Below are 54,319 nucleotides of genomic sequence, written 5' to 3' on the forward strand. Positions count from 1 at the left end.
AGTCGAAGAGGTCGCACCCCATCGCCACCGCCAAGGCGAACATCATCGGGTGGCCCGCGCCGAAGAGGTGGACCGGCGCGTCCGCGCCGAGACCGCGCTTGGCCGCCGCCACCACGTCCACCATCTCGGCGTAGCGGTAGTCGTTCATCAGGGGGACGACCGCGCCGACCGGAAACACGTCGAGGTCGGTGGCCTCGGCGTGGCGGCCCGCCTCCTCGCGGAGGTCGGTGTAGGTCGAACCCTGCACGGGCGCGTTCACCAGCATGTCGCCCACGTCCACGCTCTCGGCGACTCCGAGGCGCTCCTGCGTCGTCGCGAGTTCCTGCTCGGCTTGCTCGCGGGGCACGTCGGGCGGTGTCGGGATGTCCACCGGCGTGCCGATGTCGCTCCCGACGTCGTGCTGGAACTGGAGGATTTCGGGCGTGGTCACGTCGATTTCGCCGTACTCCGCTAGCTGGAAGGAACCGGAGTCGGTCATGATGGCGCCGTCGAAATCCAGCACGTCGTGGAGGCCCCGTTCCAGCGCCTCGTCGCGGTAGTCGTCGCTCCCGTAGAAGATGTAGGAGTTCGTGATGAGAATCTCCGCGCCGAACTCGGATTCGAGTCGCGAGGGTTCGACGGTCCGAACGTGGGGGTTGATGACGGGGAGGAGCGCAGGCGTCTCGACGGTGACGCCCGCGCGGGGGACTTCCAGTTCCCCGATGCGACCCAGCGCGTCTTGGTCGCGAATCTCGAAGTTGTCTCTGGTCATTGGGGTGGGATAGCCGGAGTGCGGGGGTAAGGATTGCGTTCTCGGGCGTCGGTCGGGGTTCCGTGTCCCCCCCACTGTCTGGTCCGGCGCGTGGTGGCGCGAGTTCATCTCGCGTCTTCACGCGCGAGGTCTCGCTGAGCGTAGCGAAGCGAGGCTCGGCAGACGCGGTTCGTCTGCCGGTGGACGAGGACCGCAGGCCAACGGCCGAGGACCGCAGTTGGTTGGGAGGTGTGAGGCCTGCGGTCGCGGTGCTGTGCGGGAACTCCTTCGTTCAAGCCTGACACTAGTCCCGCCGCGTCTTCTCCGCTGCTATTCGGGACCACCGACTCTCCGAACGCCGGACCCACCGAGACTCGACGGCCTTGGCGACCGCACTCTCGTTACTCTTCGGCGGTCCCGAACGCCTCGTAGTACAGCAGTCCGAGCGTCGTCCGGCCGTCCCGAATCTCGCGCTCGGCGACGTGCTCGCGCAACTCGTCCGGCGTCGTCGTATCGACGCGAATCGACTCGTTGTGGTCCAGTTCCTGCTCGGCGGTGGGCGTACATCCGCGGGCCACGAAGAAGTGCAGGACCGAGTTGGCGATGCCGTTCGCGGGTTCGACGCTGGTCAGGAACTCGACGCCGTCGGCCTCGTAACCGGTCTCCTCCCGGAGTTCGCGCCGGGCCGCCGCCTCGCGGTCCTCGTCCTCGGGTTCCGTCCCGCCGACCGGGAGGCTTCGATTCACTCGACGGACGGCCTGCCGCCACTCCTCGATGACGACCACGTCGCCGTCGGGGGTGAAGGGGAGGACCACGACGCTCTCGGGTTCCGCGACGTAGTCGAAGTCGGTCTCGGTGCCGTCGGGTAGTCTCACGTCCTCGTGTCGCACGTCGAACCCCGGGCAGGAGTACGCGACCGCCGAGTCGAGCGTCTCCCACGCGAGGGGGTCGTCGGTCGGAACGTCCTCGGCGGTGGAGTCGTCAGTCGGAGCGTCCTCGGCGCTCGACGCATCGTCGGTGGCAGGGTCGTCGGACATGAGTGAGCGTTCACCGACGAGCGACCAAAAACCCGGCCGATTGGGCGCGGCCCTCCGCGGTCGGTTCCGACGCGAATCAGAGCGACCAGTCGGTCCTACGTCCGAGAGCAGCCCGCACACCGTCGCGAGCTATGTTCGTTTCTGACCGAAACTCTCACCTGCCGTCTGAACGCGAGAGAGTGCAAAATAGCAGGCATATCCAGTCGGATTCTGCTGCGTATATGATTGAAACTGATTGGAAGTGTTCGATTTTGCCCAACCTTTAAGTCCCACCTTCGTAATGTATTGAACGTCCATGGCTGACAACCCTTCACGGACGAGGCGACGATTCATCGCAGGTGCCGGTGCGACCGGCGTCGCCGCGCTCGCAGGCTGTAGCGGCAACGACAGTTCGAACGCCACGACGACCGACAGTTCCGGCGGTACGACCGTCGGGACGACGATGTCGGGCGGCGAGATGGCCGACAAAATCGTGTTCTACAACTCCGGCGGACTCGGGTCCGACCCCGGGACGGAGAAGAACATCCAGCGGTTTCAGGACGAGACCGGCATTCAGGTCGAGGTCAACGAGGTCCCGTGGAGCAACCTCAAGACCAGCCTCACGACGAACTGGCGCAACCAGAGCAGCGAGATAGACGCGTTCAACGGGCCGACGTGGTGGCTCGCCGACTTCGTGAACGCGGGCTGGCTCGAACCGCTCGGTCTCGGCGACGGTCACATGGGGAAGTTCCCCGACAGCCTGCGCAGTCTCGTCACCTTCGACGGGAAGACGTACATGGCTCCCCAACTCGGCAAGTGGGGCACCTACCTCTACGACAAGAAGGTGCTGTCGGAGGCGGGCTACGACGCGCCGCCGGACACGTGGGACGACGTCCTGAACATGGGTTCGGACCTCGGTTCGGGCAACCGCTCGGCGTTCGGCTTCACGTGGGCGAACAAAGACGTGTTCATGTTCAAGCAGTTCCTCTATCAGGCGGGGAGCGAACTGTTCGACGACAGTAACAACCCGTCGTTCGTCGAGACCGGGACGAAGGTGTTCAACGACTTCCTGCTTCCGCTCCGCGAACAGGGTCTCATCCCGGACGGGACCTCCAGCATGGGCGAGGGCGGCGTCGGCGACACCTTCATCGCCGGTAACCTCGCCACGGTCGAATCGTGGACGCCGCTCGGTTCCCGCGTGCTCGGCTCCGACGGCTGGGACGAAAGCCGCCTCGGCAGCGCCAAACCGCCGAAGGGACCGTCCTCGCGCGCCACGTTCCAAGACGCCAACGGCGTCGCTGTCTCGGCCTTCTCCAAGCGCAAGAAGGCCGCAAAGAAGTTCGCCCGGTTCATGTCCACGACCGAGTCCTCCAAGACGGACATGCTCGTCGAGGGCAACCCGTCGGTGGTCCCGGAAGTGTACGACTCCCCCGAAGTGAAGGAGAAGTACCCCGCCGACCTCGTCGAGGACATGAAGTTCAACCTCGAGAACGCCAAGAGCGAGACGTACCTCGCGCAGCCGCAGGTGGACAACTTCCTCTCGAACCAGATTACGCCCGCCCTGCTCGGCGACAAGGACCCGCAGACGGCGCTCAAGACGGCACGCGACAACATCGTCGGACTCTACAAGGACATCGGCGTCCTGTGACCGCGTCCCCCCGTTTGCTCATACGACACGATGACTGAATCACGACACTCCCTACGACGACGGCTAGACAAGCTGTTCGTCCCGCTCACTATCGGGCCGACGCTGCTCTGGATAGCCGGTATCATCATCTATCCGACGGCGAAGCTCCTGTGGTCGAGTCTGTTCTTCACGAACCCCATCACGGGACAGAAAGAGTTCGTCGGCCTCCGAAACTTCCAACGACTCCTGCTGGGCGACGGCGGGGCGCTGCTGAATCCGAACTTCGTCTCGTTCACGAAGAACACCCTCGTGTACGTCGGGTTCAGCGTCTCCATCTCGTTCCTGTTGGGACTCGGTATCGCCATCCTGCTGAACAAGGACCTGAAGGGTCGCGGCTGGCTGCGCACGGCGGTCATCGTGCCGTGGATTCTCCCGTACGTGATGAGCGGGCTGATGTGGCGCTGGATGTTTCAGGCGCAGTACGGAGCCATCAACGGCGTGCTCGTTCAGTCCGGACTGATTCCGAACAAGATAGCGTTCCTGTCGGACGGGACGCTGGCGATGATGGCGCTGATAATCGCGGACGTGTGGGTGTTCACGCCGTTCATCATCATCATCCTGCTCGCGGGCCTCCAGAACGTCCCGGAGCAGTTGTACGACGCCGCGGAAGTAGACGGCGCGAGTAGCTGGTCGAGGTTCTGGAACGTCACCTACCCGTTCCTCAAGCCCTCGATTCTGGTCGCGCTCACCATCCGCATCATCTTCGACATCCGCGCGCTCGACCTCGTCTGGGTCATGACGCAGGGCGGTCCCGGCACGGAGACCGAGGTGTGGGCGTCGTGGCTCTACCGCACGGCACAGGTGTTCAACAAGCCCGGTGAAGGCGCGGCGCTCGGCGTCGTGATGCTCGCGGTCACGTTCGCCATCGTGGCCGTGCTGTACAAGATATTCGGCGAAACCCCCTACGAAACATGAGTACCGAAACGTCACGACTCGCCCGACTCACGGAGAGTCTGGGTCTGGACGCGGACAACGAGTGGCCGAGCGTGGTGCGCGAGCGACTGATATCGTACGGCCTGCTCGGGGTGTACGTGTTCGTGGTGTGGTTCCCCATCTACTACATCCTCATCACGAGCTTCAAACCCACCTCGGAGGTGCTCTCGCTCCCGATAACGTTCTTCCCGCACGACGCGACGATTCAGAACTACGTGGACATCTTCAACAACCGACCGTTCGAACTGTACACGTTCAACAGTCTGGTCGTCGCCAGCACCACCACGGTCATCGTGGTGACGCTGGGAACGCTGTCGGGCTACACGTTCTCGCGCTATGACTTCCTCGGTAACAAGGCGCTGTTGCTCAGCATCATCGCGGCGCGGATGATTCCGCCAATCGCGCTCATCGTGCCGTTCTTCCAGATAATGTCTCAGCCGCCGCTCATCGGCGGTATCACGGGCAGTCTCTACGACACGAGAATCGCGCTCATCCTGACGTACACGTTCTTCAACCTCCCGTTCGCGGTGTGGATAATGAAGAACTACTTCGACGGCGTGCCCGAGAGTCTGGACGAGCAGGCGAAGGTGGACGGCTGTTCGACGTGGGAGGGGTTCGTGAAGATTATCCTTCCCGTCGCCAAGCCCGGCATCGCGGCCACCGCGATTCTGGCGTTCATCTTCTCGTGGAACGAGTTCGTCTTCGCGCTCGTCCTCACCTCGTCCGAGCAGGCCCAGACGCTCCCCATCGCGGTCAGCCTGTTCGTCGCCGACGACTTCGTCGATTGGGCACACCTCGCGGCCGGCGGGATGATAGCCGCGCTCCCCGGCATCCTGTTCGGTCTCTTCTTCCAGCGGTACATCGTCAGCGGACTCACGCAGGGAGCGGTCAAAGAATGATTTCGGAACACGCTGCAGACGGCGGTGGTATCGATGGCTGAAGTAACCCTCACCGACCTCGTCAAGCGCTTCGGCGACGTGGTCGCCGTGGACGGGGTCTCCCTCGACGTGCCGGACGAGAGCTTCACGGTCCTCGTCGGCCCGTCGGGGTGCGGCAAGACGACGACGCTGCGTCTCGTCGCCGGTCTCGAACGCGCCACCGACGGCACCATCGAAATCGGCGACGACGTGGTCAACGACAAGCGCGCCTACGAGCGGGACATCGCGATGGTGTTCCAGAACTACGCGCTCTACCCGCACAAGTCGGTCGAGGAGAACATGCGCTTCGGTCTCGAACAGCACGGTGTCGAGGAGGACGTCATCGAGGAGCGCGTGGCCGAGGCGGCCGAACTCCTCCAGATAGAGGAGTTGCTCGACCGCAGGCCCTCGGAACTATCGGGCGGCCAGCAGCAGCGCGTGGCGCTCGGCCGGGCCATCGTCCGGGAACCCGACGTGTTCCTGATGGACGAACCCCTCTCGAATCTGGACGCCAAACTCCGCGTCCAGATGCGCGCCGAACTCAACAAACTCCACGACAAGCTCTCGACGACGACGGTGTACGTCACCCACGACCAAGTCGAGGCGATGACGCTCGGCGACCAGATAGCGGTCATGGACGCCGGAGAGATACAGCAGGTCGGTCCGCCGACCTTCGTCTACGCGAATCCCCGGAACATGTTCGTTGCCGACTTCCTCGGGAGTCCGTCGATGAACTTCCTCGAAGGCGACCTCGAACGCCGCGACGGCCGGTTCTACCTCGACGTCGGTTCCATCGAACACGAGGTGCCCGCCGCGTACGACGACGCGCTCGCGGGCTACGAGGGCGAACGTGTCGTGCTGGGCGTCCGACCCGAGGACGTGACGCTCCGGCCCGACGGCATCCCGGTGACCGTGAACGTCGTCGAACCGCAGGGCGAGAAGACCGTCCTCGAACTCGACCTCGGCGACCAACCCATCAAGGCCTCGGTGGACCCCGGCGTGCCGGTCTCCTCGGACGACCGCGTGAGCGTCGAGTTCGACCGCGAGTCGGTCCACTACTTCGACGCGGCGACCGGCGAGTGCCTGACCTTCGACCCCGAGGACGAACCGTCGGTGGACACCGACTCGGCGGCCATCGCGGGTGGCGGCGAAACGTGAACGTCGAGCGCGTGAGTACGTCCTCGGCGGTCCTGCTGGCCCTCGGCGGCGGTCTCACCGCGCTCGCCGCCGTGAACTACGCGGACGGCGTCTACGGCGGCGCGACGGTCGCCGGAATCGGCGGCATCGTCGCGTTCGTCTTCGTCCTCCTGCTGGACTGACCGGACGCGCCCGAGCGAAAACAAAAAGGTTCCCGAACACTTCCACGCGGATAGCGAACAGGCCCACGCATGCTCCCAGCCGAACGTAAACGAGAAATCCGCGAGACCGTGACCGAGCGCGACGGGTGTTCCGTCGCCGAACTCGCCGAGATGCTCGACGTCTCGAAGGCGACCATCCGGCGAGACCTCCGCGACCTCGAAGACGAGGGACTCGTCGAGCGGTCTCACGGCGGTGCTCTCCCGGTTCGGACCGTCGCCAGCGAGCAGTCGTACAGTCAGCGCGGCGTCCAGAATCTGGAGGCCAAGCGGGCCATCGCGGCACGCGCGCGTCAGGAGTTTCAGGACGAGCAGGTGGTCTTCTTCGACTCCGGGACGACGACCATGGAGGTCGCGAAGCGAGCGCCCGGCGACGTGGACTTCATCGCGGCGACCAACTCCCCCATGCTCGCGCTCGAGTTCGCGGACAACGGCCGCGACGTGAAACTGACCGGCGGCACCCTCCGCCAGCAGACGCGGGCGCTCGTGGGACCGACCGGCGAGTCGTTCATGGAGCGGACGAACTTCGACCAAGTGTTCCTCGGAACCAACGCGGTGGACCCCGACGCGGGTCTCACTACGCCGAACGAGGCCGAGGCACGGATGAAGCAGTTGATGTGCGAGAAGTCCCAGCGAGTCGTGCTGGTGGCCGACGCGACGAAGTTCGGCCGCAAGAGCTTCGTCCAGTTCGCCGACATCGAGACGGTGGACCTCGTCATCACCGACGCGGAACTCGACGGCGCGATGCGCGAGGCGTTCGAGGCGGCGTCGGTCGACGTCGTCGATGGAGTCCGCGAATGATTCTGACGGTCACGCTGAACCCCGCGGTGGACCACACCATCAAACTCGACGGGTCGCTCGAAACCGGCGCGGTCAACCGGACGACGCTCGACCAGTACGACGCGGGGGGCAAGGGCATCAACGTCTCGAAGTACCTCGACGCCCTCGGCGTCGATACCGTCTCCAGCGGACTGGTCGGCGGACTGTTCGGCGACTTCGTGGAGCAGCAACTCTCGCGGACCAAGGTCCCCCACGACTTCGTGGAGATGTCGGGGTGCACCCGTCTGAACACGACGATTCTCTCGGCTGACGGCGAGTACAAGATAAACCAGTCGGGCCACCCGGTGAAGCGACGGACCGTGCGGGCCATCCTCGACCGGATTCAGGAGTACGACCCCGACACGGTGGTCGTCGCCGGGAGTCTGCCGCCGGGACTCGGCGCCCCGACCATCGACACGATAGCGGAGGCGGGCGACTGGGACACCGTGGTGGACGTCGAAGGCGGTCTGCTCGACCGTCTGGAGGTCGAGTACGCCTGCTGCAAGCCCAATCGCGCGGAACTGGCGACCGCCACCGGGATGCCGACAGAGACGGTCGAGGAGTGCCGCGCGGCCGCCCAGGAACTCCGAGCGAACGGGTTCCGCCGCGTGGTCGCGTCGCTCGATTCGGACGGGGCGATTCTGGCCACCGAGGACGACGTGCTGTACGTCCCGGCACCGGACGCCGACGTGGTGGACGCGGTCGGCGCTGGCGACGCGCTGCTCGCGGGCGTGCTGAAGGCCGCCGCGGACGAGCGGTCGCCCGAGTACACGCTCCGATACGGGGTGGCGGTGGCCGCCCGCGTGGTGGAGACGCCCGGGACCACGGTCCCGTCGCTGTCGAGCGTCGCCGAGGAAGCCCGCTCGAACACGCTGCGGTCGCTCTGAGCGAGTACGCTCGAACAGAAACGAACGAATTCAAAAACACTTTGCCCGTCCGCTCACACGTGACACCAAGTACCATGGAAGACGGTTCAGTCGGGGGTCGCGCGACGCCTCGGTACGTCAGGGCCAACCTGATGACGGGCGTCACGTACATGATTCCGTTCGTCACCATCGCCGGGGTGTTTCAGGCCGTCGGCTACACCCTCGGGAACTCGACGACCATCGGCGGTGACATCGGCACGCTCCCGTGGTATCTGGTGACCGTCGGGTCCGTCGCGCTCAACGCCATGGTCCCCGTCCTCGGCGGGTTCGTCGCGTACGCCGTCGCCGACCGGCCGGGGTTCGCGCCGGGGTTCGTCCTCGCGGCGCTGGTCCACGACCCCCGTCTCGTTCAGGCCACCGCGACGCTGCTCGGTGTGGACACCGGGGACGCGCAGGCCGGGTACCTCGGCGCGCTCATCGTCGGCCTGCTCGCCGGGGTGACGACGGAGTGGGCGAAAGACCGGAACGCGCCGTCGGTCCTCCGTCCGATGGTCCCGGTCCTCGCCATCCCGGTCGGCGTCACCGCGGTCCTCGGTCCGGTCGCCCTGATTCTCGGCGTTCCGCTCGCGCTGACGATGAACTCCGTCGAGGCGCTGCTGCGCGGCGCGTCGCTTCCTGTCCTCGTCGCCGTGGGTGGGACCCTCGGCGCGATGATGGCGCTGGACCTCGGCGGTCCCGTCAACAAGGTCGCGTACGTCTTCGCGGTCGGTCTCCTCCCCGAACTCATGTTCCGGCCGATGGCCGCGGTGATGGTTGCCGGGATGGTCCCGCCGCTGGGTCTGGCCGCCTCCCACCTGCTCGTCCCGAGTCGCTACCCCGACGTGGATTCCAGTCAACCGAAGGCCGCGATAGTCGCCGGACTCTCGTTCGTCACCGAGGGGGCGCTGGCCTACACCACCCAGAACGCGGGCCGGTCCTCGCTCTCGTGCGTCGCGGGCGGGGCGGTCGGCGGTGCCGCGTCGATGGCCCTCGGCGTCACCATGCCCGCCCCGCACGGCGGTCTCCTCGTCGTCCCGCTGGCGAACCGACCGTTAGCGTTCCTCGGGTGCATCGCCCTCGGGGCGGCGACCACCGCCGTCGTCGCCACGGTCCGACGACCCAAGATTGATACACCGCGAACTCCGCAGGGGGAGTAACCGCCATGGACGCCGAGGATTTCGTCGTTCCCGCGCTCGTCACGCTCGACGACCCGCCCGCCGAGCGACGGGCGTGCATCGACTTCTTACTCGACCTCGCAGTGGACGCCGGCCGCGTGACAGACCGAGCGGCGGCGCGAGACGCGCTACTGGAACGGGAGTCTGTCTCGCCGACGGGACTGGGTCACGGTGTCGCGCTCCCGCACGCGCGGACCGAAGCCGTCACCGCCCCGACCGTGGCGTTCGCCCGGTCTGACCGCGGCGTCGATTTCGACGCCCCCGACGGCGAACCCGCGACGCTGCTCGTCTGTCTGCTCGCCCCGGCGGATGCCGACGAGGACCACCTCGCGGTGCTGAGTCGCCTCTCGCGGTCGCTCGCCGACTCGGCGTTCCGGACGCGACTCGCCGAGGCCTCTTCGGAGCGAGCCGTCGTGAACGCGCTCCGGGAGGCGGTAGCGTGACCGAACGCCGGGTCGCCGTCGAGCGCGAGACCGGTCTCCACGCCAGACCTGCGCGAGCGGTCGCCGAGACCGCCGCCGACTTCGAGGCGACCGTCACCGTCGCGTCCGGCGACCGGACCGCGCGGGCCGAGAGTCCGCTCGAACTCACCGCGCTCGGCGTCGAACGCGGCGAGGAGGTCGTGGTTCGCGCTCGCGGCGACGATGCAGAGTCGGCACTCGACGCAGTCGCCGACGTTCTCGCGGGGGAGGACGACTCGTGACCGACCTCCGCGGCGTCGGGGTCGGGACGGGCGCGGCGACGGGGAAGGCGTTCTGGCTGACGCGCGACGCCTCTGACTCGCCCGACACTCCGGACGCATCTGATACCCAAACCGCGCACGGCACACCGGAGGACTCCAGTCGGTCGCCGGACGCGGAGCGCGAGCGGTTCGAGCGCGCCCGCTCCCGGACCGTCGAGGAACTCCGCGACGAGCAGGAGCGCGCGGCCGCCGCGGTGGGGAAAGCCGCCGAAGACGTTCTCGCCACCCACGAGACGTTCCTCTACGACCCGGCGTTCGAGGAGCGCGTCGAGGAGGCCATCGAGGCCGACGAGACGGCTGAGCGCGCGGTCGCGAGCGCCCTCGAAGACTGGATAGAGGCGTTCGAGGACACCGGCGGCAAGACGGCCGCGCGCGCCGACGACCTCCGGGACCTGCGCGGGCGACTCCTCCGCGCGTTTCCGGGCGAGTCGGAACGCTCGGTCAGGGGCGTCCCGCCGAACGCGGTGGTACTGGCCGAGCGACTCGAACCCAGTCAGGCCGTCCGCCTCGCCGAGGAGGGCGTCACCGCCGTGGCCACGGTCTCGGGGAGTCGAACCTCTCACGCCGCGATACTCCTCCGGTCGCGCGGCGTCCCCGCCGTGGTCGGCGTCGGCGAGGCGCTCCGGACCGTGGAGGGCGGCAGTCGCGTCGGGGTGGATGCGGCCGCGGGCCGCGTTACGCTCGCTCCCGGAGACGACGACGCAGGCTCACTCGTGCAAGAAACTCCGAGCGACGTCCGCACCGCGTCCGGAACGCCGCTCGCCGTGACCGCGAACGTCGGGTCGAGTCGGGAGGCGGCGGTCGCCCTGGAGCGCGGGGCCGACGGCGTCGGACTGTTCCGCAGCGAGTTCCTCGCGTTCCGGTCCGACGGCGTCCCCGACGCGGACGCCCAGACCGAGGCGTACGCCGCGGCGCTCGACCGGTTTCCAGAGAGCAGGGTTGCGGTCCGGACGTTCGACTTCGGCGGGGACAAGCCGCTTCCCGGAACCGACGAGACCGGCCCCCGCGGCGTCGCCGGGTCGCTGGCAAACCCCGACCGCCACCGGGACCAACTCCGCGCGCTCTGTCGGGCCGCGGCCCGCGGCGCGGGCGACCTCACCGTCGTCCTCCCGCACGTGACCCGCGTCGAGGAGGTGACGGCAGTACGCGACCACCTCGACGCGGTGACCGACGAACTCGCCGACGAGGGCGTCGCCTACGAGCGACCCGACCTCGGCGTCATGGTGGAGACGCCCGCCGCCGTCGAACTCGCGCCCGAACTCGCCGACCGCGTCGCGTCGGTCTCGCTGGGAACGAACGACCTCGCGCGGTACGTCCTCGGGACGACGCGCGACGCCGACCCGGAGGCGACCGAACCCGCGGTGATTCGCGCCATCGAACGGGCCGTCGCCGCGGCGACCGACGCGGGAGTCCGCGTGCGGTGCTGCGGCGAAGCGACCGCCGACCCCGACTTCGCGGCGCTGCTCGTGGGGTTCGGCGTGACCGAGACGAGCGTGGCTCCCGACGCGGTGCCCGCCGTGCGTCGCCGACTCGACGGTCTCGACGCGGACGCCGCGGCGGCCGTCGCCGAGCGTGCGGCCGCGGCGAGTACGAAGAGTGAAGTGGATTCCCTCCTCAACGGAGAGTCATGAATCTCGTCGCAGTCACCGCGTGTCCCACCGGAATCGCCCACAGTCAGATGGGCGCGGAGTCGCTGGCGCAGGCGGCGACCGACGCCGGTCACGCCGTCGAGGTCGAGGTCCACGGCGCGATGGGCACGGAGAACGAACTCGGGGAGGGCGACCTGAAGCGGGCCGAGGCCGCCATCGTCGCGGCCGACGTTCGGGTGGACACCGAGCGCTTCGCCGACCTCCCCACGGTCGTCGCTCCGGTCGGGGCGGCGGTCTCCGACCCGGACGCGCTCGTCGAGCGCGCCGTCAGTCTGGGTCGTTCCGGAGAACCGACGACCGTTCGCATCGAAGACGACTCGACCGACGGTGAGAGTCACGGTCTCGTGGGTAGTCTCCGGCGACTGCTAGAGTAATCGGTTCCACGACGTCCCACCGGTGCTGTCGTCTTTCGCTACTTCTCGGAGTTGTTTCGGCGGACGCGAGCGTTAGCCCTCCGCTCGCCGAGCGGTCCTCTTCCTATCGCCGAACGACGACGAAGTCCTTCGATGTCACCGACGACGACCGACACGCCCTCTATAAATCATATGTGGCCATAGCAATTCGTCGCGGACCACCCACGACGGAGGGCTACGAGACCCTTCTGGCCGACGGCGGAATCGTACTCTACGAACCGTAGACTGGTGGTAGAGCCGCGGAGAACTGCCTCGAAGGCGTCTGAGGGCGTAGCCATTCGACTTATCGTGTTCAGCGTCCAACGGGAAGACTGGGGAGACTATGAGTGAAACCGACCGCGACAACGACATCAGTGGATACATCTCGGCGGTGACGGCCCTCGTCGGGGGATGGATAGTGCTATCGGCGTTCGTCTACTCGCCGCCGGCGGCCAACTTCTGGAACGACATCGTCGTCGGTGCCGCCATCGGTATCATCGCGGGCTACAACGCCCTCAAGACCGACGACTTCGAGGGAATCAACACCGGAGCCGCCTCGCTAGTCGCGCTGCTCGGTCTCTGGATGGTCGTCGCACCGTTCGTCTTCGAGACGGTCCGCGAAGGCGCGTTCTGGAGCGACATCGTCAGCGGTGCCATCGTCGCCGTCCTCGCCGGATACAACGCGTACCAGTCCCGCGGGACCGAGCGCCGCACCCCGACCGCCGAAGCCGACACCCGATAGCCGGTCTCCGTCCGCCATTTTTGGACCGACCGAGTCCGGCGTTCCGACCTCCCTCAGACCGCCGACCGCAAGCCTTTCGGCCCCGCGCTCCGCCGTATCGGGCATGGTGCTTCCTGAGGGGTTCGCGCTCCCACCGGTGCCGTATCTGGTCGGCCTGTTGGCGGCGGTGGCGCTGGTCGGCGCGGCGCTCGCCCGGACCGACCCGCTCGTCTCCGAACGGACCGTCCTCGCGCTAGCGCCGTGGGTCCTCGTGGGGTCGAGCCTCCACGCGCTGTTCGTTCTCGAATGGGTGCCCGAGGTAGTCAGACCGCTACTCGGTACACCCTCGGTCTACCTGTCCACGTTCGTCGTCGCCGGGGTCGTCTGGCTCGCCGCGATTCGGACTGACGCGGACCCAGAGCGCGCCTTGGGGGCCGTCGGAACGCTGGTCGCGCTCGCGGTAGTCGGCTACGCGCTCGGCCGCGGTGCCGAGGGCGGACTCCGGCTGTTCTGGCCGCTGTTCGGCCTGCTCGTGGCGGTTCTGCTGGCCGGGGCGCTCTGGGGCGCGACTCGGTGGACGCGTCCGAGCGTGACCGCTGCGACGGGCGCGGTCGGTGCGCTGGCGCTGTTCGGCCACGCCCTCGACGCGGTTTCGACCGCCGTGGGCGTGGACCTGCTCGGGTTCGGCGAGCGAACGCCCGTCTCGCGGGCGGTCCTCGAACTGGCGGCGTCGCTCCCGACCGCCGAGACCATCGGCGTCGGATGGCTGTTCGTCCTCGTGAAACTCGTCATCGCCGAGATAGTGGTCGTCCTCTTCGCGGACTTCGTTCGCGAGGACCCCCAACAGGGCTTTCTCCTGCTCGGGGCCGTCGCCGCGGTCGGACTGGGACCGGGCGCACACAACCTGCTCCTGTTCGTCGTGACGGGCTAACGCGGCGGCGAATCGTCGGTGCGTAAGACTGCACGACCGTCCGTCGCGCGCGGGTTCGTTTCGCTCCGTTCGCTCCCCCATCACGGACTCGAACCACCGCCCAACCGACCCACCAGTGTTTTGACGGACGGGTGCATACCGTGGCGGTATGTCGTTCGCAAATTGCCGTCACAGTCGCCAGCCATGGTCGAAGTAGTCACCGCCGGACACGTCAACTGGGACGTGACCCTCCGCGTCGATGCGCTCCCGAACCCCGACGGCGAGGCCCGCATCGACTCTCAGCGTCGGTCCGGCGGCGGGAGCGCCGCCAACGTCGCGGTCGCGCTGGCGGGCATGGCGTTCGACGCCGGACTGGTCGGTAGCGTCGGCGACGACGAGACCGGCGAGTTCGCCCGCCGGGAGTTACAGGACGCGGGCGTGGACTGCTCGCACCTGCTGGAGGTCGCCGACAGCGAGACGACCACGAAGTACCTCATCGTGGACGAGGAGGGCGAGGTCATGGTCCTCGGCAACGAGGGCGCGAACGAGGCTGTCACGCCCACCGACGTGGACCCCGAGTACGTCGCGGGCGGCGACCACCTCCACCTGACCAGCCAGCGGCCCGACACGGCCGCGGAACTGGCGCGCATCGCCACCGAAGCGGGCGTGAGCGTGAGCTTCGACCCCGGCCGACGCCTCGACGAGCGCGACTTCGACGAGGCGCTGGCGTACTCCGACGTGCTCTTCCTCAACGACCGCGAGGCCCGGACCCTGCTGGACAGCGACCTCGAACACCCCTCGTCGGAACTCCACGGCCGCGTCGTCGTCATCAAGCAGGGCGAGGACGGCGCGCAGGTGGACACGCCCGAGGCGTCGTTCGAGCATCCGGGGTTCGACGCCGAGGCGGTCGATACCACCGGCGCTGGCGACGCCTTCGCCGCGGGATTCCTCGCGGTGCTGCTGCGGGGCGGCGGCGTCCTCGACCCGGACGCCGACTACGAGCGCGCGCTGGAGTTCGCCAACGCCTGCGGCGCGCTGGCCGCGATGGAGGAGGGCGCGCGGACCGCACCCGCGTTCGAGGAAGTCGAGGCGTTTCTGGACGGGCGGTACTCCGGACAGGCCTGAGACTCACTTCAAACGCCGTATTTTCAGCGTTTCCTGACGCGCTGATTTATACTGTCTCGCTTCGTGTGGCCCTCCCGTGACCGACCGCTACGACCCCCCGAAGCTCCCCGAAGAGAGCATCCTCGAACTCGAAGACTACCTCGCGATGCAACGAGCGGTCAGCGAGGAGACTCGATACCGCATCGTCGCACGACTCCTTCGCGATGGCGAGACGAGTGCGAAGGAACTCGCCGAGGCGCTCGACCTGCCCTCGAACAAACTTCACTACCACCTCGACAAACTCGTGGACGTCGGCGTCGTAGCCAATCGCGTCGAGAACGAACGCGGGGCCGACGGTCTCTACTCCTACTACGTCGCCACGTCGCTCGGCGAAGCCGTGATGGAACACGGTATCGGCGAACTGATTCGGACCGAGTGGGACGCTCGCGACCGCTACGCCTAGGTGTTCCCGCTCACGCCCAGTATCGCGCCGCAGTGGGGGCACTCCCAGACGTTACGCGAACTCAGGAACCCGCCCGCCGAGGCGTCGCTCTTGGCTAACTCGTCTACCTCCTCGCCGCAATCGGGACAGTGGCCCATACGCGGAGTGTTCAGACGGAGGACAAATAGCTTCCGAGGTCGCGAACCCGCACGCTTTTTCTCCCTCTCCCGAGAAACCACGCGCATGGCGAAGCAACCCCATCTTCTGGTGGAAGAAGGCGACCTGAACGACATCGCGCTCATCCCCGGCGACCCCGGTCGGGTAGACCGCATCGCCGGTCTCTGCGACGACTCCGAGGTCGTCGCCGAGAACCGCGAGTACAAGGTGGTCAACGCGACCTACGAGGGGACCGACCTCACCATCTGCTCGACCGGCATCGGCTGTCCCTCCGCGGCCATCGCCGTCGAGGAACTCAACAACGTGGGCGTCGAGACCGTGATTCGGGTCGGAACGACCGGCGCGCTCCAAGAGGGCATCGAAATCGGCGACATGATAGTCGCCACCGGCGCGGCGAAGAACGAGGGCACGAGCAAGCGATACGAGTCGGTCGAGTACCCAGCAGTGCCCGACTACGACGTGCTGACCTCGCTCGTGGACTCGGCCGAGGCCAACGACGAGGAGGTCCACGTCGGTCCCATCGCCAGCGACGACGCCTTCTACGCCGAGACCGACGAGTACGTCGAGGAGTGGGAGGCGGCCAACATCCTCTCGGTCGAGATGGAGGCCGCGGCCGTCTTCTCGCTGACCCGTCGGCGCGACATGCGCGCCGGGGCCATCTGCACCGTGGACGGTAACCTCGTGGAGGGCACCCAGAAGGGCGAGACCGAGGACGACGAACTCCCCGAGAAGGCAAAGAACAACGTCGAGCGCGCGATTCGCATCACGCTCGACGCCGTCGTCGAACTCGCGGCGTAGTCGTCTGGGTCGGCCCGCGCGTCTCCGAACCTCTTCTCCGAGCGAACAGATATTTGAGTCGAGCGCGACGACGTGTCGGTAATGTTGGACGGTCTGCGCTCGCGCTACCACGCGGTTCTCCGGCGCGTGCGTCGGTTCGAGCGGCGTGAAGTCCGGGAGTTCCGCCGGTGGATAGAGCACACCGCGAACCTCATCCACCTCTCGATTCTGCTCGTCGTTCCGCTGGTCATCGCGGCCGTGACCGCCGTCTCGAACTCCGTGGACGTGCTCCCGTTCGTCCTCTTCCCGCCGCTGGCGTCGGGCACCTTCACACTCTTCGCGGAACCGGAGGGCGAGTACGCCTCGCCCACGAAGTTCGTCGGCGGACTCACCGCCGGGGCGCTCTGCGGGACCGTCGCCATCTGGGTCGGCCTCCACACGTCGATGCGCGACCCCCTCGGCGCGAGTCAGTTGGTCGTCTCGCCGGTCGAGGCGGCGCTGGCCATTTTCCTCACCGGCGGGGTGACGTGGGCGCTCGACTTCGAGGAACCATCGGCGTTCTCGACCGCGCTACTGGCGCTCATCGCGCCCGCGTTCACCAGTCCGGTCGGGTTCGACGAGTTCTTCCTCCAGTTCGTCGCGTCCGTCTTCCTCGCCAGCAGTATCGTCGCCGTCACGTTCCACGTCTGGCGCGAGCAGTTCTACGAGCGCCGGTCGCAGTTCCTCTACCAGTCCACCAAGGGCGACGACCACGTCCTCGTCCCGATGCGCGGCGAGGGGAGTCGGACCGCGGCCATGTTCGGCGCGCGACTCGCGGCGGCACACGACGCCGGAAAGGTCGTGCTGCTCGACGTAGTCGACGAGGCGGCCATCGAAGCGGCCGAGCACACGGTACAGGTTCCAATCGGGACGACCGGGACCGAGTTGATAGACCCGGAGGCGGCCGAGGCCGAAGGCGTGGAGTCCGAGGAGATACAGGTCGCCGAGGAGTCGGCCCAGCGCTTGGAGACCGAGGCCAACCGCATCGAGACCAAGGTCGGCGTCCCCTGCGAGGTGGCCGTCGTCGGCGACGGCGAGAATCCCGCCCAGACCGTCTTGAAGGCGGCCCGCGAGACGAACTGCGACCTCGTGGTCACGCCGTACGAGGAGGAACGCGGCAGTCTGTCGGAGTTCGTCCGCGGCCTGTTCCGGAGCGACATCGACGCCATCGCGTTCCGGTCGGGCGGCGAGTCGCGCGACCGCTGGAAGCGAGTGCTGGTCCCGGTCCGGCGACCGGGCGACACCGCCCACGCGATGATAGACTTCGCGCGGCGACTCACCGGTCTCGCCGGGAGCATCAGCGTCTGCACCTGCATCGACCGCGAAAACGAGCGTCGGTCGGCCGAGACGACGCTCGCCAACCTCGTGGAGACGTTCGAGGGGTCGTTCGAGACCCGGGTGTCGCGGGCGTCCATCGAGTCGTTCCTGTCGGCCAACGACACCTACTACGACCTCACTATTCTGGGCGCGAGTACCGACCGGTCGGCCGCTTCGCGGTTCGTCTCCCCGCCGACGTTCGAGCGCTTGCAGGACCTAGAGTGTGACGTGGCTATCGTCCACCGAGGGTAAGTCGTGCGAGCGCTCGCGGGGTATCGACTCCTCGCGACCGAGAGTCTCCGGCGACTTCGTCGTGCTGTCCGCGGCGATTCTCTCGACGGGTGCCATCGTCGCCGGAGCCACGCCGATGACGAGTCTCAGCGGCGTCACCGAGTAGCGTTTCACTCGGTCGCTTCCGACCGACGCGTCGAACGACGGACGCTTCGTATTCCGAAAATAGCCGATTCTGATACGTCACAGTTACCTCTCGCAGACTCGTCCTCGCACGGAGCGCTATCCGAACCCCTCGGACTCGATACGGGACTGGGGGATACCGAGACGCTCGGCGGCCGTCACGAGACTGTAGACCATCGCGTTGATGCCGCAGGCGTACACCTCGCTGTTCGTCGGGTCGAGGCGGGCCTCGACGCCGGACTGGGGCGATTCGCGGAGCCAGCGTTCGAGTTCCTCGCCCAGTCCGGCGGTCACTGTCGTCGGGTCGGTGTGCTTGAGCAGGGCGTGCTGGACGTAGTCGGTCTCGCCGCCCCAGTCCGAGAGGACGGGTTCGCGGCTCAGACACGGCACGAAGTGGAAGTTCTCCCGCTGGCGCTGGAGGCGGCGAAACGCGTCCAGATACGGGAGGTCGTCGCGCCACGCCGCCCCGAGGAACAGCCAGACGTCCCGTCTGTCGCCCTCGTACTCGTCGCGGCCGGTCTCGAAGACGTACTCTATCATGCTCTTGAGCGGTGCCACGCCCGTCCCGGTGGCGAGGAACACCATGTCGCGCGGGGAGTGGTCTTGGAGGACGAGTTCGCCGTAGGGACCCCGAATCGTCAGTTCGTCGCCGACCGCGAGGTCGGCGCATATCTGGGGCGAGAGGCGGCCGCCCGGAACCCGGCGAACGCAGATTTCGAGTTCGTCCTCCGTGGGCGAGTTCGCCAGCGAGTACGCCCGCGACGTGCCGTCGTACCGGAGTCCGACGTACTGTCCCGCGAGGAAGTCCACGTCCGTCTCCGTGCGGAAGCGGACGCTGGTGAGCATCGGTTTCGGTCTCTCGACTCGCTCGGTGAGCGTCGCGACTCGCCGGGCGACCTCCGGGTAGTCGTCGCGCGCGAGTCGCGAGGAGACGCGTTCGCAGTCCTCGCGGCCCTCGACGGGACCGTACTCACGAGACAGACCACGTTCGTCGAGCAATCGAGAGATGGCGGCCGTGACCTCCGGCCGCCGGTCGCGGTCCATTCTGGTGACGTTCGTAACCCGCGCGGACTCGGTGATGAGCGGAAGGTCCGCGACGGCGTCGTGTTGGGACGCGTGTTCCCGTACCGGTACTGCCATATCCAACGCCGAGACCGGAGGTGGAAATACGTAGCGATAGCCGACGGTACCCGCACTCGCCAGTCGTCCCGACGAACTACGCGACTCCGACTCCCGGATACGCCCCGGCGACGCCGGAGTCGGCGTTCGTCGGTGAGTTCCGTCGGTCGAACGCGTCGGTCGGTGACGACCGAAGCGCTCGCGCCGTCGAGACGTCGCCGTCTTCGCGAATCACGACGACCGTCACGTCCTGCTGGGTCCGCCGTTCGATTCGTTCTCGGAGGGCCTCCGCCGTGTTCGGCGACCCGCCGACGGTCCGAACCGTCACCGTCGAGGGGTGTCGGAGGAAGAGTTCGGTTTGGTACGAGAACTCGACCGAGAGGACTTGCGCGTCCGTCTCGGACGTGATGTCGCCGACCGTCCGCTCGAACTCCGCGTTCTCCGAGATGTTGACGGTCGTGAGGGCGAGCGACGACGAGAGGACGAGGACGGCCGCGAGGAGCAGGGCCGCGCGTCGGACGACCGCCCGGCGAGCGGTTCGCTCGGCGAGCCAGTGTTTCGGTCGGTAGCCCTGAATCCAGAGCGTGGCGAGACTCGCGACGTTGATGGAGAGGACGTTGATGAGGACGAGAATGGCCGCGCTCACCGCGGCGGTCACGTCGCCGTAGGCGATACCGAGACCGACGGTCGCCGCCGGCGGGATGAGGGCGACGGCGATGGCGACGCCGACGAGCGCGACGCTCGTCGTGCTGGTGAGCGACATCGCGCCGGCCACGCCCGCGCCGAGCGCGACCACGAGCGCGAGGGCACCCGGATTGATTCGCTCCGCGACCTGCCCGATGAGTCGAATGTCGGCGTGGGGCAGGAACGTCGCGCGGACGAGTCCGCCGAACGCGGCGGCGCTCGCGACCGCGACGAGCAGGCCCGCGAACTGCGCCTTCACGCTCGTCCGAAAGAGGTCGTCCTCGTCGAGGATACTCCCCACGCTCGCGGCGATTGCCGGACCGATGAGCGGGGCGATGACCATCGACCCCACGACGACCGCGGCGCTGTTCATCAGGAGACCGGCCGTCGCGATAATCGTACTCAGGACCGTGAAGACCACGTAGTTGGCCGTAATCGGTGCTATCTCCGCGGCCCGAGCGCGGAGTTCCTCCCGCGCGATTCGACCGTTCGTCTCCTCGATGGTCTCCTCGGCCGTCGGCCCGTCGTGTCGCTGGCGCTCGAATCGGTCCGAGAGGACCGTTTCGAGTTTGCTGACCGTCACGTACCCCTTCCGTTGGACGCCGATAGCCCGGAGGTCGTCCAGAAGCGCCTCCACGTCTTCGGGTTCCGTGGGGACGAACACGAGCGCCGCGTAGTCGCGCCCCGACGTCTCGTCGGTGAGAAAGTAATCGACGTCGGCCTCCGACAGCACCGACTCGACGCCGTCGCGCTTGCCGACGGGCACGGCAATCTGGAGAAATCGCATATCAGGGTGGTACCGTCCCGGCTCAAATAACCTTGGGAAACGCGGAATAGAAACGCCGTTCGGTGTGGACGACCCCGCGACTGTCGGTCGATGTGACCCACGAACTCGTCGTCAGATACGGGGTTCCGACCGCGAGACGGGCTCAGTGGTTCGCGGACTCGCCCGCGAGTCTGTCGGCGACGCTCTCCATCCCGTCACTCCCGAGCGCCGAGCGCACGAGCAGGTGGCCGCCGATGGTCGCGGGACTGATGACCGTGTCCGCGCCCGCCCGCTTGAGTTTGACCACGTTCTCGCGGTCGGTTGCGGCCGCCACGATGCGCACGTCCGGGTTGAGTTGTCTGGCGGTCAGCACCGCCAGCGCGTCCTCGGCGTCGTTGTTCGTGGCCGCGACGACGGCCCTCGCTTCCTCGATGGCGACCCGCCTGAGCGGGTCCTCGTCGCTGGGGTCGGCTTTCAGCACCTTGTACCCCCGGTCGGAGAGTTCGGTCGCGCGCTGTTGGTCGGGCGTGACGACGACGAACTCCACTTGTCCGTCGAGTTCGGTCAGTATCGGTTCGGTCAGGTCGCCGTAGCCGAGGACGACCACGTGGTCCTCGAGGAGTTCGAGTTGTGATTCTGTCATTCTTCCGAGTGCGGTCGCGAGGCGCGCTTCGATGGCGGGGCCGAGCAGGGAGGCGAGCGCGACGGCGAACGTCGTCGCACCGAGGACGACCACCGTCAGGCCGAACAAGCGGGCGGTCTGGGTCGCGGGCGCGGCGTCGCCGTACCCCACGGTACTGGCCGTCACGAGCGTGTAGTAGAACGCGTCTAACAGCGTGTTGACCCCGTTGAACTGGTCGGCCAGCGCGTACGTGCCCGCAGTTCCGTACACCAGCACGCCCACGAGCGCCGCCATGGCGGCCAGTTGGGTGGCCGTGAAGTCCACTTCGCGGTCGAACCGGCGTCTCCCGACGAGAACTATCGGGAGCGCGGCCACCGAGAGGACGACCAGCGGGAGCGAGTAGGGACTCGACTGGACCAACCCCTGCGCCGCGGTCAGCGGCAGGAGCAGCACCGTCGAGTACCACGAGAGTCGGAGACCCCGACGCATTCCGAGGGCGCTCGCGAGCATCAGGAATCCGGTCAGCGTCCCGGTGAATCCGGCGGTCTCCTTGGCCCACTGTGGAATCTGCCCGCCGAAGAGGTTCTGGGCCGACGCCGCGGTGAAGCCGATGCTGGAGATGCCGGTCGCTATCGAGAGGACCGCCACCGCCAACGTGAGCGTCACGGTGAGCCGAACGCCGATTCGGCGTCGCCACGTCGCCGCCTCCATACCGGTCCTGTCGCGGTCACCCCAAATAAACCGTCGGTACTCCGCGGGGACTCGTCGGCGGTCCGACAGTCGGTCGTCGCTCCGCCGCACCGGACCGTCGGCGGTCCGGTGGCCCCGCGTCGATAGTTCTTTGGGGGTGGTCTGTCTGTCCGGAACGTACGAATGCTCCTCGTCCCGGACCTCCTCGTCGAACTCCTCCTCGGCATCTACATCGGGGTTCTGACCGCCGTCGTGCCCGCGCTGGTGGCGTGGTCGCTCGGATTCACGTTCAAGTACTTCACCGGCGTCACGATTCCCGGGTTCGGTGTTCTGGTGTTCGGGGTCGCCATCGCCGGGATTCAGGGCGGCCTGCTCGGTCTGCTCGACCCCCAGTTCGTCGCCTCGCCCACGGCGCTGGTCTCGGCGCTCGTCGTGATGATGGCGACGCTCTACGCCCACGCGCAGGGCGACAAGATGGGCGCGGAGTTCCCGCGTCGGTTCACCGTCCGGGGTCTCCGCGAGCGCGGCCTGTCCGCCGACGCGGTCGAGCGCGTGGGTCGGTTCGGACAGGTCCGGGTGCGGGTGGCGGGCGAGGTCGGCGACGTGGAGGGGTATCCGCCGCTCCCCGACGACCTCAGGGCGACCCTGCGGGACGGCGAGTGGACCTTCCCCGCCGACCTCCCGCTGTCGGAACTCGAACTGCGCCTCGAAGAGCGACTCCGGACCGACCACGACCTCGCGGAGGTGTCGGCGAGCATCGACTCGCGCGGTCGGGCGACCGTCAGCGCGGCCCCGCCAGCGGGCGCGCTCTCGCGGCGGGTCCCGAAGGGCCAGCGCGCGGTCTCGGTGGACGCGCTGGTCCCGACGGGGCTTGCACGTAACGACGAGGTGACGGTCTCGACGGCCGAGACCACGGTTGACGGAACCGTCCTGAGCGCCCGGTCGGGGGAGAGCGCTTCGGCCCCGCCGACCAGTCGCCCCGCCGCGCTCGACGCCGACTCGGACGAGGACCCCGACGAGAGCGTTTCGAGCGTGGCCCCGACTGCGAGCGCCGCCGGAGCGCGGGCGACCGGCGGCGACGGCCGGGTGACACTCGCCGTGCCGCGGCGCGACGCCGAGACCCTACTGGGGACGGAATCGGCCGACCTCCGGGTCCGCGCCCGGGGCACCCGCCGGGAGTTCGAACTCCTCTCGCTCCTCCGGCGCGACGGCAAGCGAATCCAGCGAGTCGAACTGGCGGCGGGCGGTCCCCTCGACGGCGTGACGCTTGGCGAGGCGGCGCTGCGCGAGCGGTGGAGCGTCGCGGTGCTGGCGGTCCGGCGCGGCGGAACGTGGACGGTCGCGCCCCGCGGCACGACCCAGCTCGGGGCGGGCGACGAACTCTACGTCGTCGGGTCCCGCGAGGCGCTGGACCGCTTCGAGGAAGTCGGTCGGAGTCCGAACGCGGCGGAGGCGGGTCGGAGTTCGAGTGACGGGGCGACCGGTCGGCGTTCCGGCGACTCGGGGGTGAACCGATGAGTCTCCTCGCCGCACTCGAACGCCCGGCGATGGCGGTCCTGCGCGTGGTCGGTCTCTCGCTGCTCGCCGGAGGCGTGGCCACCGTGGCGGGCGTGGGCTACCGGTCGTACACCCACGAGGAGATGCCGGAGGGGTTGGCCGTGCTGGTCGGCACGGGCGTCGTGGGCGCGTGGCTGAACACCACCACGGCGCTCCGGCAGTTCCTCAGCACCGGAGAGGCCGGACCGACGCCCGAAACCGCGCTCGTCAACGTCGCTGCGTTCGTCTTCGGTGCGGCGGCGGCCGCAATCGGCGCACGGTCGGGCGCTCGAATCCTCGCGGACGTGGTCGGTTTCGACGCCGAGGTGAGTCGGTTCGTGGGGTCCGTGGGTCGGTTCGTCGCGGTCGAACTCCCCGAGGGAATCGAGGACATCGACGGCTACGAACCCCTCGACGCCGCGACGCGCGAGACCATCGCGGGCAAGACGCTCCGGTTCCCCCGCGGACTGTCTCGCGCCGAACTCACCGAGCGCCTCGCCGAGCGACTCCGCGACGACTACGGTGCTGGTCACGTGGACGTGGAACTCGCCGACGACGGCACCGTCGAGTTCCTCGCGGTCGGCGGACGGGTGTCGGGACTCGGGCCGACGCTCGCGCCGGGGACGGTCGCAGTCGCGGTCCGAGCGGACCCGGCGTTCGGTGCCAGCGCGGGCGACTTCGTGCAGGTGTGGCGGCGCGCCTCGTCGACGGAGGGCGAGGCGGACGCCGCCCCCGAGCGCGTCGCCACGGCCGAACTCCGGGCGGCGGTGGACGACGTGGCGACCCTCGCACTCGACGCCGCCGACGCGGCCCGCCTCGACCGCGACGCCGAGTATCGCCTCGTGACGCTCCCGGCGGAACTCCGCGCGGACCGGGAGTTCTCCGCGCGCCTCCGCGCGGCGGACGAGACGTTCGGCGCGGTCACCCTCTCCGAAGCGAGTCCGCTGGTCGGCGCGCCGGTGGCGAGCATCGACGCGACGGTGGTCGCGGTGCGCGACGCGACGGGCGTGGAGACGATTCCGGCCGACGACCGCCGTCTCGCGCCCGACGACACTATCTACGTGGTCGGGCGGCCCGACACGCTCCGACGCATCGAGGCCGCGGCGAGCGAGGCGACGCCGACGGATAGCGAGAGCGAGGCGACGGTCTCCGGCCGGAAGTGAGCTATTCGTCCGTCCTTCTGCGCGTTCGCGGTCCGCGGCGGATGCGCTCTTTCGTGACCCGCACGTTGCCGACCGGTCTCCGTCTCCCTTCGGGAGCGATGGAACAAAGGCCGACCGACCCGAAGGTCCCGACATGGAGTGGAAGTTGTTCGCCGACCTCGCCGAAATCGCGGGCGGGAAGCAGGTGGAAGTCGAAACCGGTCCCGGCGAGACGGTCGGCGCGGCGCTGGCGGAACTGGTCGCCGAACACCCGGACCTCGAAGCGCGCATCTACGACGAGGACGGCGACCTGCGCGACCACATCAACGTCCTCCGGAACGGGACGAACGTCCACACCGAGGACGGACTCGACACGGAACTCGAAGACGGCGACGAACTCGCGCTGTTTCCCCCGGTCAGCGGCGGGTGACCCGGCCCGGAGACAGTCGCCCCGCTCTCCCGGCGTAGGGAGCGCCTGAACTCCGGGAGGCGTCGCTTTCTCTCCGGTCGTCCCAGCCAGAAGTTCTTAACGGCGGGGTCCGTTACTCGTAACGGATATGGGGTCGGGGGACTCCGGAAACGACACGCTCGACGAGTTGGTGCCCGAGCATCGCTCGCTCGACACGCTGATACCCGGCGACCGGAGCACGCCGTCGTCGCTCGGCGAGCGCGTGGCTCACTGGTTCCTCTTGCGCGGTAAGCGGGCGCACGTCACGCTGGTCCTGTTGGTCGCCGTCCTCGTCGTCCTGTTGCTGCTGTCGGTCGTGCGACCGGTGGACGTGTACGCGCTCCTCAACGACACGAACACGGTTCAGACGCTGTTCAACACGCTGTTGAGCGGCATGATTCTGCTGGTCTCCGTGGTCGTCTCCATCAACTCCATCGTCCTCTCCGAGGAGATAACCGACATCGAACACCAGCGCGAGCGAATCGACGCCTCGATTCGGTACCGCGGGCAGATAGAGCAGTTCATCGAGGGCGACGTGAGTCCGGCGCGTCCGGCCGAGTTCCTCCGGGCCATCCTCAAGATAATCGACCAGCAGTCCTCGACGCTCGCCGACATCGCGGCCCGGAGCGACGACGAAGAGTTCCGCAGGGAGGCAAAGACCTTCTCGGACAACATCACCGACGAGGCCGAGCGCGCGGGCGAGACGCTGACCGACGCCCAGTTCGGCACCTTCAGAGTCCTGCTCGCGGGTCTGAACTACGACTACTCGTGGCAACTCCACGTCGCCCGCCGGTTCCAGCGCAAGTACGGCGAGGGACTGGACGACGACGAGCAGGCGGCGATAGAGGACATCGTGGAGACGCTGAAGGTGTTCGCCACCGGCCGGGAGTACTTCAAGTCGCTGTACTACAAGCGCGAGTTCGCTCACCTGTCGAGTCGGTTGCTCTACGTCTCGCTGCCCGCCATCATCGTCACGTCCTACGTCCTGCTGGCGCTCGACACCAACCTCTTCCCGCAGGTGTCGCTGTTCGCGCTGTCGCCGCTGATGATATTCGTCAGCGTCGCCTACACCATCGCGCTCGTTCCGTACCTGATGCTCACCGCGTACGTCCTCCGCGCGATGGCGGTGACGCTCCGGACCCTCGCCTCCGGTCCGTTCATCCTCGAATCGGGCGGCGGGTTCGAGAACTTCGACTGGGAGGAGGACGACGTCGAGGTGTCGGACCCGAACATCCCCACGGAACACGACGAACGGACCGCCGACGAACGCACGGACGACGAGCAGGAAGACGAACGGGCGGCCGAGAAGAAGCGCACCGACGAGCGAACTGCCGAAGACGATTAGCGCGTGAGGTCCGCCGCGAGCACGAAGTCGGGTTCGTCGGAGACTTCGACCCGGCAGAGCGCGGCGTCGCTGACCGCCCGGACCGTCTCGGGTATCAGCATCCGGACGCGGTCGGCCCCGCGGTCGGCGGCGTCGCGGGCGACGGCGTCGAACAGCGCGTCCGCGCTGGCCGCGTCCTCCCACGCGCCGACGCCGTACTCGACCCATCGGTCGGTCTCGTCGCTGTCGACGGCCGCGTCCTCGGCCGGGCGCTCGTACTCCCGGACCCTGTGGGTGAACCCTCTCGTCCCGTCGTCCTGCACGACGAACAGGCCGCCGTCGTCGGCCGCGGCCCGGAGGTGGTCGCGCGTGAGTTGGGAGACCGCCCACGTCTCCTCGTCGTCGAGCGCCAGACCGCGGAGGTGGTCGCGGGCGTCGCCGCCGGTCCAGAACCGCCACGCCGCCTCGGGGTCGGCGGTGATTTCCGCGTCGGGGTCGGCGTCCGGGTCGGGGTCGGGGAGCGCCCACCGGAACTCCGTGGCGGGGTCGTAGCCGGTCGCCCGCGACTGGCCGAGACCGGGGACGTTCCACGAGAACACCATGTTGCGCATCACGGTCGCGCCCTGCTCGCGCGCCCACGAGAACAGGTCCTCGGTCATGCGACTCGCGACGCCGCGCCCGCGGAACTCGGGGTTGACTCGCATCCCCTGCCCCCACGACTCCCAGTCCGAGAGCAGGACGCACTGGACGATGCCCGCGATGTCGTCGCCCGCGTCGGCGACCACGGTCCGGCGGTCGTCGCCGTCTATCCAGTCGTGGTAGATGTCCGGGATGTAGTCGCCGCCCTCCCGGTCGGGCCACGTGTTCTGGGTGAACGCCGCTATCTGCTCGTAGTCCTCGTGGCGGGCCTCCCGCAACTGAATCGTCGCGCCCGTCATGCTCACTCCCACGGGACCGACCGCTCGGTGATTTCGCCAGCGATGGGGGTCCGCACGGTCGCCTCGGGGTCGTCGCTGTTGGCCAGCGACCACATCAACTTGACCTTCGCGGTGCCGGGGAGCATGTCCTCGCCCTCCACGACGCCCGCGTCGAGCAGGTCTCGGCCGGTGTCGTACACCCGGTCGCAGACCCGGCCCTCGATGCACTGGCTGGTCATGACGACCGTGGTGCCCGAATCGACCAACTCCGCGATGCGGTCGGTCCAGTCCGAGTGGACGTGGCCCAGTCCGGTGCCTTCGAGGACGAGGCCCGCCTTGCCCTCGGCGAGGTCGAGCGCGGACTCGTCCATACCGGGCGTGAACTTCAGCAGTTCCACGTCGGACTCCAGTTCCGGCGCGATGTCGAGGTCCGTCTCGCCGCGCTCGGCGTAGTCGCGCCGAACGTGACTTCTGGCTCGTCGCCGCCGTACGCGACTTCGCCGAGGGGCTTGCGGCCCACCGTCTCGAAGGCGTCCCGGCGCGAGGTGTGATTCTTCCGGACCCGCGTCCCGCGGTGGAGCGCGCACACGTCGTCGCTCTCGGTCGCGTGCATGCAGACCATGACCTCCGCGGCGTCGGCCTTGGCGGCCTCGACGGCGCAGACCGCGTTCATCACGTTGTCCGAGGAGGGTCGGTCCGCCGAGCGCTGGCTCCCGGTGAAGACGATGGGGACCGGCGTGTCGAGCACGAACGACAGCGCGCTCGCGGTGAACTGCATCGTGTCGGTGCCGTGCATCACGACCACGCCGTCCGCGCCCGCCTCTATCTCCTCGTAGACCGCCTCCGCGAGGTCGCGCCACACGTCGGGGGTCATGTTCTCGCTGAGGATGTTGGCGACGACGCGCCCGCGGTAGTTCGCTCGGCCCGCGAGGTCCGGGACCGCCCGCAGCACGTCCTCGGCGTCGAACTGCGCGGTCACCGCGCCGGTTCGGTAGTCCACCGTCGAGGCGATGGTACCGCCGGTGGAGATGAGCGAGACGGTCGGGAGGTCGGGGTCGAACTCGACTTCGGAGGACTCCTCGGTGTCACCCTCTTCGATGTCGTAGACGTCGCTTTCGAGGACGTCCACGTCGGCGTCGGCCCTGTCGATACCGACGTTGTAGCCGCCCTCCAGCTTGACGACGAGGTTCTGGCTCGTCGAGGAAGGGAGCAGTACGCCCTCGTAGGTCTGGTCGGCCCGCTGGACGCGGACGCGGTCGCCGGGATTCATACCACGAGGTACCGGCGCGCCGGACTTGAAACCATCTTTTCGGCGCGTGGGGACGATTTGCCGACGGCGAGACGACGAGTCGGGTCTACGCGGGGATTCCGAGCGCACCGTCCCCGGTTCTGACGTTCCACCCCGTCGGACCCGGGTTTTATCCGAGACTACTCACGGTACGGAAAGACCCATTACCTCGGCCGTCTCACATTCTCGTATGCCTCAGCGCTCCGACCAGCGCACGCGCGACTCGGTCGCGGACGACTTCACCGACGTTCTCGGTGACGACTCCGCGGACGCCGAGTCCCAGTCGCCCGAACCGTCGTCGTTCCTCCAGCGCGCCAAGCACCGCGCCGTCGGCATCTTCTCGCCGCGCCTGTTCCTCTACGCGCTCGTCCTGCTCGGCGGCGGGACGGTCGCCGGGAACGCCTTCATCCCGCTTCCGTTCCTCGACAACCTCGCGGGACTGCTCGGCGCGTTCGCCGGGGCGTTCGTCCTCGGACTGGCGGTCGAACGCTCGACTATCGTCGAATCGGCCGCCGCGGGCGCGGTCGCGGCGGGAATCACGGTGATGCTCGGTCACTTCGCGCTGACCGCCTTCGGCGGGATGGGCGTGCCGCTCGTGGCGTTCGGCGCGGGGACCGGTCTCGTGGCGGGCGCGCTCGGAGCCTACTTCGGCGGCGACCTCCGAGACGGCCTGACGACCGACATCTGACGCTTCGAGGAACCGCTTCGGCACGCGATGGTCGTCTCTCAGAATCCGCCCGCCAGTGTCTACTCACGCTACTCCGCCAGAATCCAGTCCCCGTCCTCGTCGCGGTCCAGAAAGCCGCGGTCGGCCAGTTCCGCGAGCGCCGGTTCGACGACGTGACCGGGGGCTTCGACCGTCCGACACACCTCCTCGACGGTGGTCGCGCCCCCCGCGACGGCCGCCAGCACGTCCGCCCGGAGGCGGGCCTCCCCGTCGCCGTCCACGGCGTCGCCGAGTCGGTCCTGTACGTCGGTGATGCGGCCGTGGACCCACCGCTGGGCGAGTGACAGTTCGCGCTGGAGTTGCTGGAGTTCGTCGAGCTCCGCCGCGAGAGCGGTGGCTTCGCCGACCGTCTCGGTGCTCTCGTCCTCGGCGTCCGGGTCGCCGCCCTCCGTCCCTTCGTCGCCGACCTCGGTGGTCTCCGGTTCGACCGCCCCGTCCCCGGTGTCCGCTTCGAGTTCACCGTCTCCATCTGTCTCCGTTTCTGCGTCTTCTCCCGGTCCGTCTTCGTCGGTGTCAGACGAGTCGAGTTGGACGTTGAGCGAGACGTAGCGCCACCGACTCGCGTCGAGGTTCGTACTCGCCGGGTACGCGCTCTTCATGCCGAACTCGTAGGGCGAGACGCTCACCTCCAGTCTGAGGTTGCGCGAGATGCTGAAGTACTTCCGGCGCTGGTCGTCGGTGCGACTCTCGACGAGACCGGCGTCCTCTAGCTTCCGGAGGTGGTCGATGACCGCCTTCGGGCTGACGCCGAGGTACTCGCTAATCTCGGTGACGTAACAAGGTTTGCGCGAGAGCAGACGGAGGATGCGTCTGCGGTTCTCGTTCCCGAGGATGTCGAGTAGCTCGGCGGAGTCCATTCGCTATCAGGACTACGAATCGCGTACTCAAAAGCGTGTCTTTCGGTCGTGTCTGCACCGTGTGCCGCGTCGGGAAGGGGTACGTCGTACCGCGTCACGTCGTGGCCACGGTCAGTGCGCCGTCCGGGATGACGGTTCCGACGTCGAACGCGGTCTCGACGTGGGCGACGAGTCCGGGTGCTGCCGTGGCTCCGCGGAGCACCTCGCGGACCGTCGGCGACGTGTCGGGTTCGACCGACGGACCGTCGCCGGAACTCGCGTTTCCGATATCGGTACTGCCACTCGGCGGGCCGCCGGTCGCGTTGCGGTCGCCCGCCGTGCCGTTACCGTTGCCGACGCCGGGTCCGTTACCTGTGCCCGCCGTACCGTTTCCGTCACCGTCGCCGTTGCCGTTTCCATCTCCGTTGCCGTTCCTATTTCCCACGTCGGTCCCGTTCCCGTCGCCATCGCTGACACCGACGCCGTTACCGTTTCCGACGCCGTTACCGTTGCCGACGCTGCTGTTGTTGCCGACGCCAGTACCGTTACCCCGTTCGGCCGGCGGACCGCGTTGGCCGTTGCCGACGCCGGGTCCGTTACCGACACCGGTCACGTTGCGGGCGACAGAGGCGATTTCCGGACCGGTCAGGTTCGCGGTCTCGGCCCGGAGCGTGCCGAGGGTCTCGACGCTGGCGTTCACCTGTCTGGCGCGGGCCGTAGTCGTATTGATGGACGATTCGAGGGCGTTAATCTGGCCGATGAGGCGGCTAATCTTCGCCTTGTACGCGGTTTCGCTGACGTTGCCAGCCTCACGCTCGGCGACGAGTTGGGCCTTCTGCTGTTTGAGGTCGCGCAGTTCCGAACGGAGTTCGGAGGTTCGACGTTCGACCAGTCGAACCTGCTTCGACTCGTTCTCGGTAGCGTTGAACGACGCGGACCACATGCCGGTTTCGACCGCACCTCCGACTTCCGCGGTACTCGACTGCATGAACGACGAGATGTCCGCACCCAGCGACGAGTTGTCGGTGGAGTTGTTCTCGGCGCGTTGGGCGTTCGCGGGACCGACACCCACTTCTGTCACATCGGTAGCGCGACTCACCGACACCTGCACGTCCTCGTCTCCGACCGCGTCGATAGCGCGGGGTTCGACCGCGTTGATAGCGCGGGCGTCGGCGTCACCGTCGAGAGCAACTGCGGTCGCATCGAATCCGCCGGGGGCGACTGCACCCGCCGGGACGGCGGCGGCGGTCAGCGCACCGCCGACGACGAACAGCGCCAACAGGGCGGCTCGGTAGAGGCTCATCGGTTGGTCCTATACTCCCGTGGCTTAAAAAGGGCGACATTCGTTCGCTCCGTTCACGGTGGTCACACGGGATGTCCAAATCGGTTCGTAGAGTTTAAAATCGGCTTAGAACCCGCCTACGCGCTACCGTCGGCGTTCGAAAGTCGGCCGAACGCGCTGGCGGCGGTCGCGACCGCCAGCACGGAGAGCGCGACGGTCGCTACGGGCAACAAGAGGCCGGGTTCGTACCGAAGCGGCGGGTGGAACCCGAACAGATAGTCGACGGCGTCGTTCGCCAAGAGGGCCACCAGCGTGGTTGCCAGCGCCCCGCGAGTCGTCGCGCCGAAGTACGGTAGCAGGGACGCCTCGACCACGAACCCGAGGTGAGTCACGATGATGAACCAGTACGCCCAGAAGGCGTCGGGGTTCCACGGCGGCCCGAAGTAGGCCGAGAAGCCGAGATTCAGCGAGACGAACGTCCAGACGCCGTACTTGACCAGCCACGCGAACGCCAGCGTGTGGAGGTAGGCCAGCGCGCGGTTCTGCGGTGCGTCGCCGAGCGGACGACCGAGGTTCGGCAGGAGCGTGACCAGCGACAGCGTCACCAGAAACAGCGCGGCGGGCGAGTCGGCGTAGAACGGCCAGAGGTAGACGGGAACCTCGGGCAACGTTTCGACGTAGAACTGGACGCCGACGAGTATCGCCAGCACGTTCACGACCAGCAACCGCGCGAGATTTGGTCCGTCTTCGAGGTACCGACGCGCGTATCGCTCCAACGTCGCCATGCAGGGGACGCGGAGCGCCAGCGACTAAGGTCTTCCCGGAACGCGGGTGCGCGACTCGGCGGGACGTCGCTCGAACGGACTGCCGGACGGCGGCCCTCGGTTGCCGGCCCGAACGGTGTCGTGCTTTACAGTGGCGTCTCTTTCGTCCTCGCAGTGCCGACTGCTTTCCGCCCTCGACGTTTCTCTCTTTCCGTCTGTCTCCTCACTCTGCACTCGTCTCGGAACGCCTCTCGTCCACAGAAAGTCGAAACCCATTAAAAAGTGGAATTGCCCTACTATATAAATATTTACGTAACGTTTATTGCTACGTAGTGGTATATGACACCACGACCCATGTTCGAGGAGTTTTCGAGCGGCTACTACCTCGGTCGGCTGTACGTCCAACCGTCCGAGCGAGAGGAAGCGGTCATGCGCCGCGACGAACACGAGCGCATCAACGAGCAGTTGTACACCTCGGGTGAGGGCATCGAACGACTCGACAGTCCGCTCGTGATGAAGGTAGACCAGCGACACGTCGCAGTCCACGGGGACGAGGGCGTTCCCGAGGGGACGCTGGCGCTACCCGAACGCCTCCTCGACGACACCCGTATCCGGAACCCGCCGACGCTCAAGGAGGTCCTGCTGGCGAAGGCGGACCGCGCGGACCAACTGCTCCGTTATCAGGAGACGACGCCCGGCGTCGGAACGTGACCCGCGACTAATTTTACGCATCCGAAAACAAATTTAAGCCCCGTAGCCATAGACTCGGCTATGGCAAAATCGGTCCTCGAATCGAAGAACTCCCTGACCTACACCGAGATTCACGCCGCCATCCTCGGTGCGGTCGTCGGCGTCCTCGCGGGCTACGCCCACGGTATCGGCCGAACCGACGTGGCAGTCGGATTCGCGGCCGCCTTCGTCGCCGTGGCGCTGGGCCTGAAGTACACGGGGAAGATACCGGCCGCCCAGCAGACGGTTCGGCGCGAACCGTGGTACGCGCTCGCGGCCCTCCTCGCGGGCGGCGCGGTCGGACTCGCGGTCGTGTAGCCGGTTTCGAGCGCTACTTACCCCACTTCCGGGACTGCTTGGGCCGGTCGCCGACCGGTTTCACGTCGAGCGGTTCGTCCTTGGCCGCCAGCGCTTCCAGCGCGGCCTCGGCGCTCGCCTCGGTCGAGAAGTACGTTATCTCCTCTTCGACCGCGGTTTCGAGGGCGTCGCGGTTCCGGGTCACGAGCAGGTCCACTTCGCCGCGCTGAATTGCGGTAGTCAGGTCGTCGAACTCCGCGACGTCGTAGTACTCCTCGAAGCCGTCCACCGGCAGGTCCACGACCGCGGTCCCGCCCTCGGGAATCGGCTTTCCGGTCGAGTCTTGGGCCTTGTCGTACGCCTTGCCGAAGGTGTCGGCGGTGCCCATGACCTCGCCCGTGGACTTCATCTCCGGGCCGAGACGGGGGTCGCTCCCCGGCAGGCGGTCGAAGGGGAGGACGACCTCCTTGACGCTGACCTGTTCGGGAATCTGCTCCTGTGCTTCGAGGTCAGCCAGCGATTCGCCCGCCATCACCTTCGCGGCGAGTTTGGCGATGGGGACGCCCGTCGCCTTCGAGACGAACGGGACCGTCCGCGAGGAGCGCGGGTTGGCTTCGAGGACGTACACCTCGCTCGCGGTTTCACCGCTCGCATCCGAGGCGCTCTGCGCCTCGCTCTCGCCGTCTTGGACCGCCAGCTGGACGTTCAGCAGGCCCACGGTGTCGAGCGCCACCGCGATGTCCTCGACGACTTCGCGGACCCGACCGAGCGTCTCGTCGTCCAGCGCGCGGGTCGGAATCATGCAGGCCGAGTCGCCGGAGTGGACCCCGGCCGACTCGACGTGTTCCATCACGCCGCCGATGAGCACGTCGTCGCCATCTGCGACCGCGTCCACGTCGAGTTCGACCGCGTCCGCGAGGAACTCGTCCACGAGGATGGGCTTGTCGGGCGAGACCCTGACGGCCTCCTCGATGTACTCCTTGAGTTCCTCGTCGTCGTGGACCACGTCCATCGCCCGGCCGCCCAGCACGTAGGAGGGACGGACCAGCACCGGGTAGCCGATGTCGTGGGCGAGGTCGAGCGCCTCCGCCTCGCTGGTCGCGGTGCCGCCCTCGGGTTGGGCGATGCCGAGGTCGTCCATCAGGCGGTTGAACCGGTCACGGTCCTCCGCGAGGTCCATCGCTTCGACCGCGGTGCCCAGAATCTCGCAGTCGAGACCCCGGCGCTCGATTTCGGCTTCGAGCGGTTCGCCGATGTCCACCGAGGTCTGGCCGCCGAACTGGACCATCACGCCGTCGGCGTTGGTCGCCTCGACGACGTCCGCGACTTCCTCTGCCGTAATCGGCTCGAAGAACAGACCGTCGGAGGTGTCGTAGTCGGTCGAGACGGTCTCGGGGTTGTTGTTCACCACGTGGGCCTCGATGCCCTGTTCGCGCAGGGCGCGGACCGCGTGGACCGAACAGTAGTCGAACTCGACGCCCTGCCCGATGCGGATGGGACCGCCGCCGACCACGACGACGCTCTCGACGTCCCTGTCTACCTGCACCTCGTCGCGGCCGAGTCCTGCGCCGGGACTGCGCGAGGAGTAGTAGTACGGCGTCGAAGCCGCGAACTCGCCCGCGCAGGTGTCCACCTGCTTGAAGTCGCGTTCGGGCGCGGTGGCCTCCACGTCGTCGATGGTCGCACTGCCGCCGCTCGGATTCCGCGGGGCGGCGTCCGCCGCGCTCTCGGTCTCGCCGCCTGCGACCGCGGCGACCTGCTGGTTCGTGAAGCCGGTCTCGGCCGCCCGCTCGAAGTTCCCTTCCTGCGCGGCGACGACGGCCTCGGCGACGTTCTCGTAGCGCTCGACGTACCACTCGTAGATGCCGGTCAGGTCCACCACGTCCTCGACGGTGTAGCCGCGCTCGAACGCCTCGAACATGGCGTACGGGCGGTCGGGCGTCGGGGCTTCGAGGTAGTCGGTTTCGAGGGTCTCGTCGTCCACTTCCGCCCAGTCCACGTCGGGTTCGTACTCCGAGGAGCGCAGGGCCTTGAGGAGGCTCTCCTCGAATGTCCGACCGATGGCCATCGCCTCCCCCGTGGACTTCATCGCGGTGCCCAGTTCGAAGTCCACGTCCGGGAACTTGTCCTTGGGCCAGCGCGGGACCTTCGTGACAACGTAGTCGATGGCCGGTTCGAAGGCCGCGGTGGTCTGGCCGGTAATCTCGTTCTCTATCTCGTGGAGGCGCTTGCCGAGCGCGACCTTCGCGGTCACGCGGGCGATGGGGTAGCCCGTCGCCTTCGAGGCGAGGGCGGAGGACCGGGAGACGCGCGGGTTGACCTCGACCACGCGGTACTCCCCGCCGGGGGTGCCGTCGTCGCGCCACGCGAACTGGATGTTACACCCGCCCTGAATCCCGAGGTCCCGGATGACTTCGAGCGCGGCGTCGCGCATCTCCTGATGGCCGTCGTCGGGGATGACCTGCGAGGGCGTCACGACCGTGGACTCGCCGGTGTGGATGCCCATCGGGTCGATGTTCTCCATGTTGCAGATGATGATGGTCGAGTCGCCCGCGTCGCGCATGACCTCGTACTCCAGTTCGACCCACCCCGAGATGGACTCCGTGATGAGGACCTCGCTGTTGCGCGAGAGGCGCAGGCCCTTCCGGACGCGCTCGACGAGTTCGTCCATGTCGGAGACGACGCCCGACCCCGACCCGCCGAGGGTGTAGGTCGTCCGGGCGATGACGGGCAGACCGCCGACTTCCTCGACCGCGGCCTCGACGCGTTCGCGGAGGTCGTCCTCGGTCAACTCGGCGACCGTCTCGCCCTCGTCGTCGCCGTCGCCGTCGTCCAGAGAGATGGTGGTCGAGCGCGCGACGGGTTGGTCCAACTCGCGCATGCGCTGGCGGAACAGGTCGCGGTCCTCGGTGGCGTAGATGGTGTCGAGGGGCGTGCCCATGATGTCCACGGCGTACTCCTCCAAGACGCCCTCCTCCGAGAGTTCCGCGGTGACGTTCAGGCCGGTCTGGCCGCCCAGTCCCGCGATGACGCCGTCCGGGTTCTCCTTCCGGATGATTTCGGCGATGGCTTCGGTCGTGATGGGTTCGATGTAGACCTCGTCGGCCATCTCCGGGTCGGTCATGATGGTCGCCGGGTTGGAGTTGACCAGCACGACTCGCGCACCCTCCTCCTGTAGCGCACGGCAGGCCTGTGCGCCGGAGTAGTCGAACTCCGCGGCCTGTCCGATTTGAATCGGTCCGCTACCGATGAGCAGGATGGTCCGTCCGTCGCCTGCGTTGTCGTCGGTCATTGGTTGGTAGTGTGAAGTTCGCTCATCGTAATAAATCCGGCGATAGATTACGACTTCCGAAACGAGATTTCGAAATTCGAATTTGGTATCGGTTCTCACGCGGTGCGACCGTCCGAGAGTGCGTCTCGCCGAGACGGGTTTCCGAGAACTGGGGGTACAAGCACCCTCACTGTCGTCGAGAACGAGCCCCGAGAAACGGGGGCAAATAGCACACCGCTACTACTACCACAACCGCTTTGACTGCCCAGTCAGTCAGTTACGATAGTTACGCGATTCGCATGTCGGACGAATCCCCCACCGAAGATATCATGGACGCGACCTACAGGGCGCTCTGTAGACACGGCTACGCGGACGTGACGATGGAGGACATCGCCGCCGAGTCCGAGAAGAGCAAGTCGGCGTTCCACTACCACTACGAGAGCAAGCACGCCCTGCTGCTCGCGTTCCTCGACGACCTGCTGGAGTCGTTCACCGCGCGACTCGACGCGGTCGAGGGCGAGACGCCGCGCGACCGCCTGCTCGGCACTATCGACGCGGTGCTCGAACCGTCGGCGGAGTCCCCGAACCGGGAGTTCAAGACCGCGGTGCTGGAGATGAAGGCGCAGGGTCCCTACGACGAGGCGTTCCGCGCTCGCCTCGACGACTTCGACCGGGCGCTGCGCGACCGCTTCGCTGCGGTCCTCGCCGCGGGCGTCGATTCGGGCGACTTCCGGGCGGACCTCGACGTCGAGGAGACGGCGGACTTCCTCGTGACGGTCTGTAACGGCGCGCAGACCCGCAGCGTCGCGGTCGGTCGCACCACCGAACGGACGCGACGCACCCTCGAACGCTACGTCGATTCGGACGTGCTCGCCACCGACACAAGCACGGAGGCCGAACGGTGAGCGTCCGCGACCGACTCGCGCAGACGCGACGGCTCATCGCGCGTGCGTTCGACCAAGAGAGCCTCGACCTCACGGAGGGCGGCATCGCACAACCGCTCGTCCTGCTCTCGATTCCCATCGTCATCACCAACCTGTTTCAGACCGCGTACAACCTCGCCGACACCTTCTGGGTCGGTCAGTACAGCACCGAAGCGCTCGCGGCCATCAGCTTCGGGTTCCCGATGGTGTTCCTGCTCATCTCGCTGGGGTTGGGGCTGTCGGTCGCAGGCAGCGTCATGGTCGCCCAGAACGTCGGCGCGGGCAACGAACGCGACGCCGAGTACGCCGCGTCTCAGACCGTCGTGTTCGCCGTCGTCGTCTCGATACTGCTGGGGGTCGCCGGGTACTTCGTCGTCGACGACCTCCTGCTGTTCTTCGGGGCCGAACCCGACGTCTACCCGCTGGCGGTCGCCTACATGCGAGTCATCTCGCTCGGTCTGGTGTTCATGTTCGGCTTCCTGATGTTCATCTCGCTGATGCGGGGCTACGGCGACACCGTCACGCCGATGGTCGTGATGTTCTTCTCGGTCCTGTTCAACATCGTCCTCGACCCGTTCCTCATCTTCGGTTGGTGGGTATTCCCGCGGATGGGTCTCGAAGGCGCGGCGTACGCCACCGTCTTTTCGCGGGCGCTCGCCTTCGTGGCGGGACTCGCTATCATGTTCGCCGGGGTACGCGGCATCGAAATCAACCTCCGAGACATGCGTCCCGACTTCGAGTTCGCCAGACGAATCGTCCGCATCGGTCTCCCGGCGTCGGTAGAGGGCACCGGCCGCGCGCTCTCCATCAACCTCATGCTGCTCGTCGTGGGGATGTTCTCGACGCCGGTCGTCGCGGCGTTCGGCATCGGTACGAGGGTGCTCTCGGTCGTCTTCATGCCGGCCATCGCGGTCGCTCGCGGCGTCGAGACCATGTCCGGCCAGAACGTCGGCGCGAACAACTACGACCGGGCCGCCGCGACGAGTCTGTTCGCCGCGAAGGCGATGTTCGTCGTCCTCTCGGCGGTCGGCGTCGTCGGCTGGCTCTGGGCCGAACCCATCGTCGGGGTGTTCACCACCGACGCGGACGTGGTCGCCATCGGCGCGACCTTCATGCGCTACGTCGCGCCGACCTTCGGCTTCATGGGCATCATGCGCGCCTACAACGGGAGTTTCCGCGGCGCGGGCAAGACGCTCACCGCGGCCGCCATCTCGGTGGGGGCGTTCGGCGTCCTCCGTCTCCCGCTAGCGTGGTTCGGCGCGCGAGCGCTCGGCTCCGACGGCATCTGGCTCTCGTTCGCCGTCACGAACGTCGTGGGCGCGTCGGTCGCGTACGCATGGTTCCAGCGCGGGACGTGGCGCGACGCCGACCTCACTCGCGGACCCGGGCCCGCGCCGGGCGACGACTGACGCGGTTGGCCCGGCGTCACACCGCACGAACTGCCGCGAACTATCGAAGACGGTTTTACCTACCCCCCGCAATTCCCAGCCAATGAGTACGGACGACACGGCATCCGACGCCAGCACGCCCACGCCAGAGGACCACGAGAACGCCCGCCAGCACGTCGTCGCCGTGAACGCGGACGACGAGGCCCAAGAGACGGTCAACCGACTCGAAGCCCACACGGGCGACGGTATCCGCCACCGGGCGTTCACGTCGCTGGTGTTCGACGGCGACGGCAACATCCTGCTGGCCCAGCGCGCCCCCGACAAACGCCTCTGGGGGACGTGGTGGGACGGCACCGTGGCCTCCCATCCGGTGGAGGGACAGAGTCAGGAGGAGGCGACCCGCCAGCGCCTCGAAGAGGAACTGGGCGTCACCCCCGACCAGTACGACGACCTCCGCGTGACCGACAGGTTCGAGTACAAGCGCTACTTCGAGAACGCGGGCGTGGAACACGAGGTCTGTGCGGTCCTCAAACTCACGCTCGACGACCTCTCGCTCGACCCCGACGAGGAGGAGGTCGCCGGTCTGATGTGGGTCCCCTACGAGCGACTCCACGAGCATCCCGAATGGTACCGCCAACTGCGGCTCTGCCCGTGGTTCCAAATTGCGATGCGGCGAGACTTCGAGTAGAACTGCACTTCTTCGACGTTCTGTCGGTCACTCGGCGGGTGCGAAATCGGTCACTCGTCGAGCGGGAGTCAGCTATTCGCCGGGTGTCGGTGCGATTATTCGCCTCGTGAAGCTAGTCCGGCCAGATGCCCGGCCTCCTCCACGATTATCCGCTCGGCGCCCAACTTCGCGGCGTTCTCGCTCCCGGGCAGACAGAAGACGACCACGCCGTCGGCGACTCCCGCAGTGGCGCGCGTGCCGACGATTTTCGTGCCGATGTCCTCGAACGAGAGCGACCGGAACAGTTCGCCGAACCCCGGCAACTCCTTGTCGAACAGTTGTCGCGCCGCCTCGATGGTCACGTCGTCGGGCGTCACGCCGGTCCCGCCGGTCGTGACGACCACGTCCACGTCCTTCCGGTTGACCAATCCGTCGAGCGACCCCTGCACCCCGTCGTAACTGTCGCCGATGAGGTCGCGACTGACCACCTTGTGGCCAGCGTCTTCGAGCGTCCCGACGATTGCGTCGCCCGCGGGGTCGTCCGAGAGACTGCGCGAGGACGAGACGGTGACGACCGCCACGCCGAGCGAGTCCACGTCGTGGGCGTGATGGTCGTGGTCCGCGCTGTCGGCGTCGTCTCCGTGACCGCCGTCCCCGTGGCGGTCGTCGTCCCGAGCGTCCACCCCGTCGTCGCGGCCGCTCTCGGACGATTCCGCCGGGTCCTGCTCGTCCTCGTCGCGTCCGCGCCGCGTGTCGCGCGATTGGAAATCGACCATACGTGAGTATTTGACAGACAGCCCCTTAAATCAACGCCGTGAGCGCCTATTCTGTCGGTATTCTAACTTCTCTTCGAATCACCGAGACGAGAATACTGCGAAGTCGCTCGGCCAGACCCCGAAACCTCGGCCGCTTGAGGTACAGTTTTACCCCGCGAAACCCACGTCGTAGGTATGAAGGCTGTCCAGTTCAGCGAACACGGGGACCGTGACGTCATCGAGTACGACGAGTTTCCGGACCCGACGCCGGACCGCGACGAGGTACTAGTGGACGTGAAGGCGGGCGCGCTCAATCACCTCGACGTGTGGACGCGCAAGGGCCTGCCCGGATTGGACCTCGACATGCCCCACGTCCCGGGGAGCGACGCGGCGGGCGTCGTCCTCGAAGTCGGCGAGAACGTGACTCGGTTCGAACCGGGCGACCGCGTTGCGGTCTCGGCGGGCGTCTACTGCGGCAAGTGCGAGTTCTGCCGCGACGGCGAGTACTCGATGTGCGTGAACTACCACATCATCGGCGAACACGTCCGGGGCGTCCACGGCGAGCGCGCCGCGGTTCCCGAGGACAACCTCGTGGAAGTCCCCACGGGCGTCGAGTGGGAGACCGCCGCGGCCGCGCCGCTGGTCTTCCAGACCGCGTGGCGGATGCTCCTCAATCGCGGCGACCTCGACGCGGGCGAGAAGGTGCTGGTCCTCGGCGCGTCGGGCGGCGTCGGCCACGCCGCGGTCCAGATAGCCGACTACGCCGGGGCCGAGGTGTACGCCACCGCCTCCTCCGACGAGAAACTGGCGTACGCCGAGGAGGTCGGCGCGGACTACACCATCAACTACGACGAGAACGACTTCGCCGCCGAAATCCGGGAGCTGACCGGCAAGCGCGGCGTGGACATGGTCGTGGACCACGTCGGCGCGGCGACCTACCCCGACTCCATCAAGAGTCTCGCCAAGGGCGGGCGCGTCGTCACCTGCGGCGCGACCACCGGACCGAACCCCGGCGCGAGCCTGAACCGCATCTTCTGGAATCAGCTCTCGGTCATCGGTTCGACCATGGCGAACCCCGGCGAGGTGGACGACGTCCTCGAACTCGTCTGGGACGGCACCTTCGAGCCGCGAATCCGGGAGACCCTGCCGATGAGCGAGACGGCCAGCGCCCACGAACTGCTCGAAGACCGCGAGGGCTTCGGCAAGGTCGTCGTCGTGCCCGACAGCGAGTACGACGGATGACCGAGGACACCTACACGCACCGACCCGGTGACGTGGACGAGGGCCGCGGCGGCCGCGAGACCGACGAGGAGACCGACCTCTCGGACCCCGCCGCGCCGGTCGAGCGCGGACGCGAGGAGTGGGACTGGCGCGGTTGGGTGCTGGTCGGCGTCATTATCGTCTGCTTTCTGGTGATTCCTGCGACGATTCTGTTCCTGCCGCCGGTCCGCCCGTACAAGTTTGCCTACCTCGTCCTGCCGATGATTCCGGCGGTTCTGCTCGGCGCGACCGCGGTCTGGTCGGCCCAGCGGAGCGACTGAGCGCTCTCGCTTTTCTCGCCCGACCCCGGATTCTATATATCGATATTTGCTGTATCCATTCGCATCGAAGAACACAGCAATGCGCTACAGAGGGGTTCATCCGCGTCCGGTAGCTTCCGGTTACGAGTCCAATTTCACCGCGGAGCAGGAGAAGAGACGGAAGTCCTACGACTCCGCACCTTCCACGCGCACCGACTCCGCGACGAACTCCTCGCCGGTCCAGCGCCACGACCCGACGGACACCCCCGCGTCTTCTCCCAGCGAGACGATGACGTACGACGGCCGGGCCACGTCGCCTGCGCGGCGTCGGTGGCGCTCGGCCGCGCCGGACCCCGCGGATGCGAGTGGTAGAACCCCACTACTTCCCGGCCCGCGTCCTCGATTTCCTCCATCAGCGCCAACTGCTCTCTAGGGCCGATTTCGTATCGCGTCCGGGGCGTCTCCGCGACGTTCTCGGCCGGATGACGGGCCTCGACGCGGTGGTCGCCCTCGTCCCACGTCCCCGCGAGGATTCCGCAGACCTCCTCGGGCGCGCCATCGCGGGCGTGTGCGAGAATTTCCTCGCGGACGGACCGGGGGACGACGACGGTCGGGGAGTCGGTATCGTCTGTCGGCACGGGTGTTCTGGCCGTTCGGTTCGTGCCTCGACGAGATAAGTGCTGGTTCCGAGCGGAAATCACACTCCGAGAGTGGTCGGACTCTGCACGTCTCCCCGACGCTCTTAATCGGCGTCGAGTCGGTCGTCCTGGTCCACCTCGCGGAGGACGAACGGCCCGATAGCCAGCGTCCGCTTCGCCACCGTGGCGATGCGGAGGATGTACGACAGCAGTAGCATGAACGGGACGGCCGAGACGGTGACGGCGAGACTGGTCAGCAACACGTCGTTGCTCACGCCGAGCGTCGCGCCCGGGACCGCTCTGGCGTCGTAGTAGATAATCATCGACGAGGCCACGACCAGCGCCGGGACCGCCGAGTAGAGCATCCCCCGCGAGAGGTCCACGAGTTCCCACTGGAAGTAGAGCGTCTTGAAGTGTTCGCGTGCGGGAGCGAAGAACCGCAGGACCTCTTCGAGGTCCTCGAAGGAGGCCTCGGCGTCGTCGGTCAGCGAGTCGGCGTGGCGGTTGCGGAGGCTCCGCGTGCGGAATATCTTCCACGAGTAGTTGAAGTCCAGCACCGCCGACAGCACGTCGTAGCTCCCGAACTCGGCGTCGGCCAGTCGGTCGCTGACGGCGTCGGCGTTCGTCTGGAGTTCGCCCACGAACTCCGCGGTCTGGTCCCGCAGGTCCGCGTCGGGACTGTCGGCGACGTCGTCTCGGAGGGCCGTGGCGCGCGACCGAGTCTCTTCGACCAATCGCTTCATGAACGCCGAGGGTTCGGGCGGCGTCACGGGCGCGTCGAGAACGTCCTCCACGTCCTCTCGGAACTCCATCGCGCCCTGCATCCGGTTTCGCTGGTCGCCGACCGGACCGAGTTCCTGCGAGAGGACCAACTGGTTCAGCGTCACGACGAGCGTCACTCCCGTCACGATGGCGGTGACGTACGCCTGAAACAGCGTCTCGGTGGGGTCGGAGACTGCCACCGACCGCTGGAGCGGCGAGGGGTCGAGGACGCCGAGCGCGACCAGCGCGAGGAACAGTCCCGCGAGCAGCACACCGGCGACGCTCCACCGATTGGCCTCCAACAGTAGCCAGAGTTTCACTCTGCTCTCGTCGGCCCGCTCGCGCATCGTGTCGTTCGGTTGCGGGTCGTTGCTCGACCCGTCAGTCCTCGTCGCGTCGCGTTCCGTCACGCTATCGCCCGACCCGTCCGTTCTCGATTCACTACCGGACTCGCCGCGCGCCCCCGACCTGCCGTCGCCCCGGACCGTCCGCTGGCGGACATGTGCGCTCGGATACGAGAGGACGACGGAAATACCCGCGGGCCTTTTGCCGTCTCGGCACGTGCGTGGGTGCATGGCAGGGGGAGTCCGGGCGGCCCTCGCGCTGGCGGTCCTGCTCGCGCTCGCGGGCGCGACCCCGGCGGCGGCCGACCAGACCTCGGGAGTGGAGGGCGCGGGAATCGCATCGGACCGGGTCGGGCCGCCCGGCGAACGGGCGGCGGACGGACGCCTGACAGACGACGAGTCGAGCGACGCGACAGTCGAAATCGAGACGGAGGGGTTCACCCCGGACTACGACCCGTCGGCGGTGTTGAACCGGGTCGAGCGACTCCGCGGTCTCGACGCGACGCAGGGAATCACGCTCCACGAGTACGACCCCGAGAACGGCGAACGGTACGACATGCGCGACACGTTCGGGTCCATTCGACCCGTCGGAGCCAAGGCGCTCCAGTTGTACTCGAACGCGTCCACCGAGCGACGGACTCCCCTCGGCTACACGGTCCAACGGGAGGCCGCCGTCCACATCTACCTGCTGAACGACTCGCAGTTGACCGAGTACGGTCTCACGCAGGACGTGGTGCTGGCCCACGAGTTCGTCCACGCGCTCCAGTTCCAGCACGAACTGCTGACGCCCTCGCGCTCGCAGTTCCGTGCGCAGTTCCCCCGCTGGACGACCGACTCCCGGCTCGTCACCACCGCGATGGTCGAGGGCGACGCCATGTGGGTGACCGAGCAGTACGTCCGGCGGTACGGCGGGGGCAACTATTCGGTCGCGGACTACAACCGGACGCTGGACCGGGCGGCGTGGCCTCACAGCGTCGCTGGGACGCCCTACTACTACGGCTACGAGTTCTACGAGCGGACCGGTAGCTCCCCTGCGGTCCGGTCGGCGGCCATCGAGCGCCCGCCCGACTCGACGGCCGAACTGCTCCACCCGACCGACCGAGACGAGCGCGCGCCGCTTCCCGAGGCTCCGGAGATTCCCGAGTCCGAGAAGTTGACCCAGTACCACACCGACACCGTCGGCGAACTGGTCGTGCGCCACTCGCTCCGGATGAACGGTCTGGCGTTCGACCGGGCGGCCCGCGTCGCCGACGGGTGGGCCAACGACCGGATGTACTACTACGCCGCCGCGGGTGCGGCGGGACCGGCGACCCACTGGGTGACGGTCTGGGAGAGCGAGCGCGAGGCCGGCGAGTTCGCCGACGCGTGGCGCGCGATGCTGGACGAACGTGGCGCGCGCTCGGCGGGTGAGACGCTGTTCGTCCCGGCCAGCGACCACGCGCCCGGCGTCCACTACGTGGTCGAGCGCGACGGCGCGACGGTCAGAATCACGGCGGCCGGTCGGGCCGACACCGCCGAACGCCTCGCCGATGGGGCGACCGAGACGGGCGAGGATGGCGAGTACGAGAACGAGGAGGACGGAGACGACCGAGCGTAGCGGCGTTAGGTGTCCTCGTCGTCCTTGATTTCCTCTAACTCGGCTTCGATGTCCTCGTCCGCGCTCTCGGTTTCGACTTCCGTCTCCACGTCGGCGGTGTCGGCGTCGGCAGTGTCGGTCGAACCCTTGCCCATCTCGGTTTTGAGCGTTTCGAGTTCGGCGTCCACCTCTCCCGAAGTACGGACCTCTTCCAGTTCGCGGTCGAGCGAGTCCTTGTCCGAGAGCGCGTCCTCGAAGACGCCCGACTCCTGCAACTCGTCCATCGCCTCCGACCGGGCCTCCATGTCCTCGGTGCGTTCCTCGGCGCGTTCGATGGCGCGACCCACGTCCTCCATCTCGTCGCCCGCGCCGGTCATGGCCTCCGAGACGCGAGTCTGGGCCTCGGCGGCCTCGTAGCGCGCCTTCATGCTCTCCTTCTTGGTGCGGAACTCCTCGATGCGGTTCTGGAGTTGGTCTTTCTTCTCGACGAGGTTGTCCTGCGTGTTCTGGAGGCTGGCTATCTGACCTTCGAGGTCCTCTATCTGGTTCATCTTCTGCTTCTTCTTCTCCAGCGCGCGCCGGGCGAGGTCCTCGCGGTCCTGATTCACGGCCTCGCGGGCCTGCTCGTTGTGTTTCTCGACGTTCTCTTCGAGTCGGCGCTTCTGCATCTCCAAGCGCTTCTTCTGGGTGGTCAGGTCCGCGATACCCTGTTTGACCTCCTGCAACTCGTCGCGCATCTGTTCGTAGGAGTAATCGAGCGTCTCGGAGGGGTCCTCGGCCCGATTGAGCGCGGCGTTTATCTTCGACCGAACGACGTACGACAGGCGTGAAAGCACTCCCATACAACCCTCTTTCGTGACCTGACCCTTAAAATCCTCACCTCCCCAACAGTCGTCTGACGGACGCGTGCCGTTTTCCGCCGACCGAAGCGCCGAGCGTTCGCCGCCGCGAACGCTCGACGACGGAAACTACCGTTACGTAGCCCGTGACGCAGATTACCGGCGGACGGTCGGCGATGCAGACCACGTCGGCTGGGTGGACTGAAAGTGGCCGCCCGGTCGCGTTCTACGTGGTCGGCTCTGCGGGCCACTATTCGAGGCGAACCGGAGGTGGGCCGAGAATATCCCGCGGAACGACCGCGACCGGGCGGGGGCTTTCTAAACGGTCACCGTTTCAGAGTCGACTGCGAGTTAGCGAACGGTCGAACCCACGACCGACCCACCGAGTCCGGAGTACAATCCTTATCAGAACTCCCGCACTACGAACGCCCATGAACTCCGAGGACCTGCCGATTCCCGGCGGCCGGGACGTGCGCGCGACCCTCGACGCCCCCGAGTCCGACGACGCCGACGCGGTAGTGGTCGCCTGTCCGCCTCACCCCCAGCACAGGGGCCACCGCGGCGACGCGCGCCTGACCGCCGTGAGCGAGTTCCTCACCGACCGCGGCGTCGCCTGCCTCCGTTTCGACTACGGCGACTGGGACGAGGGGTACGGCGAGCGAGAGGACGCCCGCAACGCGCTCCGGTGGGCGCGCGACCGCTACGACCGCGTCGGCGTCTTCGGATTCAGTTTCGGCGGTGCCGTCGCCGCGCTCGCGGCCGCGACGGTGGACCCCCAACCGGCGGCGGTGTCGCTGCTCGCCCCGGCGTCGCAGTTGGCCGCGGACTTGGACGTCGCGGCCGCGCTGGACGACATCGAAGCGCCGGTACAGGTCGTCTACGGGACGCGCGACGACACCGCGGACTGGCGACCGCTGGTTGAGCGCGCCGAGGCGCTGGGCCACGAGACGGTCGAGATGAGCGCGGACCACTTCTTCGTCGGCCAGCACGCGAAAGTGGCCGACGCGGTGGGCGGGTTTCTGGCCGGGGAACTCGTAGAACGATAAGAATATCTCGGCGACGTGTCACACTCCGGTATGGAACTGCTCCCGGTGGTCAATCTCGTCCTCCTCGCGTCGGGACTCGGTTTCCTGCTCGGAATCCCGTCGGTGCGGATGGGAGGTTCGCTGAAACTGGAGGAGGAAATTGCGTATCCGTTGGTCTTCCTCGGGATGGTTCCGTTCGCCGTGGCGAACAATTACCGATGCGTTCCGAACTGCCCGACGTTCTTCGAGCAGTTCCTGTATCGGAGCGCCGCGAACGCCTGTTTTCTGCTCGCGTTCGTCCTCCAACTCCGGGCCAACGCCAAGAAGATTGGCGGTGGTCCGACCCATCCGAAGAACGAACCGTACGAGGGCGGCGGGCAGACCTATCTGTGGGACGACGAGGAGTGACCGAAAGCAGTCAGGCGACGAGTTCGGGTCGTTCGCCGATTTCGACGGGGACGGTCGTAATCGACCCGTCGCGCCGGACGCGGACCGACAGCGTCTCGCCGGGACTCGCGTTGAGCGCGAGATACGCGTGGAGGTCCTTCGGCGTGCGAACCGCCTCGCCGTCGATGGCGAGGAGGGCGTCGCCGCCGACCGGGACGCGGAACCCCTCGACGCGAGTTACGCCCGTGCAGGGCCTGAGTTGCCCCTCTGCCGGAGCGCCCGACGGAACGTCGACGACCAGAACGCCCTTCGCGTTCGGGAACTCGTTCGCTCGCGCGACCAGTTCGGTCACGGTCGCGGTCTGCGCCCCGAGAAATGGGTGGTCGTACTCGCCGTCCTCGATTAGCGCCGGAACCACGCGCCGGACCAGCGACGCCGAGATGGCGAACGCGATGTTGTCGCCGCCGCCGGAGTTGACGACGCCGAGTACCCGCCCCGAGAGGTCGACCAGCGGACCGCCGGAGTTACCGGGGTTGACCGGCGCGTCGGTCTGGATGGCGTTCGGAATCTGGTAGTCGCCCGCCGGACTCGGCACCTGTCGGTCGATACCGCTGACGATGCCGGAGGTGAGCGACCCGCGGAGACCGTACGGACTCCCGACGACGGCGACCCGGGTCCCGATTGTCGGTTCGGACTGGATGAGCGAGAGCGGGTCCGTCTCGGTCGCGCTCCCGAGTTCGACGACCGCGAGGTCGCTCCGCGGGTCGCGGCCGACGACTCGCCCGATGCGGGAGGTGGTCTCGTCGAGTTGGACGCTCGCGCGGTCGGCCTCGCCGACGACGTGGTAGTTGGTGACGAAGTGAGTGTCGTCGTAGAGGAACCCCGACCCCTGCGACCCGTCGGGCGTCCGTATCAACGCGACAGCGTCGGACGTCTTCCGGTACACCCGGGTGTAGACGCTGTCCGAGTCTGCGACGGTCGAGTCCGACGCGTCGCGCGCCGGGAGGGTCGTCTCGTGGGACCGGTTCACCGGATACCGCGTCTCGTCACCGGACGGCGTGGAGTTGTTCGAGCAACCGGCGACGCTTCCCGTCGCTGCGGCCGCGAGTGCGCCGAGGAACGTCCGGCGCGTAGGCTCCGTTGGCATTGTTTGACCGTCCCGACTATCTCGCAAAGAAGCTTGGGATACACGCGGGCGGGGTGTCTCGGTCTCCGACTGTGCTACCGCCTGACGCCCCTTGCACGCTCCGAAATCGTTTTGAACGACGCTCGCCGACACCCAGTATGCCGACCGAACCGGAAACAGACTACGACCCTTCTCTCGGGAACAAGTTCATTTTCGTCACCGGGGGCGTCATGTCGGGACTCGGCAAGGGCATCACGGCCGCCAGCACCGGCCGTCTGCTCGCCAACGCCGGGTTCGACGTGACCGCGGTCAAGATAGACCCCTATCTCAACGTGGACGCGGGGACGATGAACCCCTTCCAACACGGTGAGGTGTACGTCCTGAAGGACGGCGGCGAAGTGGACCTCGACTTGGGGAATTACGAGCGATTCCTCGACATCGACATGACGTTCGACCACAACGTCACGACGGGGAAGACCTACCAGCACGTCATCGAGAAAGAGCGCGCCGGGGATTACCTCGGGAAGACCGTCCAAATCATCCCGCACGTCACCGACGACATCAAGCGCCGCATCCGCGAGGCCGCCGAGGGCCACGACGTCTGCATCGTGGAAGTCGGCGGCACGGTGGGCGACATCGAGGGCATGCCGTTCCTCGAAGCGCTCCGCCAGTTCGCCCACGAGGAGGACGAGGACGACTTCCTCCTCACGCACGTCACGCTCGTCCCCTACTCCAAGAACGGCGAGCAGAAGACCAAGCCGACCCAGCACTCCGTGAAGGAACTGCGCTCTATCGGTCTCCAGCCCGACATTCTGGTCGGCCGGTGCGAGGACGAACTCGACCCCTCGACCAAGGAGAAGATAGCGCTGTTCTGCGACGTGCCGACCGACGCGGTGTTCTCGAACCCCGACGTCGAGGACATCTACCACGTCCCGCTGATGGTCGAAGAGGAAGGACTGGACGAGTACGTGATGGACCGGTTCGACCTCACCGACGACGCGCTCCCGCCCGAAGAGCGCGACAACACGTGGCGTGACCTCGTGACTCAGGATACCCACGGCGAGGTGGAAATCGCGCTCGTCGGGAAGTACGACCTCGAAGACGCCTACATGTCGGTCAACGAGGCGCTCAAGCACGCCGGACTGGAGAAGAGCGTCGACGTGAACGTCAGGTGGGTCGATTCCGAGAAGATGGCCGAGGACCACGAGGAGCGCCTCCACGGTGCCGACGGCATCGTCGTGCCCGGCGGATTCGGCTCACGCGGCACCGAGGGCAAAATCGAGGCCATCCGGTACGCCCGCGAGAACGGTGTGCCCTACCTCGGTCTCTGTCTGGGCTTCCAGCTCGCGGTCGTGGAGTACGCTCGGAACGTCCTCGGACTGGAGGGCGCTCACTCCGCGGAAATCGAGGCGGACACGCCCCACCCGGTCATCGACCTGCTGCCCGAGCAGTACGACCTCGAAGACCTCGGCGGGACGATGCGACTCGGCGCTCACGAGACCGACATCGAGGCGGGGACGCTGGCCGAACAGGTCTACGGCAGCACCTCCTGCACCGAACGCCACCGCCACCGATACGAGGTCAACCCCGAGTACTTCGACGAGTTCGAGGACTCGGACCTCGTGTTCTCAGGCGAGTCGGGCAACCGGATGGAGATACTCGAACTGGAGGGCCACCCGTACTTCTTCGGCACCCAGTTCCACCCCGAGTTCCGGTCGCGGCCGACCCGCGCGAGTCCGCCGTTCGTCGGACTCCTCGACGCGGTCCTCGACCGGCGCGACGGGCGTACTGACGAGAAAACGGATTCCGAAGCCGACGCGAACAACCCCGAGGAGGTCGAAGCCTGATGGTCAACACCGACGAATTCATCGACGAGAAGATAGCAGAGATTCGCGAACAGGTCGGCGACGCCGACGCCGTCATCGCCCTCTCGGGCGGCGTTGACTCCTCGACCGCGGCCGCGCTGGCCTACGAGGCGGTCGGCGACCAACTCACTCCGGTCTACGTGGATACCGGCCTGATGCGGAAGGGCGAGACCGACGAGATTCGAGAGACGTTCTCCTACATGGACAGCCTCCGCATCGTGGACGCGAAGGACCGCTTCCTCGACGCGCTCGCGGGCGTCACCGACCCCGAGGAGAAGCGCCACGTCATCGGCGAGCAGTTCATCCGAGAGTTCGAGACCGTGGCCGAGGAGACGGGCGCGGAGTTCCTCGTGCAGGGGACCATCTACCCCGACCGCATCGAGAGCGAGGGGACCATCAAGTCCCACCACAACGTCGGCGGCCTGCCCGAGGTCGTGGACTTCGAGGGCATCGTGGAACCGATGCGCGACCTCTACAAGGACGAGGTCCGCGAGGTCGCCCGCGAACTCGACCTCGAAGAGATAATCTCCGAGCGCATGCCCTTCCCGGGTCCGGGCCTCGCGGTCCGCATCCTCGGCGAGGTCACCGACGAGAAACTGGAGGTCGCCCGCGAGGCGACCCACGTCGTGGAAGAGGAGTTGGCGGAGTACGACCCGTGGCAGGCGTTCGCCGCGGTCCTCGGCAAGGCCACCGGCGTCAAGGGCGACAACCGCGTCCACGGCTACGTGGTCTCGGTGCGCTCGGTCGAGAGTCGGGACGGGATGACCGCCCGCGCCCAAGAAATCGACTGGGAGACCCTCCAGCGCATCCAGAGCCGTATCACCGGACAGAACGACAACGTCTCGCGAGTCGTCTACGACGTGACCCACAAACCGCCCGCGACCATCGAGTACGAGTGACCCAGAGACGATGAAGGCAATCCTCGTCGGACCGGACGAAGACGGACTGGGCGACGCCCTCGAAGCAGAGGGCGTCGAACTGACGCGAATCGAGACCGTGGCGAACCGGCCCGCGCTCGAAGAGGCCGGAATCACCGACGCCGACACCCTCGTCCTGACCGAGACGGAGGGCGCGACCGCCATCCCCGTCGCCAAGGACCTCAACGAGGGCGTGCAGGTGGTCGTCTACACCGACGACGACTTGCCCGACTTCGCGCGCGGGCAGGCCGACCTCATCGTGGACCCCGCCCTGCTGTCGGCCGAGGCGGTGGCCGAGGAACTGGCGGCCTGAGACGCCAGCGACCCCGCTCTACTCTTGCGGTTCTTCCAACCGGGCCTCGAACAGCGGTTTCTGCGCCTCGTCGTCGGCCAGTTCGTCGGTCGCGCGCCACTCTCCGACGACGACGAATCCCGCGTCTCTCAACTGTGACTTCGTCGCCTCGGCTCCCGCGATGTCCCACTGCATCTCGACGCCGCTGTCCAACCAGTCGGGGTTCTTCCCGGACCACTCGTCGATGCCCTCCGTCAGCAGCACGCGCCCGCCGGGCCGGAGGACGCGCGCGAACTCCTCGACGACAGTTTGGTGGTCGTCGAGGGGCACGTGAATCAGCGAGTGGTAGGCGGTCACGGCGTCGAAGGCGTCGTCGCGGAACGGGAGTGCGGTCATGTCGCCCCGGACGAGCGGTACACTGGGCACGTTCCCGCGCGCGAGTCCGAGTTGCTCGCGCGAGAAGTCGAGACCCACCGGGTCGGCCGACTCGGCGAGTCGCCGCAGCACCGGCGTCCCTTGACCGCACCCGGCGTCCAGCACGCGAGGACTGTTCGGTAGGTCACTGAGGAACGCCGCCAGAATCTCCACTCCGCGACCCCGCTCGGACCGCTCGGCGGCGTACGTCTCTGCCATCTCGTCGTAGGCGCGACGAACCGCGTCTCTGTCGCTCATCGGTTCGAGGCACTCGCTCGTCGCACGTAAGCCTCAGGGGAGTGTGAGACGGTCTCTCAACCAGCTACACTCGCTCGGATAGCTCCCGCAGTCGCTCGCTGCCTCCGCGCATGATGGGCGTGCCGTGGCCCATCGCGGCCGTCTCGAAGTCGGGCGCGTCGCCGGCCAACCGCCGAACGCTCCGATGCACCGCGTCGGTGTCGTAGCTCATCGCCCACGGCGAGGGTTCCAGTCGGCCGTCGCTCTCGCGAACGAGGTCGCCCAGAAACGCCACGCTCGGGTCCTCCGAGACGTAGACCGTGTGGCCGGGCGAGTGGCCCGGCGTGTGGTAGGCGGTGAAACTCCCGATTTCGTCGCCGTCTTCGACCGGTCTGATGGGGAGGTCGGGCACCGAGACGAGGGCGTCGCTCACTCGCTGGAGCAGTCCCTTGCGGTTTCGCCAGTCGGGCTTTCGGCGTCCGACCAGTATCTCGGCGTCGGCCCGGCCGACGTACACTGGCGCGTCGAGACCGAGTTTCGACAGCGCGCCGACGTGGTCCACGTCGTAGTGCGTGACGAGGACGCGCGCCACGTCGGCGACTCGATAGCCCGCCTCGCGGATGCCGTCCCGAATCTGGTCGGTGCTCCGGGGCGTTCCGGCGTCGACCAACACGAGATTGCCGTGGTCGTCCACGAGGTAGGCGTTGACGCCACCGAGGTCGAGCCACCAGACGCCCATTTCGGTTCCGGTGTCGGCTTCGAGTTGGGTCGCAGTTGCCATATCGAGTCATACGTTACCGTTCATCAAAGCACTGTCCCCCGCGAACTCGCCCCGACAGAAGAGTTCCCCTCCCGTGGTACGGGCGCGTTCCCCCTACTGTCGAGCGGACACTTTTTTGTCCGTTCGGACCGCTGTTCCGAACATGGAGAACCGTTTCCCGTCCTCGGGGTCGATAAACCGAACGCGGGCGGCGTTGGCCGTCCTGCCGTTCTTGGCGTTGGGACTGGCGGACGTCGTACTGTTACTCGCGTGGGGCGTCGACCCGCTCTGGGGGTTCGCTATCTTGCCGCCGATTCTGTTCGTGAGCGTGTTGGCGTGGATTGCGTTCTCGACGGGGTTCGTCGGCGAACATCGAACGTAACGAGACCGCGAACCGTACGTCCGACTTCTCTCGGTTCAGTCCCTGCTTGAGCCTCCGCCGGGTCCCCTACGCGGCAGTTGAACTGTTCACGACCGTTCATCCCGGCAGTGAACGGACCTGAACCATCTGGACGGTCGCCCCGGTTGAAGTGGGACGCGGTCGTTGGAACTGATGCGGTCGTTGCGACCGGCGCACTGTCGTTTCCGCTCCCGGCGGTGCGCGTCCGACCGCAACCGCACATCCCGGCGCGACGAGCGACGACGCACACACCCGGCCGGCCGGACCCGCCCACCGGCCCGGTTTCCGTCAGCGCGACAGCCGACCGCCTCGGCGTCCGCTCGTCGTTCCTATCTAGCCGCGACAGAGGCACACGTCCGCACCCATCGACCGCCGCACTGCGCTATCCCTTGCGAACGACGCGTTCGCCCCGCTTTTCTCGGGGCGACCGCCTGGCCGGGTAGACCCGGTCCCGGCCGACTTCGATTCGACAGATAGTCCAGACTCGGCTCTCTCCGGTCTCTCGGTCGTGTCCCACGTTCCGCTACCGGACCGCGTACGGGACTGGTCGCGCTCGACACGGACCGTATCCGACTCCGCGACCCGCACGTTCGGACCGAATTTTAAGGGCCGCCGTCGCGTTTGCCGAGGCATGGCACTCGACCGCTATCCCGACCTCGACCCCGACGAGGGCGAGGTTCTCGACGCGGAACTGGCCGTGACCGACGACGTGCTAGTCAAGGCGTTCGCGCTCGGTCCCGGCGCAGAACTCTCGGCCCACGACCACGCCGACGCGACCAACGTCTTCCACGTCCTCGACGGGGCGGTGACCGTGATACAGG

56 protein-coding genes and 2 pseudogenes (2 of these 58 running past the window's edge) are annotated in these 54,319 nt (G+C 67.4%); 39 read left to right on the forward strand and 19 right to left on the reverse strand.

Going from position 1 to position 54,319, the window contains the following annotated elements; translation table 11 throughout:
- Positions 1–751 carry the 5' portion of a tRNA guanosine(15) transglycosylase TgtA gene (gene tgtA / locus FXF75_RS02875; protein WP_163520039.1) on the reverse strand. 728 nt of this gene lie to the left of the window's left edge, so 751 of the gene's 1,479 nt are visible here — the first part of the coding sequence; the start codon lies at positions 749–751; the stop codon falls past the left edge of the window.
- Positions 752–1,131: 380 nt separating this feature from the next.
- On the reverse strand, positions 1,132–1,767 hold the full coding sequence (locus FXF75_RS02880) for an NUDIX hydrolase (RefSeq protein ID WP_163520040.1): 636 nt from the start codon (positions 1,765–1,767) through the stop codon (positions 1,132–1,134).
- 295 nt (positions 1,768–2,062) lie between these two features.
- Here FXF75_RS02880 and FXF75_RS02885 point away from each other — a divergent pair, with 295 nt between their 5' ends.
- The 16 genes from FXF75_RS02885 (at position 2,063) to FXF75_RS02960 (ending at position 15,518) form a co-directional block, all read left to right on the forward strand.
- The gene (locus tag FXF75_RS02885; RefSeq protein WP_163520041.1) at positions 2,063–3,394 is read left to right on the forward strand and encodes an extracellular solute-binding protein; all 1,332 of its coding nucleotides are present in this window, start codon (positions 2,063–2,065) and stop codon (positions 3,392–3,394) included.
- 30 nt (positions 3,395–3,424) lie between these two features.
- On the forward strand, positions 3,425–4,348 hold the full coding sequence (locus FXF75_RS02890) for a carbohydrate ABC transporter permease (protein ID WP_163520042.1): 924 nt from the start codon (positions 3,425–3,427) through the stop codon (positions 4,346–4,348).
- Entirely contained in the window at positions 4,345–5,265 is a 921-nt protein-coding gene (locus FXF75_RS02895; protein ID WP_163520043.1) for a carbohydrate ABC transporter permease, read from the forward strand. The genes FXF75_RS02890 and FXF75_RS02895 overlap by 4 nt, the downstream gene beginning before the upstream one ends.
- A gap of 33 nt (positions 5,266–5,298) precedes the next feature.
- Complete coding sequence (locus FXF75_RS02900; protein ID WP_163520044.1) at positions 5,299–6,441, forward strand: ABC transporter ATP-binding protein; 1,143 nt, start codon at positions 5,299–5,301, stop codon at positions 6,439–6,441.
- Entirely contained in the window at positions 6,438–6,602 is a 165-nt protein-coding gene (locus tag FXF75_RS02905; RefSeq protein WP_163520045.1) for a hypothetical protein, read from the forward strand. Before FXF75_RS02900 ends, FXF75_RS02905 begins: the two co-directional genes overlap by 4 nt.
- Before the next feature lie 69 nt (positions 6,603–6,671).
- Positions 6,672–7,439 carry an HTH-type transcriptional regulator GlpR gene (glpR, locus tag FXF75_RS02910; RefSeq protein WP_163520046.1) on the forward strand — a complete coding sequence of 256 codons (768 nt, stop codon included), beginning with the start codon at positions 6,672–6,674 and terminating at the stop codon, positions 7,437–7,439.
- Positions 7,436–8,344: a 1-phosphofructokinase gene (gene pfkB / locus FXF75_RS02915; protein WP_163520047.1), complete on the forward strand. Its 909-nt coding sequence runs from the start codon at positions 7,436–7,438 to the stop codon at positions 8,342–8,344. Before glpR ends, pfkB begins: the two co-directional genes overlap by 4 nt.
- Before the next feature lie 74 nt (positions 8,345–8,418).
- Entirely contained in the window at positions 8,419–9,519 is a 1,101-nt protein-coding gene (locus FXF75_RS02920) for a PTS fructose transporter subunit IIC (protein WP_163520048.1), read from the forward strand.
- 5 nt (positions 9,520–9,524) lie between these two features.
- Positions 9,525–9,980 (forward strand): PTS sugar transporter subunit IIA, encoded by a 456-nt coding sequence (locus tag FXF75_RS02925; protein WP_163520049.1) that lies wholly within the window; start codon positions 9,525–9,527, stop codon positions 9,978–9,980.
- Positions 9,977–10,240: an HPr family phosphocarrier protein gene (locus tag FXF75_RS02930; RefSeq protein ID WP_163520050.1), complete on the forward strand. Its 264-nt coding sequence runs from the start codon at positions 9,977–9,979 to the stop codon at positions 10,238–10,240. Before FXF75_RS02925 ends, FXF75_RS02930 begins: the two co-directional genes overlap by 4 nt.
- Positions 10,237–11,910, forward strand: a complete 1,674-nt coding sequence (locus tag FXF75_RS02935) for a putative PEP-binding protein (RefSeq protein ID WP_163520051.1) — start codon at positions 10,237–10,239, stop codon at positions 11,908–11,910. Before FXF75_RS02930 ends, FXF75_RS02935 begins: the two co-directional genes overlap by 4 nt.
- Complete coding sequence (locus tag FXF75_RS02940; protein ID WP_163520052.1) at positions 11,907–12,302, forward strand: PTS fructose transporter subunit IIB; 396 nt, start codon at positions 11,907–11,909, stop codon at positions 12,300–12,302. The genes FXF75_RS02935 and FXF75_RS02940 overlap by 4 nt, the downstream gene beginning before the upstream one ends.
- Positions 12,303–12,663: 361 nt before the next feature.
- Positions 12,664–13,062: an SPW repeat protein gene (locus FXF75_RS02945; protein WP_163520053.1), complete on the forward strand. Its 399-nt coding sequence runs from the start codon at positions 12,664–12,666 to the stop codon at positions 13,060–13,062.
- A gap of 103 nt (positions 13,063–13,165) precedes the next feature.
- Positions 13,166–13,972, forward strand: a complete 807-nt coding sequence (locus FXF75_RS02950; RefSeq protein WP_163520054.1) for a DUF63 family protein — start codon at positions 13,166–13,168, stop codon at positions 13,970–13,972.
- A gap of 183 nt (positions 13,973–14,155) precedes the next feature.
- Positions 14,156–15,076 (forward strand): carbohydrate kinase family protein, encoded by a 921-nt coding sequence (locus FXF75_RS02955; protein ID WP_163520055.1) that lies wholly within the window; start codon positions 14,156–14,158, stop codon positions 15,074–15,076.
- A 76-nt stretch (positions 15,077–15,152) separates the two neighbouring features.
- Positions 15,153–15,518 (forward strand): helix-turn-helix domain-containing protein, encoded by a 366-nt coding sequence (locus FXF75_RS02960; protein ID WP_309221745.1) that lies wholly within the window; start codon positions 15,153–15,155, stop codon positions 15,516–15,518.
- Here FXF75_RS02960 and FXF75_RS21955 read toward each other — a convergent pair.
- The gene (locus tag FXF75_RS21955) at positions 15,515–15,655 is read right to left on the reverse strand and encodes a hypothetical protein (protein WP_205427142.1); all 141 of its coding nucleotides are present in this window, start codon (positions 15,653–15,655) and stop codon (positions 15,515–15,517) included. The two genes, FXF75_RS02960 and FXF75_RS21955, sit on opposite strands and share 4 nt — an antisense overlap.
- 85 nt (positions 15,656–15,740) lie before the next feature.
- On the opposite strand from FXF75_RS21955, the gene FXF75_RS02965 reads away from it, so the two are divergent.
- The 3 genes from FXF75_RS02965 to FXF75_RS02975 all read left to right on the forward strand — a co-directional run bounded on the left by FXF75_RS02965 (position 15,741) and on the right by FXF75_RS02975 (position 18,204).
- Positions 15,741–16,472 carry a nucleoside phosphorylase gene (locus FXF75_RS02965; RefSeq protein ID WP_163520056.1) on the forward strand — a complete coding sequence of 244 codons (732 nt, stop codon included), beginning with the start codon at positions 15,741–15,743 and terminating at the stop codon, positions 16,470–16,472.
- An 81-nt stretch (positions 16,473–16,553) separates the two neighbouring features.
- Complete coding sequence (locus FXF75_RS02970) at positions 16,554–18,059, forward strand: HPP family protein (RefSeq protein WP_163520057.1); 1,506 nt, start codon at positions 16,554–16,556, stop codon at positions 18,057–18,059.
- Positions 18,031–18,204: a hypothetical protein gene (locus FXF75_RS02975; RefSeq protein WP_163519530.1), complete on the forward strand. Its 174-nt coding sequence runs from the start codon at positions 18,031–18,033 to the stop codon at positions 18,202–18,204. Before FXF75_RS02970 ends, FXF75_RS02975 begins: the two co-directional genes overlap by 29 nt.
- A gap of 116 nt (positions 18,205–18,320) precedes the next feature.
- Here FXF75_RS02975 and FXF75_RS02980 read toward each other — a convergent pair whose 3' ends face one another.
- The 3 genes from FXF75_RS02980 to FXF75_RS02990 all read right to left on the reverse strand — a co-directional run bounded on the left by FXF75_RS02980 (position 18,321) and on the right by FXF75_RS02990 (position 22,123).
- Positions 18,321–19,361, reverse strand: a complete 1,041-nt coding sequence (locus tag FXF75_RS02980) for an FAD-binding oxidoreductase (RefSeq protein ID WP_163520058.1) — start codon at positions 19,359–19,361, stop codon at positions 18,321–18,323.
- 76 nt (positions 19,362–19,437) lie between these two features.
- Positions 19,438–20,811: a TIGR00341 family protein gene (locus FXF75_RS02985; protein WP_163520059.1), complete on the reverse strand. Its 1,374-nt coding sequence runs from the start codon at positions 20,809–20,811 to the stop codon at positions 19,438–19,440.
- A gap of 142 nt (positions 20,812–20,953) precedes the next feature.
- Positions 20,954–22,123, reverse strand: a complete 1,170-nt coding sequence (locus tag FXF75_RS02990) for an NAD-binding protein (protein ID WP_163520060.1) — start codon at positions 22,121–22,123, stop codon at positions 20,954–20,956.
- A gap of 162 nt (positions 22,124–22,285) precedes the next feature.
- On the opposite strand from FXF75_RS02990, the gene FXF75_RS02995 reads away from it, so the two are divergent.
- The 4 genes from FXF75_RS02995 (at position 22,286) to FXF75_RS03010 (ending at position 26,573) form a co-directional block, all read left to right on the forward strand.
- On the forward strand, positions 22,286–23,620 hold the full coding sequence (locus FXF75_RS02995) for a potassium channel family protein (RefSeq protein WP_163520061.1): 1,335 nt from the start codon (positions 22,286–22,288) through the stop codon (positions 23,618–23,620).
- Positions 23,617–24,801, forward strand: coding sequence for a TrkA C-terminal domain-containing protein (locus FXF75_RS03000; RefSeq protein WP_163520062.1), 1,185 nt, complete (start codon positions 23,617–23,619; stop codon positions 24,799–24,801). Before FXF75_RS02995 ends, FXF75_RS03000 begins: the two co-directional genes overlap by 4 nt.
- A gap of 133 nt (positions 24,802–24,934) precedes the next feature.
- Entirely contained in the window at positions 24,935–25,210 is a 276-nt protein-coding gene (locus FXF75_RS03005) for a ubiquitin-like small modifier protein 1 (protein WP_163520063.1), read from the forward strand.
- A 127-nt stretch (positions 25,211–25,337) separates the two neighbouring features.
- Positions 25,338–26,573, forward strand: coding sequence for a hypothetical protein (locus FXF75_RS03010; protein WP_163520064.1), 1,236 nt, complete (start codon positions 25,338–25,340; stop codon positions 26,571–26,573).
- Here the strand turns inward: FXF75_RS03010 and FXF75_RS03015 are convergent.
- Entirely contained in the window at positions 26,570–27,490 is a 921-nt protein-coding gene (locus FXF75_RS03015; RefSeq protein WP_163520065.1) for a GNAT family N-acetyltransferase, read from the reverse strand. The two genes, FXF75_RS03010 and FXF75_RS03015, sit on opposite strands and share 4 nt — an antisense overlap.
- A 2-nt stretch (positions 27,491–27,492) precedes the next feature.
- Positions 27,493–28,739: pseudogene (gene gatD, locus FXF75_RS03020) on the reverse strand (Glu-tRNA(Gln) amidotransferase subunit GatD).
- Between the two features lie 208 nt (positions 28,740–28,947).
- Here gatD and FXF75_RS03025 point away from each other — a divergent pair.
- Positions 28,948–29,445 (forward strand): hypothetical protein, encoded by a 498-nt coding sequence (locus tag FXF75_RS03025; protein ID WP_163520066.1) that lies wholly within the window; start codon positions 28,948–28,950, stop codon positions 29,443–29,445.
- A gap of 68 nt (positions 29,446–29,513) precedes the next feature.
- Here the strand turns inward: FXF75_RS03025 and FXF75_RS03030 are convergent, their stop codons facing one another.
- The 3 genes from FXF75_RS03030 to FXF75_RS03040 all read right to left on the reverse strand — a co-directional run bounded on the left by FXF75_RS03030 (position 29,514) and on the right by FXF75_RS03040 (position 32,387).
- Positions 29,514–30,341 carry a metalloregulator ArsR/SmtB family transcription factor gene (locus tag FXF75_RS03030; RefSeq protein WP_163520067.1) on the reverse strand — a complete coding sequence of 276 codons (828 nt, stop codon included), beginning with the start codon at positions 30,339–30,341 and terminating at the stop codon, positions 29,514–29,516.
- A 94-nt stretch (positions 30,342–30,435) separates the two neighbouring features.
- A complete protein-coding gene (locus tag FXF75_RS03035) occupies positions 30,436–31,623 on the reverse strand; it encodes a cell division protein ZapD (protein ID WP_163520068.1) in 1,188 nt (395 codons plus the stop codon).
- Positions 31,624–31,739: 116 nt separating this feature from the next.
- Positions 31,740–32,387 (reverse strand): DUF1405 domain-containing protein, encoded by a 648-nt coding sequence (locus FXF75_RS03040; RefSeq protein WP_163520069.1) that lies wholly within the window; start codon positions 32,385–32,387, stop codon positions 31,740–31,742.
- Positions 32,388–32,720: 333 nt separating this feature from the next.
- Here FXF75_RS03040 and FXF75_RS03045 point away from each other — a divergent pair, with 333 nt between their 5' ends.
- Together FXF75_RS03045 and FXF75_RS03050 are read left to right on the forward strand one after the other, a co-directional pair.
- Entirely contained in the window at positions 32,721–33,077 is a 357-nt protein-coding gene (locus tag FXF75_RS03045) for a DUF5802 family protein (RefSeq protein ID WP_163521072.1), read from the forward strand.
- A 60-nt stretch (positions 33,078–33,137) separates the two neighbouring features.
- Positions 33,138–33,413 (forward strand): hypothetical protein, encoded by a 276-nt coding sequence (locus FXF75_RS03050; RefSeq protein ID WP_163520070.1) that lies wholly within the window; start codon positions 33,138–33,140, stop codon positions 33,411–33,413.
- Positions 33,414–33,426: 13 nt separating this feature from the next.
- Here FXF75_RS03050 and carB read toward each other — a convergent pair whose 3' ends face one another.
- Complete coding sequence (gene carB / locus FXF75_RS03055; RefSeq protein ID WP_163520071.1) at positions 33,427–36,684, reverse strand: carbamoyl-phosphate synthase large subunit; 3,258 nt, start codon at positions 36,682–36,684, stop codon at positions 33,427–33,429.
- A gap of 278 nt (positions 36,685–36,962) precedes the next feature.
- On the opposite strand from carB, the gene FXF75_RS03060 reads away from it, so the two are divergent.
- The 3 genes from FXF75_RS03060 to FXF75_RS03070 all read left to right on the forward strand — a co-directional run bounded on the left by FXF75_RS03060 (position 36,963) and on the right by FXF75_RS03070 (position 39,662).
- Positions 36,963–37,568: a TetR/AcrR family transcriptional regulator gene (locus FXF75_RS03060; protein ID WP_205427144.1), complete on the forward strand. Its 606-nt coding sequence runs from the start codon at positions 36,963–36,965 to the stop codon at positions 37,566–37,568.
- On the forward strand, positions 37,565–38,995 hold the full coding sequence (locus FXF75_RS03065; protein ID WP_163520072.1) for an MATE family efflux transporter: 1,431 nt from the start codon (positions 37,565–37,567) through the stop codon (positions 38,993–38,995). The genes FXF75_RS03060 and FXF75_RS03065 overlap by 4 nt, the downstream gene beginning before the upstream one ends.
- A gap of 82 nt (positions 38,996–39,077) precedes the next feature.
- A complete protein-coding gene (locus tag FXF75_RS03070) occupies positions 39,078–39,662 on the forward strand; it encodes an NUDIX domain-containing protein (RefSeq protein WP_163520073.1) in 585 nt (194 codons plus the stop codon).
- Positions 39,663–39,757: 95 nt separating this feature from the next.
- Here FXF75_RS03070 and FXF75_RS03075 read toward each other — a convergent pair whose 3' ends face one another.
- Entirely contained in the window at positions 39,758–40,417 is a 660-nt protein-coding gene (locus FXF75_RS03075) for a molybdenum cofactor biosynthesis protein B (protein WP_163520074.1), read from the reverse strand.
- A gap of 174 nt (positions 40,418–40,591) precedes the next feature.
- Here FXF75_RS03075 and FXF75_RS03080 point away from each other — a divergent pair, with 174 nt between their 5' ends.
- Both FXF75_RS03080 and FXF75_RS03085 read left to right on the forward strand, forming a co-directional pair.
- Entirely contained in the window at positions 40,592–41,638 is a 1,047-nt protein-coding gene (locus tag FXF75_RS03080) for a zinc-binding dehydrogenase (protein WP_163520075.1), read from the forward strand.
- On the forward strand, positions 41,635–41,937 hold the full coding sequence (locus FXF75_RS03085; RefSeq protein ID WP_163520076.1) for a hypothetical protein: 303 nt from the start codon (positions 41,635–41,637) through the stop codon (positions 41,935–41,937). The genes FXF75_RS03080 and FXF75_RS03085 overlap by 4 nt, the downstream gene beginning before the upstream one ends.
- Before the next feature lie 165 nt (positions 41,938–42,102).
- Here FXF75_RS03085 and FXF75_RS03090 read toward each other — a convergent pair.
- Together FXF75_RS03090 and FXF75_RS03095 are read right to left on the reverse strand one after the other, a co-directional pair.
- Positions 42,103–42,554: pseudogene (locus FXF75_RS03090) on the reverse strand (desampylase).
- Between the two features lie 104 nt (positions 42,555–42,658).
- Positions 42,659–43,663, reverse strand: coding sequence for a hypothetical protein (locus FXF75_RS03095; protein ID WP_163521076.1), 1,005 nt, complete (start codon positions 43,661–43,663; stop codon positions 42,659–42,661).
- 226 nt (positions 43,664–43,889) lie between these two features.
- On the opposite strand from FXF75_RS03095, the gene FXF75_RS03100 reads away from it, so the two are divergent.
- Positions 43,890–45,257, forward strand: a complete 1,368-nt coding sequence (locus FXF75_RS03100) for a hypothetical protein (protein ID WP_163520077.1) — start codon at positions 43,890–43,892, stop codon at positions 45,255–45,257.
- Between the two features lie 5 nt (positions 45,258–45,262).
- Here the strand turns inward: FXF75_RS03100 and FXF75_RS03105 are convergent, their stop codons facing one another.
- Positions 45,263–46,078 (reverse strand): PspA/IM30 family protein, encoded by an 816-nt coding sequence (locus tag FXF75_RS03105; RefSeq protein ID WP_163520078.1) that lies wholly within the window; start codon positions 46,076–46,078, stop codon positions 45,263–45,265.
- Positions 46,079–46,506: 428 nt separating this feature from the next.
- Between FXF75_RS03105 and FXF75_RS03110 the strand changes: the two genes are divergently transcribed.
- Together FXF75_RS03110 and FXF75_RS03115 are read left to right on the forward strand one after the other, a co-directional pair.
- Complete coding sequence (locus tag FXF75_RS03110) at positions 46,507–47,121, forward strand: dienelactone hydrolase family protein (protein WP_163520079.1); 615 nt, start codon at positions 46,507–46,509, stop codon at positions 47,119–47,121.
- 30 nt (positions 47,122–47,151) lie between these two features.
- A complete protein-coding gene (locus FXF75_RS03115; protein ID WP_163520080.1) occupies positions 47,152–47,508 on the forward strand; it encodes a hypothetical protein in 357 nt (118 codons plus the stop codon).
- Between the two features lie 10 nt (positions 47,509–47,518).
- On the opposite strand, the gene FXF75_RS03120 is transcribed toward FXF75_RS03115, so the two are convergent.
- Entirely contained in the window at positions 47,519–48,634 is a 1,116-nt protein-coding gene (locus FXF75_RS03120) for a S1C family serine protease (protein WP_163520081.1), read from the reverse strand.
- Positions 48,635–48,771: 137 nt separating this feature from the next.
- Here FXF75_RS03120 and FXF75_RS03125 point away from each other — a divergent pair, with 137 nt between their 5' ends.
- Genes FXF75_RS03125 through FXF75_RS03135 form a run of 3 tightly spaced genes read left to right on the forward strand, consistent with a single transcriptional unit; the run spans position 48,772 to position 51,708 of the window.
- Positions 48,772–50,460: a CTP synthase gene (locus tag FXF75_RS03125; protein ID WP_163520082.1), complete on the forward strand. Its 1,689-nt coding sequence runs from the start codon at positions 48,772–48,774 to the stop codon at positions 50,458–50,460.
- Entirely contained in the window at positions 50,460–51,377 is a 918-nt protein-coding gene (gene guaA, locus FXF75_RS03130) for a glutamine-hydrolyzing GMP synthase (protein ID WP_163520083.1), read from the forward strand. The genes FXF75_RS03125 and guaA overlap by 1 nt, the downstream gene beginning before the upstream one ends.
- A 10-nt stretch (positions 51,378–51,387) precedes the next feature.
- On the forward strand, positions 51,388–51,708 hold the full coding sequence (locus FXF75_RS03135; RefSeq protein WP_163520084.1) for a CTP synthetase: 321 nt from the start codon (positions 51,388–51,390) through the stop codon (positions 51,706–51,708).
- Between the two features lie 18 nt (positions 51,709–51,726).
- On the opposite strand, the gene FXF75_RS03140 is transcribed toward FXF75_RS03135, so the two are convergent.
- Positions 51,727–52,359 carry a class I SAM-dependent methyltransferase gene (locus FXF75_RS03140; RefSeq protein ID WP_163520085.1) on the reverse strand — a complete coding sequence of 211 codons (633 nt, stop codon included), beginning with the start codon at positions 52,357–52,359 and terminating at the stop codon, positions 51,727–51,729.
- 64 nt (positions 52,360–52,423) lie between these two features.
- Positions 52,424–53,119 carry an MBL fold metallo-hydrolase gene (locus tag FXF75_RS03145; protein ID WP_163520086.1) on the reverse strand — a complete coding sequence of 232 codons (696 nt, stop codon included), beginning with the start codon at positions 53,117–53,119 and terminating at the stop codon, positions 52,424–52,426.
- A 142-nt stretch (positions 53,120–53,261) separates the two neighbouring features.
- Between FXF75_RS03145 and FXF75_RS03150 the strand changes: the two genes are divergently transcribed.
- A complete protein-coding gene (locus FXF75_RS03150) occupies positions 53,262–53,480 on the forward strand; it encodes a hypothetical protein (RefSeq protein WP_163520087.1) in 219 nt (72 codons plus the stop codon).
- Between the two features lie 649 nt (positions 53,481–54,129).
- A protein-coding gene (locus tag FXF75_RS03155; RefSeq protein WP_163520088.1) for a cupin domain-containing protein crosses the window boundary here: on the forward strand, positions 54,130–54,319 show its 5' portion. Its footprint extends 128 nt past the window's final position; the window shows 190 of its 318 coding nt (coding positions 1–190); it begins with the start codon at positions 54,130–54,132; its stop codon lies beyond the right edge, outside the window.

This window comes from Halorussus sp. MSC15.2, from assembly GCF_010747475.1.
In the GTDB taxonomy this organism is placed as follows: domain Archaea; phylum Halobacteriota; class Halobacteria; order Halobacteriales; family Haladaptataceae; genus Halorussus.

What these genes read in the sequence shown, in the direction of transcription:
- FXF75_RS02950 (WP_163520054.1), top strand. Translation starts at nt 13,166, where the DNA reads ATGGTGCTTCCTGAGGGGTTCGCGCTCCCACCGGTGCCGTATCTGGTC.
- FXF75_RS03115 (WP_163520080.1), top strand. Translation starts at nt 47,152, where the DNA reads ATGGAACTGCTCCCGGTGGTCAATCTCGTCCTCCTCGCGTCGGGACTC.
- glpR (WP_163520046.1), top strand. Translation starts at nt 6,672, where the DNA reads ATGCTCCCAGCCGAACGTAAACGAGAAATCCGCGAGACCGTGACCGAG.
- FXF75_RS02900 (WP_163520044.1), top strand. Translation starts at nt 5,299, where the DNA reads ATGGCTGAAGTAACCCTCACCGACCTCGTCAAGCGCTTCGGCGACGTG.
- FXF75_RS03110 (WP_163520079.1), top strand. Translation starts at nt 46,507, where the DNA reads ATGAACTCCGAGGACCTGCCGATTCCCGGCGGCCGGGACGTGCGCGCG.
- FXF75_RS03025 (WP_163520066.1), top strand. Translation starts at nt 28,948, where the DNA reads ATGCCTCAGCGCTCCGACCAGCGCACGCGCGACTCGGTCGCGGACGAC.
- FXF75_RS03085 (WP_163520076.1), top strand. Translation starts at nt 41,635, where the DNA reads ATGACCGAGGACACCTACACGCACCGACCCGGTGACGTGGACGAGGGC.
- FXF75_RS03060 (WP_205427144.1), top strand. Translation starts at nt 36,963, where the DNA reads ATGTCGGACGAATCCCCCACCGAAGATATCATGGACGCGACCTACAGG.
- FXF75_RS03135 (WP_163520084.1), top strand. Translation starts at nt 51,388, where the DNA reads ATGAAGGCAATCCTCGTCGGACCGGACGAAGACGGACTGGGCGACGCC.
- FXF75_RS02890 (WP_163520042.1), top strand. Translation starts at nt 3,425, where the DNA reads ATGACTGAATCACGACACTCCCTACGACGACGGCTAGACAAGCTGTTC.
- FXF75_RS21955 (WP_205427142.1), bottom strand. Translation starts at nt 15,655, where the DNA reads ATGGGCCACTGTCCCGATTGCGGCGAGGAGGTAGACGAGTTAGCCAAG.
- carB (WP_163520071.1), bottom strand. Translation starts at nt 36,684, where the DNA reads ATGACCGACGACAACGCAGGCGACGGACGGACCATCCTGCTCATCGGT.
- FXF75_RS03000 (WP_163520062.1), top strand. Translation starts at nt 23,617, where the DNA reads ATGAGTCTCCTCGCCGCACTCGAACGCCCGGCGATGGCGGTCCTGCGC.
- FXF75_RS02965 (WP_163520056.1), top strand. Translation starts at nt 15,741, where the DNA reads ATGGCGAAGCAACCCCATCTTCTGGTGGAAGAAGGCGACCTGAACGAC.
- FXF75_RS02925 (WP_163520049.1), top strand. Translation starts at nt 9,525, where the DNA reads ATGGACGCCGAGGATTTCGTCGTTCCCGCGCTCGTCACGCTCGACGAC.
- FXF75_RS03145 (WP_163520086.1), bottom strand. Translation starts at nt 53,119, where the DNA reads ATGGCAACTGCGACCCAACTCGAAGCCGACACCGGAACCGAAATGGGC.
- FXF75_RS03030 (WP_163520067.1), bottom strand. Translation starts at nt 30,341, where the DNA reads ATGGACTCCGCCGAGCTACTCGACATCCTCGGGAACGAGAACCGCAGA.
- FXF75_RS03080 (WP_163520075.1), top strand. Translation starts at nt 40,592, where the DNA reads ATGAAGGCTGTCCAGTTCAGCGAACACGGGGACCGTGACGTCATCGAG.
- FXF75_RS02990 (WP_163520060.1), bottom strand. Translation starts at nt 22,123, where the DNA reads ATGGAGGCGGCGACGTGGCGACGCCGAATCGGCGTTCGGCTCACCGTG.
- FXF75_RS03075 (WP_163520074.1), bottom strand. Translation starts at nt 40,417, where the DNA reads ATGGTCGATTTCCAATCGCGCGACACGCGGCGCGGACGCGACGAGGAC.
- FXF75_RS02970 (WP_163520057.1), top strand. Translation starts at nt 16,554, where the DNA reads ATGTTGGACGGTCTGCGCTCGCGCTACCACGCGGTTCTCCGGCGCGTG.
- FXF75_RS03100 (WP_163520077.1), top strand. Translation starts at nt 43,890, where the DNA reads ATGGCAGGGGGAGTCCGGGCGGCCCTCGCGCTGGCGGTCCTGCTCGCG.
- FXF75_RS03070 (WP_163520073.1), top strand. Translation starts at nt 39,078, where the DNA reads ATGAGTACGGACGACACGGCATCCGACGCCAGCACGCCCACGCCAGAG.
- FXF75_RS02880 (WP_163520040.1), bottom strand. Translation starts at nt 1,767, where the DNA reads ATGTCCGACGACCCTGCCACCGACGATGCGTCGAGCGCCGAGGACGCT.
- FXF75_RS03050 (WP_163520070.1), top strand. Translation starts at nt 33,138, where the DNA reads ATGGCAAAATCGGTCCTCGAATCGAAGAACTCCCTGACCTACACCGAG.
- FXF75_RS03040 (WP_163520069.1), bottom strand. Translation starts at nt 32,387, where the DNA reads ATGGCGACGTTGGAGCGATACGCGCGTCGGTACCTCGAAGACGGACCA.
- FXF75_RS03150 (WP_163520087.1), top strand. Translation starts at nt 53,262, where the DNA reads ATGGAGAACCGTTTCCCGTCCTCGGGGTCGATAAACCGAACGCGGGCG.
- FXF75_RS03095 (WP_163521076.1), bottom strand. Translation starts at nt 43,663, where the DNA reads ATGCGCGAGCGGGCCGACGAGAGCAGAGTGAAACTCTGGCTACTGTTG.
- FXF75_RS02920 (WP_163520048.1), top strand. Translation starts at nt 8,419, where the DNA reads ATGGAAGACGGTTCAGTCGGGGGTCGCGCGACGCCTCGGTACGTCAGG.
- FXF75_RS03015 (WP_163520065.1), bottom strand. Translation starts at nt 27,490, where the DNA reads ATGACGGGCGCGACGATTCAGTTGCGGGAGGCCCGCCACGAGGACTAC.
- FXF75_RS02895 (WP_163520043.1), top strand. Translation starts at nt 4,345, where the DNA reads ATGAGTACCGAAACGTCACGACTCGCCCGACTCACGGAGAGTCTGGGT.
- FXF75_RS02985 (WP_163520059.1), bottom strand. Translation starts at nt 20,811, where the DNA reads ATGCGATTTCTCCAGATTGCCGTGCCCGTCGGCAAGCGCGACGGCGTC.
- FXF75_RS03010 (WP_163520064.1), top strand. Translation starts at nt 25,338, where the DNA reads ATGGGGTCGGGGGACTCCGGAAACGACACGCTCGACGAGTTGGTGCCC.
- FXF75_RS03035 (WP_163520068.1), bottom strand. Translation starts at nt 31,623, where the DNA reads ATGAGCCTCTACCGAGCCGCCCTGTTGGCGCTGTTCGTCGTCGGCGGT.
- FXF75_RS02955 (WP_163520055.1), top strand. Translation starts at nt 14,156, where the DNA reads ATGGTCGAAGTAGTCACCGCCGGACACGTCAACTGGGACGTGACCCTC.
- FXF75_RS03045 (WP_163521072.1), top strand. Translation starts at nt 32,721, where the DNA reads ATGTTCGAGGAGTTTTCGAGCGGCTACTACCTCGGTCGGCTGTACGTC.
- FXF75_RS02940 (WP_163520052.1), top strand. Translation starts at nt 11,907, where the DNA reads ATGAATCTCGTCGCAGTCACCGCGTGTCCCACCGGAATCGCCCACAGT.
- FXF75_RS02995 (WP_163520061.1), top strand. Translation starts at nt 22,286, where the DNA reads ATGCTCCTCGTCCCGGACCTCCTCGTCGAACTCCTCCTCGGCATCTAC.
- FXF75_RS03005 (WP_163520063.1), top strand. Translation starts at nt 24,935, where the DNA reads ATGGAGTGGAAGTTGTTCGCCGACCTCGCCGAAATCGCGGGCGGGAAG.
- FXF75_RS03120 (WP_163520081.1), bottom strand. Translation starts at nt 48,634, where the DNA reads ATGCCAACGGAGCCTACGCGCCGGACGTTCCTCGGCGCACTCGCGGCC.
- FXF75_RS03105 (WP_163520078.1), bottom strand. Translation starts at nt 46,078, where the DNA reads ATGGGAGTGCTTTCACGCCTGTCGTACGTCGTTCGGTCGAAGATAAAC.
- FXF75_RS03140 (WP_163520085.1), bottom strand. Translation starts at nt 52,359, where the DNA reads ATGAGCGACAGAGACGCGGTTCGTCGCGCCTACGACGAGATGGCAGAG.
- guaA (WP_163520083.1), top strand. Translation starts at nt 50,460, where the DNA reads ATGGTCAACACCGACGAATTCATCGACGAGAAGATAGCAGAGATTCGC.
- FXF75_RS02885 (WP_163520041.1), top strand. Translation starts at nt 2,063, where the DNA reads ATGGCTGACAACCCTTCACGGACGAGGCGACGATTCATCGCAGGTGCC.
- FXF75_RS02945 (WP_163520053.1), top strand. Translation starts at nt 12,664, where the DNA reads ATGAGTGAAACCGACCGCGACAACGACATCAGTGGATACATCTCGGCG.
- pfkB (WP_163520047.1), top strand. Translation starts at nt 7,436, where the DNA reads ATGATTCTGACGGTCACGCTGAACCCCGCGGTGGACCACACCATCAAA.
- FXF75_RS03125 (WP_163520082.1), top strand. Translation starts at nt 48,772, where the DNA reads ATGCCGACCGAACCGGAAACAGACTACGACCCTTCTCTCGGGAACAAG.
- FXF75_RS02980 (WP_163520058.1), bottom strand. Translation starts at nt 19,361, where the DNA reads ATGGCAGTACCGGTACGGGAACACGCGTCCCAACACGACGCCGTCGCG.